The organism is Pseudomonas sp. KnCO4 (assembly GCF_045344305.1).
GTDB classification, from domain to species: Bacteria; Pseudomonadota; Gammaproteobacteria; order Pseudomonadales; family Pseudomonadaceae; genus Aquipseudomonas; species Aquipseudomonas anuradhapurensis.
In genome coordinates this window covers 2,532,378-2,588,837 of sequence record NZ_CP174199.1, presented here as the reverse complement: position 1 = coordinate 2,588,837, position 56,460 = coordinate 2,532,378, and the positions used below count along the sequence as shown (strand labels likewise).

Annotated in this window: 52 protein-coding genes and 1 pseudogene (2 of these 53 running past the window's edge); 28 read left to right on the top strand and 25 right to left on the bottom strand. The window is 62.4% G+C overall.

What is annotated here, in order from left to right; genetic code table 11:
- Both ACJA3S_RS12250 and ACJA3S_RS12245 read left to right on the top strand, forming a co-directional pair.
- Positions 1-332: the 3' end of an AraC family transcriptional regulator gene (locus tag ACJA3S_RS12250; protein WP_406822040.1), read on the top strand. The gene continues 490 nt to the left of window position 1, outside the view; only the last 332 of its 822 coding nucleotides appear in the window; its start codon lies beyond the left edge, outside the window; its stop codon occupies positions 330-332.
- Positions 333-435: 103 nt separating this feature from the next.
- Positions 436-1,050 (top strand): LysE family translocator, encoded by a 615-nt coding sequence (locus ACJA3S_RS12245; RefSeq protein WP_406822039.1) that lies wholly within the window; start codon positions 436-438, stop codon positions 1,048-1,050.
- On the opposite strand, the gene ACJA3S_RS12240 is transcribed toward ACJA3S_RS12245, so the two are convergent.
- Entirely contained in the window at positions 998-1,723 is a 726-nt protein-coding gene (locus ACJA3S_RS12240; RefSeq protein ID WP_406822038.1) for a metallophosphoesterase, read from the bottom strand. The two genes, ACJA3S_RS12245 and ACJA3S_RS12240, sit on opposite strands and share 53 nt — an antisense overlap.
- A gap of 282 nt (positions 1,724-2,005) precedes the next feature.
- Between ACJA3S_RS12240 and ACJA3S_RS12235 the strand changes: the two genes are divergently transcribed.
- Positions 2,006-2,749: a carbon-nitrogen hydrolase family protein gene (locus tag ACJA3S_RS12235; RefSeq protein WP_406822037.1), complete on the top strand. Its 744-nt coding sequence runs from the start codon at positions 2,006-2,008 to the stop codon at positions 2,747-2,749.
- A complete protein-coding gene (locus ACJA3S_RS12230) occupies positions 2,746-2,985 on the top strand; it encodes a hypothetical protein (protein WP_406822036.1) in 240 nt (79 codons plus the stop codon). Before ACJA3S_RS12235 ends, ACJA3S_RS12230 begins: the two co-directional genes overlap by 4 nt.
- Before the next feature lie 4 nt (positions 2,986-2,989).
- On the opposite strand, the gene ACJA3S_RS12225 is transcribed toward ACJA3S_RS12230, so the two are convergent.
- The gene (locus ACJA3S_RS12225) at positions 2,990-3,490 is read right to left on the bottom strand and encodes a methylated-DNA--[protein]-cysteine S-methyltransferase (protein WP_406822035.1); all 501 of its coding nucleotides are present in this window, start codon (positions 3,488-3,490) and stop codon (positions 2,990-2,992) included.
- A 71-nt stretch (positions 3,491-3,561) separates the two neighbouring features.
- On the bottom strand, positions 3,562-4,362 hold the full coding sequence (locus ACJA3S_RS12220; RefSeq protein ID WP_406822246.1) for a lipopolysaccharide biosynthesis protein: 801 nt from the start codon (positions 4,360-4,362) through the stop codon (positions 3,562-3,564).
- A 360-nt stretch (positions 4,363-4,722) separates the two neighbouring features.
- On the opposite strand from ACJA3S_RS12220, the gene ACJA3S_RS12215 reads away from it, so the two are divergent.
- A complete protein-coding gene (locus tag ACJA3S_RS12215; protein WP_406822034.1) occupies positions 4,723-4,929 on the top strand; it encodes a hypothetical protein in 207 nt (68 codons plus the stop codon).
- A 67-nt stretch (positions 4,930-4,996) separates the two neighbouring features.
- On the opposite strand, the gene ACJA3S_RS12210 is transcribed toward ACJA3S_RS12215, so the two are convergent.
- From ACJA3S_RS12210 to ACJA3S_RS12195, 4 genes are all read right to left on the bottom strand, one after another.
- Positions 4,997-5,326: a hypothetical protein gene (locus tag ACJA3S_RS12210; protein WP_406822033.1), complete on the bottom strand. Its 330-nt coding sequence runs from the start codon at positions 5,324-5,326 to the stop codon at positions 4,997-4,999.
- A gap of 145 nt (positions 5,327-5,471) precedes the next feature.
- Positions 5,472-5,945 carry an anti-virulence regulator CigR family protein gene (locus tag ACJA3S_RS12205; RefSeq protein WP_406822032.1) on the bottom strand — a complete coding sequence of 158 codons (474 nt, stop codon included), beginning with the start codon at positions 5,943-5,945 and terminating at the stop codon, positions 5,472-5,474.
- A 141-nt stretch (positions 5,946-6,086) separates the two neighbouring features.
- A complete protein-coding gene (locus tag ACJA3S_RS12200; protein ID WP_406822031.1) occupies positions 6,087-7,898 on the bottom strand; it encodes a DAHL domain-containing protein in 1,812 nt (603 codons plus the stop codon).
- Positions 7,895-8,899 carry a cytochrome-c peroxidase gene (locus tag ACJA3S_RS12195; RefSeq protein ID WP_406822030.1) on the bottom strand — a complete coding sequence of 335 codons (1,005 nt, stop codon included), beginning with the start codon at positions 8,897-8,899 and terminating at the stop codon, positions 7,895-7,897. The genes ACJA3S_RS12200 and ACJA3S_RS12195 overlap by 4 nt, the downstream gene beginning before the upstream one ends.
- 94 nt (positions 8,900-8,993) lie before the next feature.
- Here ACJA3S_RS12195 and ACJA3S_RS12190 point away from each other — a divergent pair, with 94 nt between their 5' ends.
- Positions 8,994-10,361 carry an HD domain-containing phosphohydrolase gene (locus ACJA3S_RS12190; protein WP_406822029.1) on the top strand — a complete coding sequence of 456 codons (1,368 nt, stop codon included), beginning with the start codon at positions 8,994-8,996 and terminating at the stop codon, positions 10,359-10,361.
- 29 nt (positions 10,362-10,390) lie between these two features.
- On the opposite strand, the gene ACJA3S_RS12185 is transcribed toward ACJA3S_RS12190, so the two are convergent.
- The gene (locus ACJA3S_RS12185; protein WP_406822028.1) at positions 10,391-10,837 is read right to left on the bottom strand and encodes a structural protein P5; all 447 of its coding nucleotides are present in this window, start codon (positions 10,835-10,837) and stop codon (positions 10,391-10,393) included.
- Between the two features lie 122 nt (positions 10,838-10,959).
- Positions 10,960-11,253 carry a hypothetical protein gene (locus ACJA3S_RS12180; RefSeq protein WP_406822027.1) on the bottom strand — a complete coding sequence of 98 codons (294 nt, stop codon included), beginning with the start codon at positions 11,251-11,253 and terminating at the stop codon, positions 10,960-10,962.
- A gap of 108 nt (positions 11,254-11,361) precedes the next feature.
- Between ACJA3S_RS12180 and ACJA3S_RS12175 the strand changes: the two genes are divergently transcribed.
- Positions 11,362-12,027 (top strand): SOS response-associated peptidase, encoded by a 666-nt coding sequence (locus tag ACJA3S_RS12175; RefSeq protein ID WP_406822026.1) that lies wholly within the window; start codon positions 11,362-11,364, stop codon positions 12,025-12,027.
- 76 nt (positions 12,028-12,103) lie between these two features.
- Positions 12,104-13,141, top strand: a complete 1,038-nt coding sequence (locus ACJA3S_RS12170) for a diguanylate cyclase (protein ID WP_406822025.1) — start codon at positions 12,104-12,106, stop codon at positions 13,139-13,141.
- Here the strand turns inward: ACJA3S_RS12170 and ACJA3S_RS12165 are convergent.
- The 4 genes from ACJA3S_RS12165 to hflK (ACJA3S_RS12150) form a co-directional block, all read right to left on the bottom strand.
- Positions 13,120-15,114, bottom strand: a complete 1,995-nt coding sequence (locus tag ACJA3S_RS12165) for a heavy metal translocating P-type ATPase (RefSeq protein WP_406822024.1) — start codon at positions 15,112-15,114, stop codon at positions 13,120-13,122. The genes ACJA3S_RS12170 and ACJA3S_RS12165 overlap by 22 nt on opposite strands.
- Positions 15,115-15,184: 70 nt before the next feature.
- Positions 15,185-16,225, bottom strand: a complete 1,041-nt coding sequence (gene hflK / locus ACJA3S_RS12160) for a protease modulator HflK (RefSeq protein WP_406822023.1) — start codon at positions 16,223-16,225, stop codon at positions 15,185-15,187.
- Positions 16,212-17,234: a protease modulator HflC gene (hflC, locus tag ACJA3S_RS12155; RefSeq protein WP_406822022.1), complete on the bottom strand. Its 1,023-nt coding sequence runs from the start codon at positions 17,232-17,234 to the stop codon at positions 16,212-16,214. Before hflC ends, hflK (ACJA3S_RS12160) begins: the two co-directional genes overlap by 14 nt.
- Positions 17,231-19,213, bottom strand: coding sequence for a protease modulator HflK (hflK, locus tag ACJA3S_RS12150; protein WP_406822021.1), 1,983 nt, complete (start codon positions 19,211-19,213; stop codon positions 17,231-17,233). Before hflK (ACJA3S_RS12150) ends, hflC begins: the two co-directional genes overlap by 4 nt.
- A 692-nt stretch (positions 19,214-19,905) precedes the next feature.
- Here hflK (ACJA3S_RS12150) and ACJA3S_RS12145 point away from each other — a divergent pair.
- Positions 19,906-20,880 (top strand): fimbrial protein, encoded by a 975-nt coding sequence (locus ACJA3S_RS12145; protein ID WP_406822020.1) that lies wholly within the window; start codon positions 19,906-19,908, stop codon positions 20,878-20,880.
- A gap of 379 nt (positions 20,881-21,259) precedes the next feature.
- Here ACJA3S_RS12145 and ACJA3S_RS12140 read toward each other — a convergent pair whose 3' ends face one another.
- Positions 21,260-21,616 (bottom strand): hypothetical protein, encoded by a 357-nt coding sequence (locus ACJA3S_RS12140; protein WP_406822019.1) that lies wholly within the window; start codon positions 21,614-21,616, stop codon positions 21,260-21,262.
- Between the two features lie 908 nt (positions 21,617-22,524).
- Here ACJA3S_RS12140 and ACJA3S_RS12135 point away from each other — a divergent pair.
- Positions 22,525-22,881 carry an integrase gene (locus ACJA3S_RS12135; protein WP_406822018.1) on the top strand — a complete coding sequence of 119 codons (357 nt, stop codon included), beginning with the start codon at positions 22,525-22,527 and terminating at the stop codon, positions 22,879-22,881.
- A gap of 10 nt (positions 22,882-22,891) precedes the next feature.
- Here ACJA3S_RS12135 and ACJA3S_RS12130 read toward each other — a convergent pair whose 3' ends face one another.
- Positions 22,892-24,367, bottom strand: a complete 1,476-nt coding sequence (locus ACJA3S_RS12130) for a diguanylate cyclase (protein ID WP_406822017.1) — start codon at positions 24,365-24,367, stop codon at positions 22,892-22,894.
- Positions 24,368-25,364: 997 nt separating this feature from the next.
- Here ACJA3S_RS12130 and ACJA3S_RS12125 point away from each other — a divergent pair.
- From ACJA3S_RS12125 to ACJA3S_RS12110, 4 genes and pseudogenes are all read left to right on the top strand, one after another.
- Positions 25,365-25,583 (top strand): hypothetical protein, encoded by a 219-nt coding sequence (locus ACJA3S_RS12125; protein WP_406822016.1) that lies wholly within the window; start codon positions 25,365-25,367, stop codon positions 25,581-25,583.
- Between the two features lie 263 nt (positions 25,584-25,846).
- Positions 25,847-26,625, top strand: a pseudogene (locus tag ACJA3S_RS12120) (tyrosine-type recombinase/integrase); the annotation flags it as partial.
- A gap of 20 nt (positions 26,626-26,645) precedes the next feature.
- The gene (locus ACJA3S_RS12115; RefSeq protein WP_170029732.1) at positions 26,646-28,232 is read left to right on the top strand and encodes an ABC-F family ATPase; all 1,587 of its coding nucleotides are present in this window, start codon (positions 26,646-26,648) and stop codon (positions 28,230-28,232) included.
- Positions 28,233-28,449: 217 nt separating this feature from the next.
- Positions 28,450-29,628, top strand: a complete 1,179-nt coding sequence (locus ACJA3S_RS12110; protein WP_406822015.1) for an MFS transporter — start codon at positions 28,450-28,452, stop codon at positions 29,626-29,628.
- Here the strand turns inward: ACJA3S_RS12110 and ACJA3S_RS12105 are convergent.
- On the bottom strand, positions 29,590-30,636 hold the full coding sequence (locus ACJA3S_RS12105) for an alpha/beta hydrolase family protein (protein ID WP_406822014.1): 1,047 nt from the start codon (positions 30,634-30,636) through the stop codon (positions 29,590-29,592). The genes ACJA3S_RS12110 and ACJA3S_RS12105 overlap by 39 nt on opposite strands.
- Before the next feature lie 200 nt (positions 30,637-30,836).
- Here ACJA3S_RS12105 and yghU point away from each other — a divergent pair, with 200 nt between their 5' ends.
- The 4 genes from yghU to ACJA3S_RS12085 all read left to right on the top strand — a co-directional run bounded on the left by yghU (position 30,837) and on the right by ACJA3S_RS12085 (position 35,232).
- Positions 30,837-31,676 carry a glutathione-dependent disulfide-bond oxidoreductase gene (gene yghU / locus ACJA3S_RS12100; RefSeq protein ID WP_406822013.1) on the top strand — a complete coding sequence of 280 codons (840 nt, stop codon included), beginning with the start codon at positions 30,837-30,839 and terminating at the stop codon, positions 31,674-31,676.
- Between the two features lie 139 nt (positions 31,677-31,815).
- Entirely contained in the window at positions 31,816-33,519 is a 1,704-nt protein-coding gene (locus ACJA3S_RS12095; protein WP_406822012.1) for an amidase, read from the top strand.
- A gap of 124 nt (positions 33,520-33,643) precedes the next feature.
- Positions 33,644-34,318 (top strand): transcriptional regulator, encoded by a 675-nt coding sequence (locus ACJA3S_RS12090; protein WP_406822011.1) that lies wholly within the window; start codon positions 33,644-33,646, stop codon positions 34,316-34,318.
- Positions 34,315-35,232 (top strand): pyridoxal-phosphate dependent enzyme, encoded by a 918-nt coding sequence (locus ACJA3S_RS12085; RefSeq protein ID WP_406822010.1) that lies wholly within the window; start codon positions 34,315-34,317, stop codon positions 35,230-35,232. The genes ACJA3S_RS12090 and ACJA3S_RS12085 overlap by 4 nt, the downstream gene beginning before the upstream one ends.
- 18 nt (positions 35,233-35,250) lie before the next feature.
- Here the strand turns inward: ACJA3S_RS12085 and ACJA3S_RS12080 are convergent, their stop codons facing one another.
- A complete protein-coding gene (locus ACJA3S_RS12080) occupies positions 35,251-35,421 on the bottom strand; it encodes a KGG domain-containing protein (protein WP_170029725.1) in 171 nt (56 codons plus the stop codon).
- 274 nt (positions 35,422-35,695) lie between these two features.
- On the opposite strand from ACJA3S_RS12080, the gene nspC reads away from it, so the two are divergent.
- Together nspC and ACJA3S_RS12070 are read left to right on the top strand one after the other, a co-directional pair.
- Positions 35,696-36,793, top strand: a complete 1,098-nt coding sequence (nspC, locus tag ACJA3S_RS12075) for a carboxynorspermidine decarboxylase (RefSeq protein ID WP_186684973.1) — start codon at positions 35,696-35,698, stop codon at positions 36,791-36,793.
- Between the two features lie 31 nt (positions 36,794-36,824).
- On the top strand, positions 36,825-38,069 hold the full coding sequence (locus ACJA3S_RS12070; protein WP_186684972.1) for a saccharopine dehydrogenase family protein: 1,245 nt from the start codon (positions 36,825-36,827) through the stop codon (positions 38,067-38,069).
- Between the two features lie 196 nt (positions 38,070-38,265).
- On the opposite strand, the gene ACJA3S_RS12065 is transcribed toward ACJA3S_RS12070, so the two are convergent.
- Positions 38,266-39,312 (bottom strand): class I SAM-dependent methyltransferase, encoded by a 1,047-nt coding sequence (locus tag ACJA3S_RS12065; RefSeq protein ID WP_406822009.1) that lies wholly within the window; start codon positions 39,310-39,312, stop codon positions 38,266-38,268.
- A 119-nt stretch (positions 39,313-39,431) separates the two neighbouring features.
- Positions 39,432-40,295, bottom strand: coding sequence for a type 1 glutamine amidotransferase domain-containing protein (locus tag ACJA3S_RS12060; protein WP_406822008.1), 864 nt, complete (start codon positions 40,293-40,295; stop codon positions 39,432-39,434).
- Between the two features lie 117 nt (positions 40,296-40,412).
- Here ACJA3S_RS12060 and ACJA3S_RS12055 point away from each other — a divergent pair, with 117 nt between their 5' ends.
- From ACJA3S_RS12055 to ACJA3S_RS12030, 6 genes are read left to right on the top strand one after another with little or no spacing between them, the layout of a single operon-like run.
- A complete protein-coding gene (locus tag ACJA3S_RS12055) occupies positions 40,413-41,348 on the top strand; it encodes a LysR family transcriptional regulator (protein ID WP_406822245.1) in 936 nt (311 codons plus the stop codon).
- A 48-nt stretch (positions 41,349-41,396) separates the two neighbouring features.
- Positions 41,397-42,734, top strand: coding sequence for a UDP-glucose dehydrogenase family protein (locus ACJA3S_RS12050; protein WP_406822007.1), 1,338 nt, complete (start codon positions 41,397-41,399; stop codon positions 42,732-42,734).
- Complete coding sequence (locus ACJA3S_RS12045; protein ID WP_406822006.1) at positions 42,722-43,696, top strand: NAD-dependent epimerase/dehydratase family protein; 975 nt, start codon at positions 42,722-42,724, stop codon at positions 43,694-43,696. The genes ACJA3S_RS12050 and ACJA3S_RS12045 overlap by 13 nt, the downstream gene beginning before the upstream one ends.
- On the top strand, positions 43,693-44,472 hold the full coding sequence (locus ACJA3S_RS12040) for a glycosyltransferase family 2 protein (RefSeq protein WP_406822244.1): 780 nt from the start codon (positions 43,693-43,695) through the stop codon (positions 44,470-44,472). Before ACJA3S_RS12045 ends, ACJA3S_RS12040 begins: the two co-directional genes overlap by 4 nt.
- On the top strand, positions 44,469-44,741 hold the full coding sequence (locus ACJA3S_RS12035; RefSeq protein ID WP_170029716.1) for a lipid-A-disaccharide synthase N-terminal domain-containing protein: 273 nt from the start codon (positions 44,469-44,471) through the stop codon (positions 44,739-44,741). Before ACJA3S_RS12040 ends, ACJA3S_RS12035 begins: the two co-directional genes overlap by 4 nt.
- A 3-nt stretch (positions 44,742-44,744) precedes the next feature.
- A complete protein-coding gene (locus tag ACJA3S_RS12030) occupies positions 44,745-46,301 on the top strand; it encodes an ArnT family glycosyltransferase (RefSeq protein WP_406822005.1) in 1,557 nt (518 codons plus the stop codon).
- On the opposite strand, the gene mqo is transcribed toward ACJA3S_RS12030, so the two are convergent.
- Positions 46,298-47,875, bottom strand: a complete 1,578-nt coding sequence (gene mqo, locus ACJA3S_RS12025) for a malate dehydrogenase (quinone) (protein WP_406822004.1) — start codon at positions 47,873-47,875, stop codon at positions 46,298-46,300. The genes ACJA3S_RS12030 and mqo overlap by 4 nt on opposite strands.
- Before the next feature lie 177 nt (positions 47,876-48,052).
- On the opposite strand from mqo, the gene ACJA3S_RS12020 reads away from it, so the two are divergent.
- Together ACJA3S_RS12020 and ACJA3S_RS12015 are read left to right on the top strand one after the other, a co-directional pair.
- Positions 48,053-49,273, top strand: coding sequence for a putative DNA modification/repair radical SAM protein (locus ACJA3S_RS12020; protein WP_406822003.1), 1,221 nt, complete (start codon positions 48,053-48,055; stop codon positions 49,271-49,273).
- Complete coding sequence (locus tag ACJA3S_RS12015) at positions 49,264-50,112, top strand: TIGR03915 family putative DNA repair protein (RefSeq protein ID WP_406822002.1); 849 nt, start codon at positions 49,264-49,266, stop codon at positions 50,110-50,112. Before ACJA3S_RS12020 ends, ACJA3S_RS12015 begins: the two co-directional genes overlap by 10 nt.
- A gap of 70 nt (positions 50,113-50,182) precedes the next feature.
- Here the strand turns inward: ACJA3S_RS12015 and ACJA3S_RS12010 are convergent, their stop codons facing one another.
- The 5 genes in view from ACJA3S_RS12010 to ACJA3S_RS11990 are tightly spaced (at most 14 nt apart) and all read right to left on the bottom strand, a layout consistent with a single transcriptional unit that may run on beyond the window.
- Positions 50,183-50,440 carry a PAAR domain-containing protein gene (locus ACJA3S_RS12010; RefSeq protein ID WP_406822001.1) on the bottom strand — a complete coding sequence of 86 codons (258 nt, stop codon included), beginning with the start codon at positions 50,438-50,440 and terminating at the stop codon, positions 50,183-50,185.
- On the bottom strand, positions 50,437-51,252 hold the full coding sequence (locus ACJA3S_RS12005) for a DUF6708 domain-containing protein (RefSeq protein ID WP_406822000.1): 816 nt from the start codon (positions 51,250-51,252) through the stop codon (positions 50,437-50,439). The genes ACJA3S_RS12010 and ACJA3S_RS12005 overlap by 4 nt, the downstream gene beginning before the upstream one ends.
- On the bottom strand, positions 51,249-54,476 hold the full coding sequence (locus tag ACJA3S_RS12000; protein WP_406821999.1) for a T6SS effector BTH_I2691 family protein: 3,228 nt from the start codon (positions 54,474-54,476) through the stop codon (positions 51,249-51,251). The genes ACJA3S_RS12005 and ACJA3S_RS12000 overlap by 4 nt, the downstream gene beginning before the upstream one ends.
- Positions 54,473-55,381, bottom strand: a complete 909-nt coding sequence (locus ACJA3S_RS11995) for a hypothetical protein (RefSeq protein WP_406821998.1) — start codon at positions 55,379-55,381, stop codon at positions 54,473-54,475. Before ACJA3S_RS11995 ends, ACJA3S_RS12000 begins: the two co-directional genes overlap by 4 nt.
- Before the next feature lie 14 nt (positions 55,382-55,395).
- A protein-coding gene (locus ACJA3S_RS11990; protein ID WP_406821997.1) for a type VI secretion system Vgr family protein crosses the window boundary here: on the bottom strand, positions 55,396-56,460 show its 3' portion. It continues 1,014 nt past the right edge of the window; only the last 1,065 of its 2,079 coding nucleotides appear in the window; the start codon falls outside the window, past its right edge; the stop codon is at positions 55,396-55,398.

The window sequence follows — 56,460 nt, the reverse complement described above, 5'->3', positions numbered from 1 at the left end:
TGGCACCGGCACCCGCCCTGGGGGCGAGCGCGTTGAGCGGGTTGATCGCAGCTATAGAGGGCCTTGACCCGGCACAGTTGAGCCTCGATGCACTGGCCCGGGAGGCCGGGGTCGGCCGATACCAGTTGATCCGCGCCTTCCGCGCGGCCACCGGCTTTACCCCGCATGCCTACCTGATCAACGCACGGGTCAACCGTGGCCGGGCGCTGCTGGGCGAAGGACAGCCGCTGGCAGAGGTCGCCTACCGGCTGGGCTTTGCCGACCAGAGCCATTTCCAGCGGGTGTTCAAGGCCCACGTGGGGGTGACCCCAGGGCAATATCGAGGCGGCTGAATAGCAATACCGACGGCTGCTGCCGAGCGGGTTTGCAATATTGTTCAATACGGGCTGGCTGCCGCAGGACAGAGTTCGGCTTTTCCGCCAGAGCAGCCCACCCATGCAAGCGTTCCTGATCGTCGCCCTCGCCCACTTTCTCGCCCTGCTTTCCCCCGGCCCGGACTTCTTCCTGGTCGCGCGCACCTCGATCAACAGTGGCTGGCGGGTTGCCAGCGGCGCCTGCCTGGGTATCGCCCTGGCCAATGGCATGTTCATCGCCGTGGCCTTCACCGGCCTGTCGGTGCTCCAGCAAGGCAGCCTGCTGTTCAGCACCCTGCAACTGGCCGGTGCCGGCTACCTGTTGTACCTCGGCGTGCTGTTCCTGCGCCACGCTGGGCAAACCAGCCTGGGCAGCGTGGCCGCTAACCAGGCCGTGGCAGGCTGGTGGCGCAGCCTGGGCATGGGTGTTCTGTCGGGCGTGCTCAACCCCAAGAATGGGTTGTTCTATGCCAGCCTGGCCAGCATGGTCAGCAGCGCCAGTGCCGGCTGGAAAGCAGCCTGCGCCGTGTGGATGTTCAGCATCGTGCTGCTGTGGGACCTGCTGGTGGCCGTGGCCATCGGCAACCCCTTGGTGTTGCGCCGTTTCGCCCGCAGCCTGCCTTGGCTGGAACGGGCCTCAGGGGTCATGCTGGTGGTGTTGGCCATGGCGCTGTTGCTGCACCTGGCGCAGCCTTGAGCAACTGCAGCGTGGCCAGGTCCATGAGGCTGAAATGGCCGCTGGCCCAACCCCCGGTATCCAGGTGCCAGACATTCCCCAGCTGTTTCGCCTGCAATACTGGTGTGTGGCCGACCAGCAAGGCCCGCAAGCCCTTCACCGGCCGGGTATCGCCTTCCTTCAAGCGCCGCCGCGACCACTGGCACACCTCCAGCACCTCGGGGTCGTCATCCAGCTCCAGCCAGGTACGCAACAGCTCCCAGTCGGCAAACGGACTGTCGGCATGCAGCAGGCCAACCGGGCCGTTGGCGGTTTCCACCTCCAGGGCGATCGGCAGTTGCTCGAAACGTTCGACGAAGCGCAACTGCTCCCCCGGCGGCAGGTCGAGAAACCAGCCGCCGCCGGCCGCGCGATACATGTCCAGGTCGAGCCGCCCACCGCGCAGGCGGGTGATCGCCAAGGCTTCGTGGTTACCCTGCACCGCATGCAGCCAGGGCTGCGCCAGCCAGTCCAGCACCGCCTCGCTGTGCGGCCCGCGGTCGACCAGGTCACCGACGCTGAACAGGCGGTCTACCGTCGGGTCGAACCCGACCGCCTCAAGGCATGCCTGCAGGCGTTGGAAGTGACCGTGGATATCGCCCACCGCCAGGTCCCGCCCACGGGTATTGGCGGCCACCCGCCGAAACCGTTCCATTACACTCGTCCTCTGTTGCTGCGGCAGGCCCGAGCCACTGCTGGGGCCAACACCTGCGTACCGCCCTGAAGGGCCATGCGCATGGCCCGGTTAAGCCACAGCATGGCACAAGCCACCCCGGCCGCGCAGTCGCATTGCGTTTCGATCAGCCGAGGGCCCGGCTCGGCGACGGGCGTCGCACACGTTGCCACGCCCCCGCTTAGCTGAAAAACCCTTCACTGGATCGCACCTCACCGAGCAGCGTATCCTCAGCGTTTCGGCCTCGACCAGGGAGGGTGTTTGATGAAGCTGTGCGCCGTACAACTGGCATCGTTCAAGGGCGATGTGCCAGCCAACCTCGAACGCCACTTGGCCTGTATCGACCAGGCAGCCGCCCTTGGCGCGGAGCTGGTAGTGTTCCCTGAACTGTCGCTGAGCGGCTATGAGCCAACCCTTGCGCATCAGACTGCGTTGGCCGTCAATGCCGCGCAACTCGACCCGCTGCAGGCCGCCTGTGACCGGCTTGGCATCACCGTAGCCGTGGGCCTGCCACTGCCGGCAGCCGAGGGTATCCGCATCGGCATGCCGATCTTCAGCCCCGGTGTAGCGCGCCAGGCTTATGCCAAGCGGCGGCTGCACGACGATGAGCTACCCTGGTTCACCCCGGGCGACCAGGCCTTGCTGCTGCAACTGGGAGCGCACCGGATAGCACCAGCAATCTGTTACGAATCGATGTTCATGGCGCATGCGGCCAGCGCGCGGGAGCAAGGTGCCGACCTTTACCTGGTCAGCGTGGCGAAAACCGCCAAGGGCATTCGCGAGGGCTACGCACACTATCCCAAGCTGGCTCGCCAACTGGCTATGCCGGTGTTGCTGGCCAACTGCGTAGGGCCGGCCGACACATTCATCGGCGCTGGTGGTTCGGCGGCGTGGGACAGCCAAGGGCGCCTGCTGGCCAACCTGGATGATCGCAGCGAAGGGCTGATCGTGCTGGACACCAGCAACGCCAGTGCCGTGGCTGTACCCCTGAGCCGACACTCGCCATGAGCTATGTCTTTCTGGCTGTGTTGAGCTATGCCTGCACCTATTACCTGACTGGCCTGCTGATCCAGGGGCAGTTGGCCGATATTGCCGAGGGCTTGCGCCAGCGGCCCGATGCGCCGCCACCTGGCGAATACCTGCGCGCCGTCAGGTGCCATGCACGCCGGGCCCAGCGGCGCTACACCGTGATGGCCGGTTCGCTGCTGGCGGTGTTGGCCTGCCTGCTCGCCAGCTGGTTCTGAGCCGCTACAGGTCCAGCGCCAGGCTTTGCCGCCCCTCCAGCGCCAACAGGTACTGCTTGGCCGCCAGGCCGCCGGCAAACCCGGTCAGGCTGCCCGTGGCGCCGATCACGCGGTGGCATGGGGCGATGATCGAGATCGGGTTGCGGCCATTGGCTGCACCGACCGCTCGTACTGCGGCAGGGTTGCCGATGTGCCGGGCAATCTCGCTGTAGCTGCGCGTTTCACCAAAGGGTATCGCCAGCAGCGCGGCCCATACCTGGCGCTGGAATTCGGTGCCGGCAAAATCCAGCGCCAGGTCGAAACGCTGACGCTTGCCGGCAAAGTATTCACCGAGCTGGCGGGCGGTTTCCAGCAATACCGGGCACTGGTCGTCGCGGTGCAAGGCGCCGAGACGCACGCGGTTTTCCCGCTCCGCCTCCCACAGTACGGCTGCCAGGCACTCGCCACGAGCCACCAGGGTCAAGGTACCGACGGGGGATTGCATGAAAGTGAAGGCGCTGGACATGACGGGTTCCTGCCAGGGTGCGATCAGCTCACTGTACGCACCCACAGCCTTGCCTGCATCCGCTTTCTTGCTCAGGCAATCGCGCAGCCGGCAATGCGCCGTGCCTGGCGAAGGTCGACCTTGGGGATCAGCTCGGCTGGAATGCGCGACGTTGCCGACAGGTTGTAGACCTGGAAGTGTTCGTTGACCACCTCCCTGGCCATCAACGTCAGCGACGGCAGGATGCGGCTGTCCCAGTGCTGGTCCAGCCCGCACGGCGAACGCTGGCCCTGGCCGCTCTCATAGAAGCGGCCAGCGGTCTGGTCGAGGTCCACCCCGACCAGCAGCACCTTGTCGAAGCCCAGGTGATAGGCCAGTTGCAAGGCGACGTAGGCCACCGTGCGGGCATCGTAGAAGCCCTGGGCCAGGTCCTTGCTGAAGGCAATCGAGCGGGCACGCTTGCTCCACAGGGCGCGGCTGCACACGTAACTGTCACCATGGCCGCGCAAACCGCCCAGCAGCCCCGGTGCGTCAGCCTTGTGCAAGGCATAGCAGGCGGTGCTGGCTGGCACCTCGGCATCGGCATATTGCTCCGGCCACAGTGCCAGGCGTTCGCTGTCGCGCAGGGCAGTGGCGAACAAGGCCGGCTGCTGCTGGCGAAAACTCTTGTCCGTGCACAGGTAGAAGAACGGCCTGATACCGTGCTCAGCAGTCATGGCCACCGAGCCGTTCATGGCGATGACCGGCAGGTGGGCGAACTCGGCCAGCGGGAAGTGCCTGGCTGAAGCACCCGAGGCCAGAATCACGACAGGGCCCTGCTGGGTATCGCGACACGCTTCGAAGCTGCAGAACGCCCCGGGTTCAACGCCGGGCTGCGATGAAAATGTACTGATCAATGGCATCTCTGGAATGGACAGTGCAACCACACAACGCAAGCTGCGGCCCCTTTTACCCGACCACTTAACGTCGGTCAACCGCATGGCCATCGCCTGTTCGGGCCTTCGGCCCGCTGCCTGAGCCTGTCGCCAGCACGCCAGCGACAGGGTCGAGGCCTGCCGTCACTCAGCTGAAGCCCTGGCGGATGCGCTTCTTGTCGATCTTGCCGACGCTGGTTTTGGGGATCTCCAGCACACAGCGCAACTGCACTCACTGTAACGTCCGCACTGCGCGCCCTGCCATTTATTCATGAGCTGCCTTGATGGTTACCCAGGGCCAGACTAATACTTACATCTCTGCCTGGGGAGGCACACAACATGCAACCAAGATTCGTCATCGTTCCGGCTGTGCCGATCGAAAAGGAGTCGTTCAGCCTGGGTGGCCGCGGTTACTTCGCGACCGTTTGCGCAGGCTTCGACATCTACGACAACCAGGCCAAGGAACGGCTCAAGCCCAGCTATCCCAGCAGGAGCGACGCGCAGCTGCAGTGCGAGCAAATGAACAAGCGTTTTGATGTCGGGTGATCGCGGTCGTCAGGCGCAATGCCCGGCTAACCGGCGTGGTCGGCTACAACGGCAGAGGCTATCGAACTCAGTCCAGGCATTCCTTGGCGGCTTGGCGCAATCCATCGCCTGACAGGAAGCTGCCTTTGTAGAAGGTCGCGCGGCTGCCTTGACGATAGTCGACCACGTCCAGCACATCGTCGGTGGCCACGGCGCTGGGGGCTGTCAGCCGATAACCGTGGGCGATGGACTTTTGTGTCGCCTGAGGCGCCAGCGCCTGCCATTTCGGCAGCACGCAGGCGGCATATTGTTGGGGCGTTTTGTGGGTCAGCTTGCTGGCAGTGGGTTTGCCAGGGGTCGCGCAGCCGACAAGGCCAGTGACCAGCACAGAGACGAGAAAAATACGAAAGGTAGACATTTGCAATTGGCCGTGTTGAACACGCGGTATTCTAACGGGGGTCAAGCGCGGATACTAATCAACCAAAGTTGATGGCGATACCTGGCCACGACACCGGGGGGCCGCTCCCGCAGGCCGATGGCACGTGCGGGGCGGCTGGCCCGGTTCAATCCAGGGCGCCGTGCAACACCTCGTAGATAATCCCTGTCGCGACGGCCACCAGGATCAGGTCCACACCTGCCTGCATCCACTCATAACCGTCGTAATGCGGCAGTTGCCCCAGCAACCGGCCATCGAGCTTCTTGGCGATACCCGGCGGCAGTGGTTTGCCACGGGCCAGGTTCTTCTGGATACCCGGGGGCAGTGCCGGCCCGGCGTTCCAGTAACTGCGGTGGCCGGCGAGGATGTCGAGCACGTAGCCATGGTCGATCGAAGGGTGGTCATATCCGCCACCGCCGCCGCCATGGCCTTGACCTTGCTGGCCTTGGCCCTGACCTTGCCCGTGTTGGCCCTGGACATGCTGGTTCTTGCCATGGCCCTGCCCCTTACCGTTACCTGGGTCGGCATAGGAAAGGGAAGGCCCCACTGCCAAGGCGATCGAGGTAACCACTGCAACTACCGACCAGCGACGCTTTGCCATATCTGTTTCCTTACGCTAGGGAGTCGTTCCAGTACTGTAGACCAATCACCGGTGCCGACACAGCTTGGCTCGAGCGCGAAGGCCAGGGCCTTGTACGCCGGTCGAACCCGCTGTATCGCCCTCGCCCGCACGTTTGCCGGGTCAGGCCGAACGGGCCTGACGGATAGGCAGCTCAACCCGGAATGTCGTACCGACCCCCACCTCGCTGGCGACGTGGATCTCGCCACCGTGGCGCTTGATGATGCCGTACGAAAGGGACAAGCCCAGGCCGGTGCCCTGGCCGACGGGCTTCGTCGTGTAGAACGGGTCGAAGATCTTCTGCAGGCTCTCGGCAGGAATGCCACAGCCATTGTCCGCGACTTCGATCCACACCCACTCGTCATTGGCGCCGGTTCGCAAGGTAATCCTGCCGCGTTCGGCGCCCATCGCCTGGGTGGCATTGACCAGCAGGTTCATCACCACCTGATTGATCTGCGACGGCAGGCATTCGACCTGCGGCAATGGCTGGTAGTCCTTGACCAGGTCCGCCTTGTGCTTGAGTTCGCTGGCAACGATATTCAGGGTCGACTCGATGCCTTGCTGCAGGTCTGCCAGCTGCCAATCCTGGCTGGCGTCCACCCGGGAAAAGTCCTTGAGGTCCTTGACGATCCGCGCGACGCGGCTGATGCCATCCTTGGATTCACGGATCAGCGCCGGAATGTCCTCCAGCAGGTAGTCCAGCTCGATTTCCGTACGCAATTTCGCCAGCTCCACGCCGAGGCCCTTCGGAATCAGGGTGTCTTCCGCATCGGCATAAGCCTTGAGCATGTTCTGCAAACGGCCGAAATAATCATCCAGCGCGCCGAGGTTGGACGAGACGAAACCGATCGGGTTGTTCACCTCATGGGCCACGCCGGCCGCCAGCTGGCCGAGCGAGGCGAGCTTTTCCGACTGGACCAGCTGGTTCTCGAGCAGCCGGCGTTCATCCATTTCACGCTGCAGTGCGGCGCTGGCCTGGCCGAGGGCCTGGGTGCGTCGCTCAACCCGCTGCTCCAGTTCGTCGTTGGCGCTGACCAGTGCTCGGTTCACGCGGTTTATTTCGGCATAGCTGCGCATCAGCCACACCCCCATGTACAGCAACAGCAAAACCAGCAGGGTGGAAAACACCAGCAGGTAGAAGTGGTAGCGCTGGGCCGCGAGCAAAGCGGCCTGCTCGTCGCGGTCCAGCATCTGGGCAATGACGTCCAGACGCTCGGCGATCGGCACCGCCTCGATTGCTTCCAGCAGCTGGTCGACCTTGGGTTGCTCGCGCAGGATCAACTCTATGTGTTTGCTGATGGTATCGATAGGCACTTGAAAATCGACAGGCAAGCGCTCCTTGTTGACCGCAAGGTCGTTCAAGCCAACGAGAATATCGGCAGCTTTGTCATCGGTTGTGGTCTGGGCAAATTCCAGGCTGCTGAGCATCAGGTCGTAGGTGTCGCTGGTGATCCTGCGCAGGCGCAGCGTATCGGCATCGACCAATTGGCCAAGATGCACCTGGATGACATCGGCCGCAGCCGGGAGAAAGGCCAGCGAGTTGCGCAGAATGGCATTGTGCGTCTTGAACCGCGACACCAGCAGGACCTTGTCGTCAAAGGCCTGCTGGTAATCGCGAATGGCCGTCTGCCAGGCAGGCATGGCGGTTTTCTGATGGCGCCCTTCCAGCGTGTGGAACTGCTGCCAGAGCCGCTTCATGTCCATCAACGGCAGCACCAGCGGGTCATAATTGTAGTTGGTGGTGGTGCGCGCCTTCAGCACGGCACTCTCCCACTGGGCGTCGTACTGCTTGATCTGGCGAATCAGATCACGCGCCTGGGCATAGGTACCGCTCTCATCCGACCTGGACATCAAGTACAGAAAGACCAGCACGGATGCCAGCGACATTGCGCCAGTAGCCAACAACAGCAGGCTGCGCCGGGCATTCAGTTTCATAGCGGTTTGCCCTGCCATTGGCCGGTGAGGGTCTGGAGAAACTTGATGATCAGCGCTTTATCACCGTCCCTTGGCGTGCGCCCCAGCTGATAGTGGAACATGGCGTCGACAGCAGCCTCCAGGGTGGGTGCCGAACCGTCATGGAAGTAAGGGGCGGTGACCGCTACGTTCCGCAGGCTGGGGACTTTGAACAGGTACAGGTCCTCCGGGTCACCGGTGACGTTGTAGCGCCCTTTGTCCGCCTGCGTCACACTGCCACGGTTGGCGAAGTAGTCATCGAAGACGCCCAGCTTCTGTAGCATATTGCCGCCGATATTCACGCCCTGGTGGCAAGCGATGCATCCGTATTCCTGGAAGCGCTGGTAGCCATACTTTTCCTCCAGGCTTAGGCTGCTGGTATCTCCCTGCAGGTATCGGTCAAAGCGTGAGTCGGGTGTCAACAGGGTGCGCTGGTAGGCGACCAGCGCGTCTTCGATGCCGTGGGCGGTCACTGGCTGGCGATAGGCTTCGGCAAACCCGCTGCGATAGCCCGGGTCGTTGGCAATGCGTTGGACCACCGCTCCCCAGTCATTGTCTTTTGCGGTCGCACTGCCGCTAACCAGGTGTACCAGCCCATCAAACGATTGCGCACGCCCATCCCAGAACTGCAGGAAGTTCAGGCTTGCATTGAAAACGCTGGGGGTGTTGACCGCCAGCGGATTGCCATCGGCGCCTGGCGAGCGCGCCTGGCCGTCGGCACCCCCTCGATCCAGACGATGGCAATCGGCACAGGATTGGCTGTTGTCAGGCGACATTCGCCGGTCGTTGAACAATTTGCGCCCCAGCTCCACCCGCGCAGGGTCAAGCTTCGGTACCGCCGGCAGTGGCGTGAGTGGCCCGCCGATGCTCTGGGCCAACGCCAATGCCGGCAACGGCACAAGCAGCGTGGCAACGATGCGAAGCTGCAGACTGATCGGCACAGCACAACCCTCCCTGGCGAGATGCACATTGCCTCCGAGCATAGTGAGCCCAACCGACAAAAGCTAACGGCACGGGCAAATGTCATCTAGGCTGTAGCCAGGGAGCAGTCTGGCTGAAACCGGCAAGGAGCGATTCATGGAGCAACCCGTTACCGATGGCACCACCGCCCAGCCAGTCGTACTCCTGGTGGACGACGAACCCTCGATTCTCAGCAGCCTTCGTCGTTTGCTACGCAGCCAGCCCTACGAAGTCCTGCTCGCCGAAAGCGGCGCCGATGCCCTGCAACTGCTCCAACAGCGCCCGATCAACCTGGTGATGAGCGACGCACGCATGCCGAACATGGACGGTGCCACGCTTTTGGCCCACGTGCATGAGCGGTTTCCCGAGACGTTGCGCATTCTGCTGACCGGTTACGCTGACACGGACACCATCGCCAAGGCCATCAACGACGGGCATATCTATCGTTACATCAGCAAACCCTGGAATGATGAAGAGCTGTTGGTCACCTTGCGCCAGGCACTGGCCCACCAGCATTCGGAAAGCGAGCGAAAACGCCTGGAACAACTCAGTCAAGTTCAGCTGCAGCAACTCAAGGCACTCAATGAGAGCCTGGAACAGCGGGTAGCGGCGCGCACCGCCGAGTTGCAACAGACTGCCGACATGCTTGATCTTGCCTACGAAGAGCTCAAGCGCAGTTACGTGACCAGCACCGAGTTCTTTTCGCAACTGGTCAACATGCGCCTGCCCAAGGCCAAGCAGACCAACCGGCAGGTCATCGACCTGATCCAGGTGTACTGCACCAGCCATAAGCTGGACGACGCGGCCTGCCGCAACCTGACCATGGCGGCTGCGCTGTACAACATCGGCAAGATGAGCTGGACCGACAGCATGCTCACCTGCCCCGCCGACCTCATTGCGCCCCAGGACCGCGAACTGTACCGCTCATACCCGAAACAGAGCGAAGCGCTGGTCATGACCCTGGACCCGATGAAAGAGGCCGCGCAACTCATCCTGCATCACCAGGAACGCTGGGACGGCAGCGGTTTTCCGGGCCATCTCAAGGGCGACGCCATTCCATTGGGGGCCCGCTGGCTGAAAATGGCCGTGGACTTCATCGAGTTGCAGCGCGGGCTGGTCCTGGAGCGCCAGCTCAATAGCGACGAGGCACTGCTGTACATTCGCAAATATGCCGGCAAGTTGTACGACCCAGACCTGGTGGAAGACTTCGTCAGCGTCTGCGCCGAGTACATGCGCGACATCACCTTGACCGACCCGGCCATCAAGGTGTTGGGCACGCACGAGTTGGCCGAAGGCATGATACTGGCGCGTAACCTTCATGCCGACAACGGCATGCTGCTGTTGAACGCCGGCAAGGTGCTGAGCGGCCTGCTGGTAAAGAAACTGATTGCCTTCGAAGAAATGGAAGGCGGCAAATACAGCGTATTCGTCAGGATTCCCGAGGAGGCCGGCAGCGCTCAGCCAGCGCCTGCAGTGGCAGGCTGACCCAGCACAACACAAAGACGATTGGCCCGTCACAAGAGCGCCCTGCGCACCCCCTCGTCGATCACCTGCGCCTTGTAAGGGTTGTCACCGTTCTCATGAATGATGATGCCAAGCACCATCGCCCGCAGCGTGGCGGGGTGCCTGAGGTCGATCGGCTCGGTGCTGCGCACGCCCAGGCTGCGGGCCACCGCTTCGGCATAGGCGCGAGTGTCGTTCTCGCTAGTCGGCGCCCAGCGGCTGATGGCCTCGAGCACGGTATCGATGCCTTTTGCGCCCACGCCGGGCATACCGTCCTTGCCGCGATAGTTGATGAGCAGCTTGGCCAGGGCGCGGATGCCGTTTTCCGGCTGGTCGAAACGCGCGAAGCGCGGCCGGGCCACGCCCTCTTCCATGCCCAGCTGCCCTTGCCAGGGGTTGCGCGGGTTGAAGTCGATGTTGCCGGGGTTGTTGTTGCGTATGCCACGTGGCGTACTCATCAGGTGATCTCCTGTACCGCTTGATCCGTACTGCCGTCACTGTTGTTGATGACGGCGCAACCCATGAGTTTTCTCCAGGCAGGAAAATCCCCGCCAAATGGCAGCTTGCCGCAAGCTGCTCGTCATTCCGCCCGGCACCACCAGGACTGGGCGAACAGCACGCCGTCGATCTCCTCGACGCCGTTGATGTTCATCCCGAGCTGGGCCATGCCGTTGACCTTGGCATCGTGCAGCCGTGGAATGATGTCGGGCCCGGGCGTCGGGTTGAACACCCAGGCCTGGGTGGAAACCCGCCCCAGCGGTTCGCTGTGGTGATCGCCAATGTGAACGTCGGCGCGTAATGCCGGCACCTTTCTCAACTGCTCGGACGGTATGGCGATGCCGCGCGCCCGGCGACGTACGATGAGGAAATACATGCTGCACCAGATACTGTATATCAATACAGTATTTGAGCACCCACAGACACCACCGCACCAGTACCATTCGGCGGGCTATGCTTACTCGCCAAGGCAGGAGGGCGACGTATGTGTGGCAGGCTCAGCCAGTACCGCGGCATCCATGACTTCGTTACCACCCTGAGCTTGCCGCAGGCCTGGCAGAACAATGTCGGCGAGCAGCCCCTGGGTCGCTACAACATCGCGCCGACAACGCCGGTGGCCGTGCTGCGGGTGGATCACGCTGGCCTGCGGGCGGACCTGGTGAAATGGGGATGGCGGCCGCACTGGGCGACTGACCGCGCAGCGCCGATCAATGCCCGTGTGGAAAAAGTGGCGCACGGCGCTTTCTTCCGGGCAATCTGGCCGTACCGGGCGATCACGCCAGTCGACGGCTGGTATGAATGGGTCGATGAAGGCGGGCCGCGGAAACAGCCTTATTACATCCGCCGTCGGGATGGGCGCCCTGCCCTGTGTGCATCCATTGGCCAATTTGCCGGCACCGCCTGCGACGGCTTCGTGATCATCACCGCCGATGCCCAAGGCGGCCTGGTGGATGTGCACGACCGCAGGCCTGTCGTGCTTTCGCCAGAACTGGCTCGGGGATGGATCGCCGCCGCCATGCCGAGCGAGCAGGCGGAGCAACTGGTGCTCAACCTGGGTGAGCCCGCTGAACACTTCGAATGGTACCGGGTGAGCGCGGCTGTGGGAAATGTGCGCAACCAGGGCACTGAACTGATCGTTCCGCTGTCATGACCTATGCTGTGCTTGTTTTAGCGTCGTACCTAGATGTCAGTTCCAGAAGCAGCGAACCGAGGAATGGAGACCTGATATGCCAGCTTGCCCCTTGCCCGTAGACGAAGCGCTGCGCCAGCGCACACTCGACGACATGAACCTGGTCGACACGCCTGCCGAGCATTACCTCGATACCCTGGTGCGGCTCACCCAGGACCTGGCCCACGTCGACACGGTGCTTATCAGCCTCATCGATCAGGACCGCCAGTGGTTCAAGGCGCGTATAGGGCTCGAGGCCAGCGAGACGACGCGCAGTATCTCCTTCTGCGGCTACGCCATTCTCGGCGAAGATACCTTGATGGTCCCGGATGCCAGGCACGATACGCGCTTCGTCGACAACCCGCTGGTACTCAACGCGCCCTATATCCGCTTCTATGCCGGCCATCCCTTGCGCGCCGGAAACGGCAAAGCCATCGGTACGCTGTGCATGTTCGACCCTCGCCCGCGCGAGCTCAGCAAGGCCCAGCAAGCGAATTTCAAGGACCTGGCCACACTCGCGGAAGGCTACCTGCAACTGCGTGCCCTGGCCCAGGTCAACCGCGATCTACGCCTGGAAATGGATCGCGAGCAACGCAAAGCCCTGCTCGATCCGCTGACTCAACTGTGGAACCGCGGCGCGCTGGCGGCTTTTGAAGGGCATCAGCGGCGATTGGCCGCGCAGAATGGCTCACAGCTGGGTGCAATCTATGCAGACCTGGATCATTTCAAATCCATCAATGACCGGTACGGCCATTCCGGCGGCGACAAAGTGCTCTGCGAATGTGCCCGGCGTCTGCGCGCGGCACTTCGCCCCGATGACCTGCTGGTACGTCATGGCGGTGAAGAATTCGTCGCCATATTACAGGTCAAGGACGGCGAAGAGCTGCGGCGCATCGCCGAACGAATCCGGGAACTGGTCGGTAGCACACCGATGCAGTTGGCCAACGGCCAATTGAACGTCAGCCTGAGCATAGGCTGCACCCTGTTCGCCAACGCTGAAACGATGGAGGACGCGCTGAACCGCGCCGACACAGGGCTCTACATGGCCAAACAGCAAGGGCGTGACCAGGTCGTCTACCGGGCGCCGCCGGCATGAGCGGAACGTGGTTCCGGGGCTGGCAACAGGCGGCTGTGTTCCCTGTTCCGCTCGTCATAACGTAGGAGGCGCCCGGAATTGGTCAGCACCAGCAATGTGCTGAGGTTGTGCAACAGCGCCGCGATCATTGCCCCTGCTGCCCCGAGGATGCCAAACGCTGCCGCGACGACAATGGCCAAGGTCCAGCCCAGGCCGATCAGCACATTCACATGCAGGGTGCGACGGCAGCGGCGGCTGAGACGGATGCAGGTGCCCAGGCGCCGCAGGTCACCGTTGATCAGCACGATATCCGCTGCGGCCAGCGCGATATCAGCGCCGCCGGCACCGATCGCCACACCCACCACACCGGCTTTCAGCGCCAGTGAATCATTGATGCCATCGCCAACCACCAGCGGCCGCAGGCCAATCTGCAGCTCATGGTTGACCTGCTGCATTTTGCCTTCCGGCAGTGCTTCGGCGACCACCCGCGTGATACCAACCTGGGCGGCGATCGCTTCGGCCACAGGCTTGCGATCACCGGTCAACAGCAACTGGCGCTCAAGGCCCAGCTCGCGCAGCTGCTGCATCGCTTCGGCGGCTTCGGCGCGTACATTGTCGGCCAGGAGCAGCCAAGCCAGAAACCGGCCATTCAGGGCCAGGCCGGCAATCGGGCCATCGTGCTCAGGCAGCGTGGGCACTTCAATGCCCAACTGGCTGAACAGCTCCGGGCGGCCCAAGGCTGCTTCGCCTTCCACCGCGCGGGCCACTACACCAAAGCCCTGGCGCTCCTGAACATCCACCAGCGGCAGATACCGGTCGTGCGCCAGCAACGACGCCAGGGCGCGGCTGACCGGGTGGCTGCTGGCCGCACCGAGACTGGCGGCCAGCTCGATGACCGCGGCCTGCGACAACGGGCTCGAGAGGCCGACCACGCTGTGCAGGCGCAGGTCGCCGTAGGTCAGGGTGCCGGTCTTGTCGATTACCAGCGAAGACAGGTCGGCCAGTTCCTCGAGAAACGCCGACCCGCGAATCAGGATGCCGTGCCGAGCGGCGACGGCAATGCCTGCCACTGCTGTGGCCGGCGCGGACAGCACCAATGCACACGGGCAAGCCGCCACCAGCACGGCCAGCATGGCCTGCGCATCACGGGTGATGAACCAGGTTGCGGCGGCGATCAGCAGCACCAGGACCATGTAGCGCCCAGCATAACGCTCGAGCAGGCGCGTGATCGGCGGCTTGGCCTGTTCGGCGCGCTGCATCAGCGCGATCACCTTGCCCAAGGTAGAGTCCTCGCCGACGCGGGTCACCTCCACGCGCAGCAGGCCATCGAGGTTGATCGAGCCCCCATGGATATCCATGCCAGGGCTGACTTCCTGCGGGACCGACTCACCGGTGATGGCCGCAGTATCGAGGCTGGCCTGCCCTGCGACGACCCGGCCATCGGCGGGCACACGATCGCCGGCACGCACCTCGACCTGGTCGCCAGGCGCAAGGCTGGCGTTATCGACCTCGCGCACCTGGCCATCGGCACCGATCAGGCGTGCATGGCTGCGTGTCAACTGGCCAAGCGCGGCAATGGCTTCCTGCGCACCCAGCACGCTGCGCTCTTCGAGGATATGGCCGAAGATCATGATGATGGGCAGCAGTGCCGCAGTGGCCAGGTCACCGGTCGCCCACGCACCCAGCATGGCCAGGCCGACAAGCTGGTCGGTGATACCGTGCAGGCTGGGATGCAACAGGCTGTGCCAGGACGCGCGCAAGACCGGGATGGCGACCAGTAGCGAGGCAACGCCCAGGAGCATCTGACTGACCCCTTCCTGGGTTGGCGCCAGCCAGCGCCAGACCAGCCCCAACCCCAGAAGCCCCAGTGCCAGCATTGCCAGGATCAGCTGGCGGCCGGCCGTGCGCCGTTCGGCCTGCGACAGCAAGCCCGAGGTGAGGTGGGTATGGGCGTGATGGTGGTGCCCGTGGCCATGGCAGTGGTGGGTACTCATCGCGAGCAGCTCCAGAAATGAACGTGAACCGGGGCGGGCCGGCAAGGATCGAGTGGGCAAGGCACTGCGCTCATGGCTTTGGCCCCTGCAGGATCATGTGCCCGGCATCATCCTTGTTGACGGTGGTAACCGCGCCTGCACGGGCAAGAATTGCCGGTACGCGCTCCTGGTAGAGGCGTTGCAACAGTTGCGGATCCTGCTGTTGCGTCAAACCGACGATCGTGGCCGTCTCGGCCTGGGCTCGCGCCAGGCGCTCACTGGCCTCGGCCTGGGCCACTTGTACGGTGCGGTCTGCTGCCTGGGTGGCCTGTTGCAGTTGCCGTGCGGCGTCGTTGCGGGCTTTTGCCACCGCCTGCTCGGCCTGCTGGCTGGCGGTGAGCACTGCGTTGAACGCACTGACCGCGGACCAAGGCAAGGAGGACTGGATGTCGACCCGCGCCACTTCGACCCCCAGGCTGGCCCCGGCCGAGCGCAGGCGCGCCAGGCTGGCATTGATGCCCTGCTGGAGGTCGCCGCGTAGTTGTTCGCGGTGCTCGGCCACCTGGGCATCCGTCCCCACCAGTTCAGGGCGCGCCACCAGGATCGCATCCATGTCGCGCGAGGCGCAGATCAGCACCGCGTTACGCTCTACCAGGCGGTCCAGGGCGGCCTCGACATGCGGCCGCTGGCGCGCGAAAGCATACGGGTCAGTCACGGTGTAGAACACCCGCACGTCCAGCTGCACGGCGCCGGCATCGCCGGTCAGGAGAAAGCCGGAGCCTGCCGTGGCGTCGCTGGCCAGGGTGCCGTCCTTGTCGGACTTCTGCGCCAGCTCGGAGCGCAGCAGCACCTCGACCCGACGCTCGGTAACCCGCCCCGCCGAGGGCAACATCACCACCTGCTCGAACGGTTGTGGCCATGCCAGCAGCAAGCCGGCATTCTGGATGCGCGCTTCGGCGCCGAGGCGCAACACCACTGCGCGGCTTTCCGGGCCCACCTGGCGCACATTGCCGAACAGCCAGCCCACTGCCGCCAGCAGGGTCACCGCGTAGAGCACCAGGAAGCCGATGCGCGCGGACTGCAACCACGGGCCGTCGGGTAACCGCGACGACAGCTGTTCAGCGATGGCCATGGTCAGCTCCAGCCGGCAACGCCGGCCCCTCCACCAGCGCACGGAACGGCGCCGCGTCGGTGCGCAACACCAGGCGCGTCGCAGGGTTGATGACCGAGCCCAGGGTATCCAGCGAGCGCAGCAAGGTGTACAGCTCTGGCGCACCTGCGTATGCCTTGCCATAGATGTCCGCCGCCTGTACTTGCGACTGGGCCTGGATCTGCGCGGCCTTCACGTTCGCGTCGGCTTGCAGGATCCTGGCGTCACGCTCGGCGGCCGACTGGATTTCCGCAGCCTTGCGCTTGCCTTCAGCAGTGCGCTCGGTGGCGATGGTTTCGCGCTCGGCACGCATACGGTCGACGGTGGCATCGAGGGTAACCTTGGGCAGGGTCAGGCGCTCGATCCCCACCTGCACCACACGTACCCCATAAGTGCTGAGCAGTTGCTGCTCGATCCGGTCCTGCAGGCGCTGCTCGAAGGCATCGATACGCACCCGGCTGGCGTCGACATTGACCAGGTCTGCCAGTTCGAAGCCGCTGGCCGTGGTTTCCAGTGCCGAACCCAGCAGGGTGCGAAGCTGCCGCGCCGCCTCGTCCGGCTGGTTCTGCACCGCGCGCATGAACAGCTGGATGCGCTGTGGGTCGGGTGCTACCTGCCAGGCGATGTAGGCCTGGACAATGATGCGCAGGCCATCGCGGGTACCGACATCCTGCAGCCCGCTCGAGGTGGTGCGCAGGCGCAGGTCGACCGGTACCGCTGCCTCGAACGGCACCGGCCAGCGCCAGGCCAGGCCAGGCTCCATCAGCACGCGTGAGGGGTTGCCGAAACGCGTGATGACGGTTGCCTCGCCTACCCGCACCTGGACAAAACACGCTGTCGCCGCCATCACCAGGACAAGCAGCAATGCCACGCCAAGGCGTAGCCAGGCCGGCCGGGCAACTTCAGGGCCATGATCATGGTCGTGCTCATGACCGTGGCTATGACTGTGATCATGGCTGTGGTCATGACCGTGGGCAGAATGGGAATTCACTGGTTACGCTCCTGGGTGCGTCCGGATGCAGGTACTGCCGGTGTAGGGTCGACAGGCACAGCGAAGCTGCGCAGGTCCAAGGTCGGTGCCTGGGTTGCCGCCAGGCGGTGGTCGATAATCAGGCTGCTTGCCCCGGCCATCCCCTGGGACAAACGCTCCAGGTACTGCTCCAGCAGAAAAGCCTGGCCAGCGTGCTGCCACGCGGTACGTTCGGCGGCGAATCGCAGCGCGGCGGTGTTGGCCGCGGTTTCGGTTTCGTGCGCCTCGGCAGTGGCCTTGTCGGTCAGCGATGTTGCCGTGAAGCGCGCCTGGTTGAGCGTCTGCATGGCCTGCCCTCGATCGCGGGCGATCAGCGCCTGGGTGGTGATCTGCGCAGCCTGCACGGCATGGTAGGCATGAGCCGCGCCCGCTGGCGGGTGAATCGCCTCCACTGAGGTGGCCAGCAGTTCCACGCCGCTGTCCATCCGGTCCAGGTCGGCCTGCACCGCACGGCCTATGTCCCGGCCGAGCGCCGCACGTTCGGCGCCGAGCAAGCCATCCAGCGACCGTCCAGCGAAATCGTGGACCAGCACGCGGTTGGCAACGCTGCGCAACAGTTGTGCAACGTCGGTGCTGTGGTAGGTTGCCGCGAGGGCCGCCGCGTCACTCATGCCGATACGGTAGATGAAACGCACGTCCATGTTCACGATCTGCAAGCCCTGGCGCCCGCCCTCGGCGCCGGCAATCACCTGTGAGTTCTCGCTCAGGTGGGTGGCATCCCACAGCCGGTTGGCCGCTGCCGGCGCTGGCCCTTCGGCGGCGGCCAAGGTGTCCGCCGCATTGGCCGCGCCGGAGGTGGCCAGCTCATGGATGATGCTGTTGTCTACCTCCAGTACCTTGCCGAAAGGCCAAGGCAGGCCGACATGCAGGCCCGGCTGGTACACCTCCAGCGGCTTGCCAAAACGTTCATGTACGCCGCGATTGTTCATCGGCACTTCGACGATGCCGGTCAACAACCAACCGACCACCGCCACCAGCGCCGCTACCGGCACGAACGCTTTGCGCATGAAGGCAAAGGCCCATACCTGGCGCAAGTCGATACCCAGGCGCTGATGCAATTCGTTCTGCAGCACGGTGAGCGGGCGCGGTGGCCATTGCAGCATGTCGCCGACCAGGCTGCGCGCTACCAGCGCAGGCTCTTCGCCTGGGCGCCAGGGGCGAAACAGCGCCAGCCCTGCCCGCGACAACAGCTCGAGCGCTGCCAGCCCAGGCAGCACACTGATCAAAACCGCCAGGCGCGCCGGCCACAGGCGTTCGCCGTCGATAAAGGCCAGGCAGCCAATGGTCACTACCTGCACGGCGATGACCAGCCGTATCATCGCCGCGAGTGCCCTGGCCTCGGGCCAGGTCGCTGCGCTTTCGCTCATCAGGTGGCGCTCGGCCACAACCAGGCAGAACGCGAACACGGCCAGGATGCCGATCGCCACCCAGGTCACCTGGCCGGCAACCAGCGGTACAGGCAAATCGAGGCGCCAGGCATTGTTGACCAGCAGCAGCGCCAGCCCTGCCAGGCCAACAAGCCAAGGCGTCTCTGCGCCAAGCTTGTGCAATTGCTGCCGGCACGCTTCGCCAACCTGCGCACACCAGCGATCGAAACGGCTGAGCGATTGCGACTCGGCCGTTTCCACCGCAGCGCTGCGCCAGAACGCCAGCTGCGATGGCGTCTCGCCCAGCAGGGTTGCGCGCCAGCTGGCCACCCGCCAGACAGATTGCGCAGCCGCAGCCAACAGCAACAGCGCAGCGGCATTGACGGCGAGCAGGACCAACCAATGGGAGTCCGGGCTGAATACCCCGACCAGGCCCTGTAGCATCATCAGCAGCGTGGCGATTGCCAGTGCCAGATAGGTCAACTGCACCAGTTTGCGCGCGTGCGCCGGCGCGCGCTGGAAACGGGGGAACCCATCGAGGGCAGTGGCCTCGGTGTCTAGATCGACGCTCATGAACACTCCTGAAAATACCGGCCACCGCGAGTCAGCTCCGGGGAGACCGGTAACAATTTGCAACAGCTCCGTAACGTTATAACAAAGGATGTAAAAAATCTGTTTAACGTTGAGGGCTACTGCTGCTGAACGAGCAGGATATTCGGTGGACTGGAGCAGACATGCCAAGCGAGCACGCCGGGCAACGGGTGCTCAAGCTCGGCGCACTGGCCGAGACCTTTGAGTGTCACCGGGTGAGCAGGCAATGTGCGAAGCGAGGGATATACGTTGGTTGAGGGTCAATCAGCGCAACCGGAAGGCTGACCTCGGGTGGGCTTCCAGCGGCAAGTCATCTTTGGCAGTTCGACTCTGCTGACTATCAGAATTGTCTGATTAAGCGTATGGCGGGTCTCGGCGTAACTTGGCGCATCCATTTACCGAGCATGCACCATGCGAGACTCAAGGCAAACTTATGACCAAGCAAGCAAGCAAGCAAGCAAGCAAGCAAGCAAGCAAGCAAGCAAGCATTGTAATGGCTGGAATATAGTTATATCAAGTATATTCTTCACTATTTCTGCGTGCACTTCATTATCCCATGGCACCTTAAACGAAACATTTAGCGAGGCAGAGAGCACCCGTTTAAACGAGGCTTACCATCGTTTAACGACCGAGCACCCCGAATTTAACTGGAAATTCGTTGAGGGGCTTAACAAATGATTAGACCTTTCACATCGTTGGCAGCGTATATTTTTATCGCTGCACCTTCGCTTTCGTTTGCAGCTTGTGAATTCTACGATGGCCACTCACAAAAACAGATAAATATAAGTATACCTTCAACGCTGTCCATCCCCAGAGACGCAGCAGTCAATACCGTGATTTACGAATCCCCGGCCAAAACCTTTAATGGCGCCGCATCGTACAAATGCTCAACTACATTCACGGTTGGAGTCAAAAACAACGTGGGAACGGACTCAACGTCAACTTATTTTCCAATAGGGAGCACCGGGCTTTCGTGGCAGTGGATTTATCAGGGCACTGCCTTTAATGGGGTTGGCGGCGGGAAAACTCAACAACCTGGCGGATACGGATTCAATACCACTACACACGCCCTACGCATAGTTAAAACTGGAGATATTTCACCAGGCGCAGCCATACCGACTGGGACCCTAGGGTATGTACAAATAGAATCGGCGAGTTTAAGACCTTTAGCCATGACAATAAACAACGGCGCATCCATCATACTTCAGTCGTGCGAAACCCCAACCATTGCCGTTGAAATGGGCGAGCACAACCTTAGCGTATTTTCAAGAAGCGGAAATGCCACACCACCAAAAGCGTTCAATATCAAACTAAACAACTGCCCGAGCGGAATCAAGCAAGTGAGCTATAGCTTGTCTGCCACGTCAGGCTCCCCTGCAGTGGACGGCACCCACGGCATTATCAAATTAAACACAAGCTCAACAGCAAAAGGCATAGCACTGCAATTGCTTGACGGCAATCAGACCCCCATACAACTCGACAAAACCTATGTCTTCAATGAATACTCAACAGCCGGTGGAAATTTCTCCATCCCCCTGAGTGCCAAGTATGTTCGCACCCTGCCGAATGGAGAGGCTGGCCAATACGATGAGGGAATGAGCGCGGGCTCCGCCAACAGCGAAGTGACCTTCGTTATGAGCTATTTGTGACTACTGGCTGGGCGTGACGGCTTCCCGATAGCGGTGACGTCTGTGCGCTTTACGTTTAGCCACTTCCCTGCCCCTTGGCAGTGAGCAGGTGAATGTGTCCTATCCCGGCCAGATCGTATCGTTGTCGCCGGCATCGCTCATGTGCTTTGTGGAGATTGCCGCTGTGCTGGCTGTCGTTCCCGACAAGCAATGCGCCCCGCCACCCCGGCGGTCGGGATAGCTATCACATGCCGATCGCCATGACGCATTACGAGGAGTACTGCGAGCTTGAACGCGCTTCCAGATTTCACTGGCTGGCCTTGGCGACAGGGCCAGACGGAAACCAATGTGGGTCGTAACGAATTGGCCCAGCAACTCGTTGCTGGGCCAAAAGAGTGAGTTAAAGCAATGCAGTGGACAGCATACCCAACGCCCCCAGAACGAAGCCGATAAGTGCTCCCCGCCCTGGCGTCTCATGGAACAGAAACCACACAACTACGGGCTCGAGAAGCAACAAAGAGGTGACTGATACTACGGTGACAATCCAGATATCACCGACTGCAACGTATCCAAGCCAGTACGCCGCCAGTAGACAAATCCCTGCAAAACACATCAGTGCCAAGGGGAAACCGATAGCTCCCCACGAAGCACTTCCTGTCTGAGCAAGTTTAGCGACTACCACCTCACTGTAGATTGCACAGAACTCACCGACCACCATCAATCCTAGAGCAGAAACTCCGAGTAGTTCTTTGGACATATCAAAAACTCCTTCGTATTCAGGGCAATATTTTTCCGTTCCCAGCTGGCAATGCCGCTGACCAGGAGCTCGCTGCAGAAATACGAAGCAGCCTTGAATAGGCCTGAATTACCGAAATACTGTTCCATGCTCATGTCCTTCGAAGGAGGTGAGTCTCAGCGTCGCACCAAGACACCGTGCTGATAATACGGCCCCTGAACCGTTCTGGACAGCCAGCAATGCGCCAGCCTGACGCTAACTGCCCGATGCCCTGCTTCCCATCGCGGGCTGTAACGGCGTGTGATCTGTGAGACGTGGCCGCTGAAACCGAAGCGCCTAGAGGGATGCGCTGAAACGCGGAAACGGGGCGCTCAATACCCCGATGCATTTCGAAGCAGTCAAAAAAATTGAATCAACTAATTGCCTGCTCGGTCAGGATTTATGAACGCAGTAAATCTGACGAGGTAACAGAAATGACTATCGAAGCAGAGACACTCGCTCAACTTACCGAAGCGCTCCAAGAGTGCGGTATGTACCTGGTTTCAGAGGTCGCATTTACCAGAGCGCCGTACCGACATAACCACCGCTGGATTTGTATCGTACAGTGACAAATCATATTGCCGGCGGCTCAGACTAGGCCTCTACCGCCGGCTCCTCTGCTTCCTCATCCCAGATTCGGCATGCCCCCGTTTCTTTGCCATCCAACATATCGACCGCATTGGTTGGCGCCAGGCCACCTTGCACGGTGGGTTTGGCTACACGCGCCTGGCTCACGCAGGCCGACTTCTTCGATCACCGGCTTGCGCCCTGGCGAGGAAATGGGCCTGCAATGGCAGGAGGTCAATCTCGGGGAGCGCACAGCAACAATCCAGCGCATCATCGTTGATCGCCAGCCTGCAGACAGGATGAAGACAAAGTAGCACCGGGTGGTGTTGCTGAACAATCGAGCGCTCAACGCCTTAAGACAGGCCCAGCGCCTGGCCGACTTGAGGCGGATGGATGGCTTCAAAGTTGGCCTACCCTTCAAGCCCATTTGTACCCAGCCGAGCAAAGGTAGGCTGTCGATCAACGAACCAAGTGTTACAATCCGCCCCTTCAAATCAGCGCTCAAGGCGCTGGACCGTGAACGCCGGCAGTACGGCACCCGCCACACCTACGCAACCATGAGCCTGATGGCTGGGATGGACCCTGCGTTCATTGCGAACCAGCTCGGCCATAGCGTCGAGATGTTGCTCTCTACCCACGCGAAATGGATCAGCTCCTCCGACGCCGCATCTGCACTATAGCGCCTTCTCGTTAACCTACTATTTGCAAGTTTATGTTTTCACAAACCACACGATTACGGCCGAGAGACTTGGCTCGGTAAAGAAATTGATCTGCCTTTTCAAAGGTGGCTGCCACTGACTCACCCGTTCTCCAGAGAGCGACGCCTAGCGATATTGTTAGATGGCCAACAGTTTCGAACTGCGCCGATGCTACAACTGCTCGTAGTCTTTCCGCAACCTCCGATGCAACCGAGGCCGTGCTATTTGGCAGTAACAATACGAATTCTTCACCCCCTATTCGACAGGCCAAATCACCTGGCCGCGAAGCTTGCTTCATTAACTGGGCCACCTCACGTAGAGTTTCATCGCCAACTCCGTGGCCATAAGTATCGTTGACTGCCTTGAAGTGATCTATGTCTACGGAGATCACTGCGAATGACTTAAGGCTTTCTTGCCATAAACCTATCGCTTCATCCATTCCCCTACGATTAGTTAGGCCGGTCAAGGGATCGCTTTGAGCTTCAAGATTAAGCCTGCCGATCTTTTCCTGAAGGAGATTGGCGGCCAAGAGCAAAGCACGACGAATCTGCCAGCTTTCAATATAATCGGTTGGTATCGCTGCGATGCGTTCGTAACATTCTGGAGCGTCCAGACGCTTAGCGTTCTCAGCCAAGCGTGAAAGGGGAACAGAAATCTTCCGCCCTATCCACCAGACCATTAGAAGGCCAAAGAGACCCAGTGGCGCAACACCTTTTGCTACTCTCTTCGCTGTGCTCTCCAAGCTCGCCTGTATACTTGCGAGCGGCTGCTGAGACACTACCCCCCAGTTGCTACTAGGGATTCTGGCATATCCCGCCAGCACTTCATTGCCATTTTCATTGAGCGCCTGGATCGATCCGTTGCTGTGCGCTAGCGCGGCATCGACAAGACGGCTACCAATCAAGACTTCTCCAATCCTCTTCGGATCGGGGTGGTACAGTATTCGGCGCTGGCTATCAACGAGAAAAATATATGCCCCATCTTCGCGTACGTTCAGATCCATTAGCGCTTGGATAGTATTCTTTTGCTCGAGTCTAATGCTTCCGCCCACCAAACCGAGATATTGCATATCAGGACCGAAAACGGGATGTGAAACGAACACTACCAGATGGCCAGCCAATGACTGGAAGGCATCGCTAATCATGGGTTCCCGCTTCGACAAAGGCAATCGATCTTGAAGCAGCTGCCCGTTCAGCCGCATGCTGCCGGGAGCGGAGACGATGACTTTTCCTTCGGCATCGGCAATGAGCACCGAGTTGAAGCTATGGTCTTGGCTGAGAAGACGATGCGCCTCTTTTGTTAACGCGCGTTGGTGCGTGAAATTCTCTCCAATCGAGGTAGCTGCGTAACGCAATCGGTCGAGGTCTGAGGCTAATACCCCTTGCAGACTATCAGCGACCCGAGCGGCGTAGGCCTCATTGGATTGAAGAGCGTTTTCAATCAGTTCAGCTCTCTGCGTCGAGAGCATTACCCAGAATGTGTTAGCTAGCGTTGAGAAAGCTGCGATGAGGGCGAACCCCAGCAGGAAGACGCGTAGATTGAGCTTGGGGCGTGGCCGAGTAGGCATTGGAGGTGTCCGGATGCTGAAGGCATGCGGTTTGGTGAAGCGGCGTCGCCATTGGGCTAAACACGCTTTCCTTGCGCCTGATGGCGTATCCGGTGGGGCCCCTACGTCAAACCACAGAAGGTTTCGAGCCGATGATCTCACATTTTTTCGTTGGCCACTATTATGACATCATCTGCTGTATGCGCATCTGCTTTAGACGTCGGGCGCATCGAGCGACTCAAGCCGCCACTTCAGCCTCAATCAACGCCACAGCCTATACCTGCTGCACCCGCGTACGCGGTGCAGACCGGGACGTTGTCGACCTTGACGATCAATGCGGTATTCACAGCCGAAGCCGGGCCGGCCTGGGCAGCAATTTGATGGGAATGGCAGGTTGTCCGTCTTGATGACGATCGCCTGGGCGCGCATCGACTTGGCTGAATGCACGCAGGACAGGATCGCCCTATGATTCGGTGAGTCCACGCCTGATAATGCCTCGGATATCAATATTCAAGGCAGGGCCAATAATGGACTACCGCGCAACTCGCTACGCCCTATTTGCCATTCCCTTCTTCGTAATGTGCCAGCCAGTACAAGCATCGACGTGGCAAATTTGCCGTATGGAGCTACATATCACTGATGTGTTGAAGCTTCCCTATCCAAAGCTACAGGCCCAGGTCGTTAAGGTAAGCCAGGCTTCGACCACGGCAGAATGCCCGGAAAAGGGGGCGACTATCACATTCGTACCGGAAACTGCTGATTACCAAGGCACGCTCCCACGCGGACAGTGGCCCCAAAAAGGCCAGTTGATGCACATCAACTACCGATATCTGGATGGGACGTGCAAAGGCGATGGCCATCCCCATGAGTGCCGTATTGAACACTACCCCTTAGCGGGTACCTGGTAAGCGGCCGACGAATGCATGTTCGCTACACGCAGGTCGAAGAACTTGCGGCGAGCATGGGCCAAGAGGTGGCTGACGATGCCTGCGTACTTTCGACGCGCGACCTCATCGAGGGGATGGTCATGTCACCAGGCGATATCCCCGCATCGACTCCAGACATGTTCGAGTTCTTGATGGCGGCAGTTGTGAACTTTCGCGGCCGCTTCGAGTACATGGCACGGAAGGCTGGTTAGTGAATGCACCTAGGGTGCGATATGGATCTTGGTGGCATCGAGAGGGCACCTTCGGGTGCTTTTCTTTTTGCCGGCGCCACTCAGCTTTGCGCTGAAACGACGCGATGATTGCCCTCATCAACAAGGAGGGCACGCATGAAGCGTTTGGCATTGGTGGCCCTGGACGGGATCGTCCTGGTTGGTGAAAGTCAGAAGGTACTGGCAGTAACCGAAAGTCCCAGGTCGTGGTGGCCACGACTCATGACGATATAAGTGTCCTCACCTACCCTTCACCGTCAGTGAAACGCAATGCGATGGTGAAGCTGTCAATCATCCTGCGCTCAGCGGTACTGGACGGGCTGATGACGAGGAACCCAGCTGAGGCCATACAGCTGCCAGCACGATTGAGGAAAGAGGTCGATCCCTTCACCTTGGAACAGGCGAATCTGATCATTGCCGAGCTGTACAAGCACCCTCATTGGCCGGGTCAGATCTATGCAGCGTTCTCCGAATTCATGTATTTCACAGGCCTACGCTTGTCCGAAGGCCTGGCATTGACATGGGATGCGGTCGATACGACCAAGAAGACAGCCCACGTGCGGCGAACGATCACGCTCGGGGTAGATGAGGAAAGGACGAAGACAGGAAAGGATAGGTTTGTGTTGCTCAACGACAGGGCCTTGCACGCCTTGGAGTTTGCCAAGCAGTACGCAGAGCGACGCAGGCCGGGCAAAGGGCATTTCACCGAATCGCCGTTCGTCTTCCCGCCTGGAAAGAATGGGGAGTACGTCAAGCAGACGTCGGACCTGCACCATCAGTGGCGCCTGTCCTCAAAGGTTTGGGGATCAAATACCGCACCCCGTATAACTGCCGCCACACCTATGCGACAATATGCTTAATGTCTGGTCTCAACCCCGCATTTATCGCCCAACAGCTCGGGCATAGCGTGCAGATGCTCTTATCGACTTATGCGCGCTGGATTCACTCGTCCAACGACTGGCAGGAGCTGGAAAAGCTCCAGATTGGTCCGGAACTGGTCCGCAGCTGCGAAGAAGCCACGTAAGTTATTGATAGGTAAGCTCCTTGATCTCCACCGCTAACATCACCATGCAGTTCGGCTCCAAGCCGCTGTTCGAAAACGTTTCCGTCAAATTCAACAACGGCAACCGCTACGGCCTGATCGGCGCCAACGGTTGCGGCAAGTCGACCTTCATGAAGATCCTCGGCGGTGACCTGGAGCCGTCCGCCGGCCAGGTCATGCTCGAGCCGAACACGCGCCTGGGCAAGCTGCGCCAGGACCAGTTCGCCTACGAGGAATTCACCGTGATCGACACGGTGATCATGGGCCATGCCCAGCTGTGGAAGGTCAAGGCCGAACGCGACCGCATCTATTCGCTGCCGGAAATGACCGAGGAAGACGGCATGGCCGTCGCCGAGCTGGAAACCGAGTTCGCCGAAATGGACGGCTACACCGCCGAATCACGCGCTGGTGAACTGCTGCTGGGCCTGGGTATTCCGCTGGAGCAGCACTTCGGCCCGATGAGCGAAGTGGCCCCTGGCTGGAAGCTGCGAGTACTGCTGGCCCAGGCACTGTTCTCGGACCCGGACGTGCTGCTGCTCGACGAACCGACCAACCACCTGGACATCAACACCATCCGCTGGCTGGAAAACATCCTCACCGCGCGTAACAGCACCATGGTGATCATTTCCCACGACCGGCACTTCCTCAACAGTGTCTGCACCCACATGGCCGACCTGGACTACGGCGAGCTGCGCCTGTTCCCGGGCAACTACGACGAGTACATGACCGCCGCTACCCAGGCGCGCGAGCAACTGCTGGCCGACAACGCCAAGAAAAAGGCGCAGATCGCCGAGCTGCAGACCTTCGTCAGCCGCTTCTCGGCCAACGCCTCCAAGGCCAAGCAGGCCACCTCGCGGGCCAAGCAGATCGACAAGATCCAGCTGGCCGAGGTCAAGCCATCCAGCCGGGTGAGCCCGTTCATCCGCTTCGAGCAGACCAAGAAGCTGCACCGCCAGGCGGTGACCGTCGAGAAAATGTCCAAGGCGTTCGACGACAAGGTGCTGTTCAAGGACCTGGGCTTCACCATCGAAGCCGGCGAGCGCGTGGCGATCATCGGCCCCAACGGTATCGGCAAGACCACCCTGCTGCGCACCCTGGTCGGTGAAATGACCCCGGACAAGGGCGAAGTGAAGTGGACCGATAGCGCCGAAGTGGGCTACTACGCCCAGGACCACGCTCACGACTTCGAAGAAGACATGACCCTGTTCGACTGGATGGGCCAGTGGACTTCCGGCGAGCAGGTGATCCGCGGCACCCTCGGGCGCATGCTGTTCTCCAACGACGAGATCCTCAAGTCGGTGAAGGTGATCTCCGGTGGTGAGCAAGGCCGCATGCTGTTCGGCAAGCTGATCCTGCAGAAGCCGAACGTGCTGGTCATGGACGAGCCGACCAACCACCTGGACATGGAATCGATCGAGGCGCTGAACCTGGCGCTGGAAAACTACCCGGGCACCCTGCTGTTCGTCAGCCACGACCGGGAGTTCGTATCGTCGCTGGCCACCCGCATCATCGAGCTTTCGGCCGATGGCGTAGTGGACTTCAGCGGCACCTACGACGATTACCTGCGTAGCCAGGGTGTGCTGGTCTGATTGAAGGCTCAGGCCCGGCCATTTACGTGGCCGGGCCGGCCTCTTCCCGCTCCCACAAGGCGCCTGCAGGCCCTGTGTGAGCGGTTTACCCGCGAACCATCCGCCACCGATGCCACAAGCGGGCACTCCAGACGAATAATTCGTTAGCCTGCTTTCTTTTCCTTTGCGCAACGGCCATGATGGGACCACGCCCAACCGCCCGCCCGCGAACGAGCCCATGACCGCGCAACAACCTGCCGCCGGCATCACCCTGCAGATCCTGTCGATCGTCTTCTACACCTTCATTGCCTTTCTGTGCATCGGCCTGCCGATCGCCGTGCTGCCCAGCCATGTGCATGATCAGCTGGGCTACGGCGCCATCGTCGCCGGTGCGACCATCGGCCTGCAGTACCTGGCCACCCTGCTCAGCCGCCCGTTTGCCGGGCGCGTGGCGGACAGCCTGGGCGGTAAACGCGCCATTCGCTTCGGCCTGCTGGGGATTGCAGGCTGCGGGATACTGACCTGGCTGTCGGCCCTGACCCTGGCCCTACCGCCGCTGAGCCTGGCACTGTTGCTCGGCGGGCGCGTGCTGTTGGGTATCGCCCAAGGGCTGATCGGCGTGGCCACGTTGAGTTGGGGCATCAGCCAGGTCGGCCCCGAGCACACCGCGCGAGTTATTTCCTGGAACGGTATTGCCTCCTATGGCGCCATCGCGCTTGGCGCGCCCTTGGGCGTGCTGGCGGTGGATGGGCTGGGCTTCAGCGTACTGGGGCCAGTGCTGCTGGCGCTGGCACTGTCGGCGCTGCTGGTACTGCGCAAGCGCGCGGACGTGGTCGTGGCACGCGGCGAGCGCCTACCGTTCTGGTCGGCCTTTGCACGGGTCGCGCCGTGCGGCCTGGGCCTGACCCTGGCCTCGATCGGCTACGGCACCCTGACTACCTTCGTCACCCTGTACTACCTGGAGCGTGGCTGGCTCGGCGCAGCCTGGTGCCTGACTGCCTTTGGCACCTGTTTCATCATTTCGCGGCTGCTGTTCGTCAACGCTGTCAACCGGTTTGGCGGCTACAACGTCGCCATGGCCTGCATGGCCACCGAAGTGCTCGGCCTGGGCCTGCTGTGGTTGGCAGCCTCGCCGCCATGGGCGCTGGTTGGTGCCGGGCTGACCGGGTTCGGCCTGTCGTTGGTGTACCCTGCGCTGGGGGTGGAGGCGATCAGGCAGGTGCCTGCCAGCAGCCGCGGCGCCGGGCTGGGTGCGTACGCGGTGTTCTTCGATATGGCCCTGGCCATCGCCGGGCCGCTGATGGGAGCAGTTGCCGTGCACCTGGGCTATGCCTTGGTCTTCGCAGTGGCGGCCCTGCTGGCCCTGGCCGGCGTCGGCCTAACGCTGTGGCTGGCGCGGCATGCTGGCCGCGGCTGAGCGCTCGGCCGGCTGTGGCGCGCCCAGCGCCTGGCTGAAGAACGCCGCTGTCTCGCGTTGCAGCGAATGGTGGATATCGCGGCGGTCCACGCCTTCGGCGTCCTTGCACAGCGTCGGCATGCGCGCGTATTGCTCGCTGTCGCAATGGGCCATGAACACAAAATGCCCGGCACCGGCCAGCAGGCGGTAGTCCGGGGTCAGCGGCAGCTTGCGGGCCAAGGCTTCGGCATTACGATCCACCGCCACCAGCTGGTCGCTGTCACCGCTGTAGATCAACACCGGCAAGCGCACCCCGGCCAGGGTATGGCGGTCGAACAACAAGCTCAGCGGTGCCATCAGCATCACCGCGCCCACCCGTTGGTCGGCCATGGGCGCCAGCTCGCTGCGGTCGGCAATCAATACCCCGTGCGTCCTGCAGGCGTCGGCATCGTTCGGCCGTTCCAGGCAATACTGGCGCAGGCGATCGAGGTCAGGGCGCGCACCGGAAACAATCAAGGCGGTTTCGCCGCCGGCCGAATAGCCGATCAAGCCGACCTTGCCATCGTTCAGGTAAGGCCCCAACAAGGCATCATCGCGGGCCGCGGTGATCGCCGCACTGACTTGCAGCGGCCGGCCATACAGGTTGCTCAGGGTACCCAGGCGGCTGTGATCGCGGGCGTTGTCTCCCGGGTGCACCACAGCTACCACCACGAACCCTCGACGCGCCAGCGAGGTGGCCAGGTAGTGCAAGGCCAGCGGGCTGCCGGTATTGCCATGCGACAGCACCAGCAAGGGGAACTGGCCCAACGCTACCGGCGCTTCTTCAGCCACCTCGATCGGGTAGCCGTCCATGCGGCTGCTGCGGGTTTTGCCAACAGCCGGATAGAACGCCAGCGCCTGCATGGGCTGGCCATCGACCGGGTCGGCCAGGCTCATGTGGTGCAGGCCGGCAACCCAAGGCGCAGCCTCGGCATGGGTAAGCAGGCCGGCGAACAGGGCCAGGGCCAGCACGCAACGTGAAAGGGTCATCGGCCAGCGGTTCCTTGCGGGGCGAAGCGATGATCCAGCATAGAACCGGGCTGGCCAGTGGCGGATGAAACCTGGATGAAACCGCCGTCATGCAGAACCCGCTCGCGCATTGTGCATTTGCGCTTTTTATCGAACCCATGGCATAGATGCTGGTCGACGTCTTCATGTGCCCATTTCGCGCCATTCAAGGAGATTCATGCATGAGCAAGCCCGCCTATGTGCCGCCCAAGGTCTGGCGCAACGATGCGGCGTCCGGCGGCCAGTTCGCCAGCATCAACCGCCCGGTTGCCGGCCCGACGCATGACAAGGACCTGCCCGTGGGCAAGCACCCGCTGCAGCTGTACTCGCTGGCCACACCCAACGGCGTAAAGGTCACCATCGCCCTGGAAGAGCTGCTCGCCCTGGGCCACCAGGGGGCCGAATATGACGCCTGGCTGATCCGCATCGGCGAGGGCGAGCAATTTTCCAGCGGCTTCGTCCAGGTCAACCCCAACTCGAAGATCCCCGCATTGCTCGACCGCAGCGTCGAGCCGCCGGTGCGGGTGTTCGAGTCGGGCTCGATCCTGCTGTACCTGGCAGAAAAATTCGGTGCCCTGCTGCCCGAGGCGCCGGCGGCCCGCACCGAAAGCCTGAACTGGCTGTTCTGGCAGATGGGCGCGGCACCTTACCTGGGCGGTGGCTTTGGCCACTTCTATGTCTATGCGCCGGAAAAGTTCGAGTACGCGATCAACCGCTTCACCATGGAAGCCAAGCGCCAGCTGGATGTGCTCAATCGGCGCCTGGGGGAAAGCCGCTACCTGGGCGGCGAGCAATACAGCATCGCCGATATTGCCGTGTGGCCATGGTATGGCCAGTTGGTGCGCGGCAACCTGTATGGCGCGGCGCAGTTCCTGGCGGTGGACGAATACCCGCATGTACAGCGCTGGGCCGAGGAAATTGCCCTGCGCCCGGCAGTACAGCGCGGAACCCGGGTGAACCGCATCTGGGGCGATGAAAGCAGCCAGGTAGCAGAACGACACGCGGCGTCCGACCTGGACTGACAGGCACTCGGGGCCGCTACGCGGCCCCGTCAATGCCCGCCTGCACAAAACCATTTGCCCGCGCGCAAACCTGCGCCCGCCAGGCCCTTCTTGTACACTCCTCGCATTAGCCCCCACCTGCACATTTTTTGGTGAAAGCATGATCGAGGTAACCGAGGTTTCCATTGCCGAGCTGCGCGACGCACTCGAGTCGGGCCGCACGACGGCGGTCGAGCTGGTCAAGGCCTACCTGGCGCGTATCGACGCCTATGACGGTGCCGGCACCGCCACCGCCCTGAACGCCGTGGTAGTGCGCAACCCGCAGGCGCTGGCCGAGGCCGAGGCCTCCGACGCCCGCCGCAGCAAAGGCCAGCTGCTGAGCCCGCTGGATGGTATCCCCTACACCGCCAAGGACAGCTACCTGGTCAAAGGCCTGACCGCTGCTTCCGGCAGCCCGGCGTTCAAGGACCTGGTGGCGCAGCGTGATGCCTTCACCATCGAGCGCCTGCGCGCCGCCGGCGCCATCTGCCTGGGCAAGACCAACATGCCGCCAATGGCCAACGGTGGCATGCAGCGCGGGGTGTACGGCCGCGCCGAAAGCCCTTACAACGCCAATTACCTGACCGCTCCGTTCGCCTCGGGTTCGTCCAATGGTGCCGGCACTGCCACGGCAGCCAGCTTCAGCGCCTTCGGCCTGGCCGAGGAGACCTGGTCCAGCGGCCGTGGCCCGGCGTCCAATAACGGCTTGTGCGCCTACACCCCGTCGCGCGGGGTGATCTCGGTGCGCGGTAACTGGCCGCTGACGCCGACCATGGACGTGGTGGTGCCGTACGCCCGCACCATGGCCGACCTGCTGGAAATCCTCGACGTGGTGGTCGCCGACGACGCCGACACGCGCGGCGACCTGTGGCGCCTGCAACCCTGGGTGCCGATCCCGGCAGCGTCCCAGGTGCGCCCCGCCAGCTACCTCGACCTGGCCGTGGATGCCAGCGCGCTCAAGGGCAAGCGCTTTGGCGTGCCGCGCATGTACATCAATGCCGACCCCGAGGCTGGCACATCCGAAAAACCTGGCATTGGCGGCCCGACCGGCCAGCGCATCAACACCCGCGCCAGCGTGATCGACCTGTGGCAACAGGCACGCCAGGCGCTCGAAGCGGCCGGCGCCGAAGTACTGGAAGTGGACTTCCCGTTGGTGTCCAACTGCGAGGGCGACCGCCCGGGCGCGCCGACCGTGTACAACCGCGGTATCGTCAGCAAGGCGTTCCTGCATGACGAACTGTGGGAACTGTCCGGCTGGGCATTCGACGACTTCCTGCGCGCCAATGACGACCCCAAGCTCAACCGCCTGGCCGATGTCGATGGCGCGCTGATCTTCCCCCACGACCCGGGCACCCTGCCCAACCGTGAGGACGACCTGGCCGCCGGCATGGACGAATACGTCAACATGGCCAAGCGCGGCCTGAAGACCTGGGACCAGATCGAGACCCTGCCCGACGGCCTGCGCGGCCTGGAGCAGACCCGCAAGATCGACCTGGAAGACTGGATGGACAACCTCGGCCTGGACGCAGTGCTGTTCCCCACCGTGGCCGATGTGGGCCCGGCCGATGCCGACGTCAATCCGGTGTCGGCCGACATCGCCTGGAGCAACGGTATCTGGGTGGCCAATGGCAACCTGGCAATCCGTCACCTGGGCGTGCCCACCGTGACCGTGCCGATGGGCGTGATGGCCGATATCGGCATGCCGGTGGGGCTGACCTTCGCTGGTCGGGCTTACAGCGACAACGCCCTGCTCAGCTTCGGTGCAGCCTTCGAGGCGACCGGGTCGCGCCGGATGATCCCGCCGCGCACGCCGCCGTTGGGTTAAGCAACAGCAGGCCGCCTGGCGGCCCACTTGCGGGTTCACCCCGCGAGTGGAGCTTGAAAAATGCAAATCGCAAAATTCAACGTTACGTGTAAAAATACACAAAACGTTGACTTTGCGGTTTACCATGTGCCTGACACCCGAAGCAGAACGCCAGCTCACCCTCACCGTGCTCAAGGCTGCCATCCAGGCCATGGGCAGCGTTGCCCCAGGCAACCTGGAAATCCTCCTGCACGACCTCGATCACCCGGAACACTCCGTGGTGGCGATCATCAACGGCCACCTTTCCGGGCGCAGCGTCGGCAGCCCGATCCTCGCCGCCCCGGAGCAGGACCAGGGCTTCAAGGCGCTGATGCAAGCCTCGGCCGACCAGCAAGGCTGCGCGCCGGTGGTCGTCCCCGATTACCCCACCAGCCTTAAAGGCCGCACCTTGCGCAGCGCCACGGCGATCTTCCGTGACAGCACCGGCCACCCCTTCGCCAGCCTTTGTGTCAACAGCGATGTGACCGGCCTGGACGCCGCCATGAGCTTCCTCCAGCAGTTGCAGCCATCAGCAACGGCTCCCACCGTCAACGAGCCCGCCGACATGGAGCTGCTGATGAGCGAAATCATCCAGGCCTCGCTGCAGCGCAGCGGCCAGGGGCGGATGAACAAGCAGGCCAAGGTCGAAGCCGTGCGGGTAATGCAGGAACGCGGCCTGTTCATCGTCAAAGGCGGGGTGGAAAAGGCCGCCAATGCCTTGGGGGTGACCCGCTACACCATTTACAACTACCTCGAGCAACTGCGCGGAGCCAGCCAATGACCTTGCATATCCCTACCCCCCTGATCGAATCCCGCCCGCTGTCGCTGGCAGCCGGGAGCAACATCTGGCTCAAGCTCGACGCCCTGCAGCCCTGCGGTTCGTTCAAGTTGCGCGGTGTCGGCCATGCCTGCGAGGTGCAGCATGCCCGTGGCGCGCGGCATTTCGTGTCCTCCTCGGGTGGCAATGCAGGCCTGGCGGTCGCTTATGCCGGGCGCAAGCTGGGCGTGCCGGTAACCGTGGTGGTGCCGGAGACCACCACCGAACGGGCCAAGGAGCTGCTACGCCTGGAAAGCGCCAAGGTGGTGGTACACGGTAGCTCCTGGCAGGAGGCCAACACCCTGGCGCAAACGCTGGTCGGCCAGGGTGATGCTTTCATCCACCCGTTCGACGACCCACTGCTGTGGGCTGGCCATGCCAGCCTGGTGGACGAGGTTGCCGAGGCCGGCCTGAAGCCGGATGCCGTGGTGCTGTCGGTGGGCGGTGGTGGCCTGCTTTGCGGGGTGGTCGAGGGGCTGCAACGTAACGGCTGGGGCGATGTGCCGGTGCTGGCAGTGGAAACCACAGGCGCGGCGTCGCTGCATGCGGCCTTGCAGGCAGGGCACCCGGTCGAGCTGGAGCGTATCGATTCGGTAGCCACGTCCCTGGGGGCCAAGCGCGTCGCCGACCAGGCACTGACCTGCGCCAGCCAGCACCCGGTGCATAGTCATGTGGTCAGTGACCGTGCCGCACTCGAAGCCTGCGAGCGGTTCCTGCTCGATCATCGTGTACTGGTAGAGCCGGCCTGCGGTGCCGCGCTGGCATTGGCCTATGACGCGGTCGCGCTGGCCGGCTACGGTAACGTGCTGGTGGTGGTGTGTGGCGGGGCCACCGCTACCCTGGCGCAGATCCACGCCTGGCTGGCCGCGGCCGAATGAAGCGCGGGCGTGGCGAAGTCAACCTTCGCCGCGCCGACGCGAACCGCCGTGGCTGTGTTGCCCACCCACACGCGCCTTTTCCGCACGGTCCTGTTTCAGGTCCTTGCCAGACCCACCCTTGCGCCCTGCGTCATGGACCCGTTGTGGGTCATCGGCAAAGCCGTGGCCGTTGTCGTGATGCTTGGTCATGCTATGTCTCCCTGAGGCAAAGAATGCCCAATATTGGAGATCAGCGCAGGACCGATGATTGCCTTGCCCTGACCAATGGCTCAGGGCAACCAGCAAGGTCATGGATAATGACCAGGACGGTCACATGAGCCTGTTCTACTGAGCCCGCCACAACCGTAAAAGCCACTGCAACGTCAGCAACCCTGACGAAATGCATATCCCACCCTTTCGGTCTGCGGCAAGTGAAGGCACAATGCGTGTCCTTTTTTTGGCCGGCCTGGCCGGGGGCCTTTAAATGATCAAGACGCCGTACTACCTCATCGATAAAACCAAGCTGCTGGGCAACATGGAGAAGATCGCCTACGTGCGCGAACACTCCGGTGCCAAGGCCCTGCTCGCCCTCAAGTGCTTTGCCACCTGGTCGGTCTTCGACCTGATGCAACAGTACATGGACGGCACCACCTCCTCCTCGCTGTACGAGCTCAAGCTCGGCCGCCAGAAGTTCGCCGGCGAGACCCACGCCTACAGCGTGGCCTGGGCCGACGACGAGGTCGAGGAAATGCTCGAGAACTGCGACAAGATCATCTTCAACTCGATCGGCCAGCTGCAGCGCTTCGCCGAACAGTCCGAAGGCAAGGTCCGCGGCCTGCGTGTCAACCCGCAGGTCAGCAGTTCCGACTACCTGCTGGCCGACCCGGCCCGCCCGTTCAGCCGCCTGGGCGAATGGGACCCGGCCAAGGTCGAACAGGTGATTTCGCAGATTTCCGGCTTCATGTTCCACAACAACTGCGAAAACGGCGACTTCGGCCTGTTCGACAAGATGCTCAGCCACATCGAAGAACGCTTCGGCCACCTGCTGCACCAGGTCGAATGGGTCAGCCTCGGTGGCGGCATCCACTTCACCGGTGAAGACTATGCCCTGGACGCCTTCTGCGCGCGCCTGAAAGCCTTCTCGGAAAAATACGGCGTGCAGGTGTACCTGGAGCCGGGCGAAGCCGCCATCACCAACAGCGCCTCGCTGGAAGTGACCGTGCTCGACACGCTGTACAACGGCAAGCACCTGGCCGTGGTCGACAGCTCGATCGAAGCGCACATGCTCGACCTGCTGATCTATCGCCTCAATGCCAAGATGGCCCCGAACGACGGTGCGCATACCTACATGGTCTGCGGCAAGTCGTGCCTGGCCGGCGACATCTTCGGCGAATATCAGTTCGACCGCCCGCTGGCCATCGGCGATCGCCTGTCGTTCGTCGACGCGGCGGGTTACACCATGGTCAAGAAAAACTGGTTCAACGGTCTGAAAATGCCATCCATCGTGGTCAAGCAACTCGACGGCAGCGTCGAAGTGGTGCGCGAGTTCGGTTTCGAAGACTACGTTTCCAGCCTGTCGTAAGACCGGCTTTCAGTAAGGAGCAAGGGATAAATTGAAGAAGAACGTTCTTATCATTGGTGCAGGAGGTGTCGCCAAGGTGGTGGCCCACAAGTGCGCGCAGCATAACGACGAACTGGGTCGTATCGCTATCGCGTCACGGAACATCTCCAAATGCCAGGCCATCATCGACAGCGTCAAGGCCAAGGGTAGCCTCAAGGTACCCGCCGACATCCAGGCCTTCTCGCTCAATGCCCTCGATGTCGAGGCGACCAAGGCACTGATCCGCGAGACCGAATCGCAGATCGTGATCAACGTTGGTTCCGCCTTCCTCAACATGTCGGTGCTGCGTGCCTGCATCGATACCGGTGTCGCCTACCTGGACACCGCCATCCACGAAGAGCCGGGGAAGATCTGCGAGACCCCGCCATGGTACGGCAACTACGAGTGGAAACACCTCGAGGAGTGCCAGGCCAAGAACATCACCGCCATTCTCGGCGTCGGTTTCGACCCGGGTGTGGTAAACAGCTACGCCAAGCTGGCGCAGCAACAGTATTTCGACAGCATTGATTCGATCGACATTCTCGACGTCAATGCCGGTTCGCATGGCAAGTACTTTGCCACCAACTTCGACCCGGAAATCAACTTCCGTGAGTTCACCGGGCAAGTCTGGAGCTGGCAGAACAGCCAGTGGACCAGCAACAGCATGTTCGAAGTCAAGCGTACCGACGACCTGCCTGTGGTCGGTTCGCAGAACCTGTACCTGACCGGTCATGATGAAGTTCATTCGCTTTCGAAGAACCTCAACGTGCCGAACGTGCGTTTCTGGATGAGCTTCGGCGAACACTATATCAACGTGTTCACCGTGCTGAAGAACCTGGGCCTGCTCTCCGAGCAACCGGTGAAGACCGCCGAAGGCCTGGAAGTGGTACCGCTGAAGGTGGTCAAGGCGGTACTGCCGGACCCTGCCTCGCTGGCCCCGGGCTACACCGGCAAGACCTGCATTGGCGACCTGGTCAAGGGCACCAAGAACGGCCAGCCGCGCGAAGTGTTCATCTACAACGTGGCCGACCACGAAGAAGCCTACGCCGAGACCGACAGCCAGGGCATTTCCTACACCGCCGGTGTACCGCCGGTGGCTGCCGCCCTGCTGGTTGCCCGTGGCGAGTGGGATGCCAAGCGCATGGTCAACGTCGAGGAGCTGCCAGCCGAGCCGTTCCTCAAGGCGCTGGACGTAATGGGCCTGCCGACCCGCATCAAGGATGAAAAAGGCGATCGTCCGTGGGACGCTGAAGCCTAAGCGACACAAAAAGGGGGGCGCCATTCAGGCGCCCCTTCTTTTTGCCTGTCCGGGCCTCATCGTCGGCAAGCCAGGCTCTCGGCGCCTGTAGAAGCGGCTTCAGCCCCGATCACTGGTGCCATCCACCGCGCCGCCTGCTTCGCGGATAAATCCGCTCCTACGATTGACGATGCTGACTTGCCAGCGAGTAGCCTCCCTATTTCCGGGCCTCGAGGATCAGGTTGAAGGGTGTCTGCGTCGCCCGCCGGAACCGGCTGAACCCCGCCTCCTCGAACACCGCACGCAAGCGCGCCTCCCCGGCCTGGGCGCCCAGCCCCAGGCCCACCTCCTGGGATAACGAGTTCGGTGTGCAGATGAAGGTCGAGGCGGCATAGAACAAGCGCCCGACCGGCGTCAGGTTGCCCTCCAGCGAATCTTCGGCATAGGGTTCCACCAGCATCACCGTGCCGTCCGCCTTCAACGCGCGATAGGCGTGTTTCGCCGCGCCCACCGGGTCCCCCATGTCGTGCAGGCAATCGAAGAAGCACACCAGGTCATAGTCATGCCCCGGATAGTCCTTGGCGCTGGCCTGCTGGAATGTCACCCGCCCCACCAACCCCGCTTCGCGTGCGCGTTGGTTGGCCGTGGTGATGGAAGGCCCGTGGTAGTCGTAGCCAATGAAAGTGGAGGCCGGAAATGCCTCGGCCATGACCAGCGTCGAAGCACCATGCCCGCAACCAACATCAGCGACCTTGGCACCCGCCTGCAACTTGGCGACCACGCCCTCGAGCGCCGGTAGCCACTCGGACACCAGGAACGTGCGGTAACCCGGCCGGAAAAACCGCTCGGTACCGCTGAACATGCAGGGGTGATGGTCGCCCCAGGCCAGCCCGCCGTCACCGCGCATAGCCGCAACCAGTTTGTCCTTGTCATGGAACAGTGCCGCCACTACCGCTGCGCCACCGGCCATGTAGGCCGGGGAATCTTCCAGCGCCAGGGCCATGGCCTGTTCTTCGGGCAATACGAAGCGGCCCTGGTCATGCACCATGTAGCCCGACGCGGCCTGGGCGTTGAGCCATTCGCGCACCAGCCGCGGGTGGCAGCCGGTCTTTGCCGCCAGTGCCTCAGGGGTGGTCGGCTGGCTATCGGCCATGGCCCGGTACAACCCCAGTTCGTCGCCGAGTATCACATTGGCCAGGGTCGCCGCCGCGCCCATGTCGCCCACCAGCTTGCCCATGAAATCGTGAAGCCTTGCCTCGTCCATGACCTGCCCTCCTCTGCAAGAAGGCCATCGCCAGCGAGGGACGTCCGCTCCGGGGAGGCGGTGGTCGGTTGGATGATGTTGGCCTGGCGAGCGTTAGCCGCTGCAGGCCACTTGTAAGTTTAGATGCCCTGTCCGGGGCGCTGTGGCTGTTCGGCCAACTTTTCCAGCAGCGCCTTGGCCAGGATCTTGTCCGAGAACGGGTTCTGCCCGGTAATCAGTTCGCGGTCCACCACCACGTTGGGTTGCCAGGCCTTGGCGTAGCCCATGTCGCCGCCTGCAATCGCCATGGCACTCGCCGGGTAGAACAACAGGCGCTGGCCCTTGAGCGAACCCTCGAATACCTGTTCTTCCGGGTCGGAGAAGATCGTCATCCGGTAGCCCTGGTACAACCAGTCAGTGGCTGCCGGCTTGTCGCCACGTGCCAGCGCGGCCTGATAGCCTGCCGGGTCCTGCTGGGCCGAGAGCAAGGCGATGGGGCCGTGGCAGATGGCCGCGGTAGGTTTGCCAGCTTGGTGGAAATGCCGCAGCAGGGCGCCCACGTCCGGGTTGTTGGCCAGGTCGATCAACGGCGCATGGCCGCCGGGGATGAACAGCCCGGCATAACGGCGCAGATCGCCCGCCAGCACCTCCTTCACCGACAGGGTATCGTCGATGCCCGGCAGGCTTTGCACGACCCTTTCGATCCGCTTCATCTCGGCCGCGTCGCCGGCAAAATAGCTCGGGTCGATCGAGCGTGGATCGACGCTCGGGGCATTGCCCCTGGGCGTTACCAGTACCAGCTTGTAGCCAGCCTTGAGCAGCTGGTCGGCTGGTACGCCGAACTCGTTGAGGTAGTAACCGGTGGCGTAGCGCTTGCCGTCCTGCAACGGCAGCTGGTGCTCGCTGGACAACAGCACCAGCACCTCGCCCTTGGGCGCGGCCTGGGTGCCAGCAGCAAGCAGGGTGGCAGCCACGGCAAGGGCAAGCCTGGACATCTGGATCATGCAGCAATCTCCTCGATCAACTCATGGGCCATCCGTACAGGGCGGCCCGATGCGCTCATGCTAGTGGCCAGGCTATGATTCGATAATTCGAAAGCTTGCATGCCTGTAATCCAGAAAATGAATATCGCCAGCAAAGACTTCAACCTGCTGTACCTGTTCCATGTGCTGTATCAGGAACGCAATGCCACCCTCGCCGCCCAGCGCATGGCGCTGAGCCAGCCTGCGCTCAGCCACAAACTGAACAAGCTGCGTCATCAGTTCGGCGACCCCTTGTTCGTACGCGCGCCCCGCGGCCTGACGCCCACGCCGCGCGCCCACGAACTGGCCCCCCAGGTGGAACGCCTGGTGGTGAGCCTGGAAGCTTTCTATGAACGTTGCGAAGGCCGGGACTTCCTCGCCCGCCCTGCCCGGCTGCACCTGTACAGCACAGATTATGTCGAACAGACCCTGTTACCCAGGCTGCTGCCGCTGCTGCGCAGCCAGGCCCCGAACCTGACCCTGGTGACCCACAACACCCGTGGCCAGCTACCCCGCGAAGCGCTGGAGAAAGGCACCTGTGACCTCGCCGTTGCCGGCTTCTATACCGACCTGCCGGACACCTTCCACCAGCAGCGCCTGCTCAACGAGCAACTGGTCGTGTTGGCGTCACGCAGCCACCCAGGCCTGGCCAAGGGCCTGGACCTCGACACCTTCCTCGCCAGCGACCATCTGCTCACCACCCTCACTGGCGACCTCGACGGCCTGGTCGACCGCGCGCTACGCAGCCAAGGCAAGCAGCGACGGGTGGTAGCCGGCTTGTCCAGTTTCATCGCCCCGGCGCGCTTGCTGCGCGGCACCGACTTGCTGCTGACCTGCCTGCGCTCGCTGGCCGTCGAAGCCAGCGCGCGCGATGACGACCTGGTGATGTACCCGCTGCCGCTGGCGCTGCCGGGCATCGAGGTGATGCAGATCTGGCACGAGCGCACCCATGCCGATCCCCTGCGGCGGTGGTTCCGCCAGCAGCTCCGGGCGGTGGCCCAGCAAGCGGCGATCAGCACGGGTAACAATTCCTAAACAACAATGTGACATTTTTTTTCAGCTTTCTCGCCAAGGAGCTGTCAAATGAAGGTCACGGTTTTCGGTACCGGTTATGTTGGCCTCACCCAGGCAGTGTGCCTGGCCCAGGTGGGGCATTCGGTGTTGTGCATGGATGTCGACGCCGCGCGGGTCGCCACCCTCAATGAAGGCCACTGCCCGATTTTCGAGCCCGGCCTGGCGCCAATGCTGGCGAACAACCTGGCTTGTGGTCGGCTGCGCTTCACCACCGACGCCAGTGAAGCGGCGAACTATGCCCGGTTGCAGTTCGTCGCGGTCGGTACCCCGCCACAGGTCGATGGCAGCGCCGACCTCAGGCACGTGTTCGCCGTGGTTGACAGCATCCTCGAACACGCCGACGCCGCCAAGGTGATCGTCAACAAATCCACTGTCCCGGTCGGCACGGTGCAGCGCATCAAGGCGCGCATCGCCCAGGCCGTGGCCGACACTCGCCGCTTCCAGGTCATCAGCAACCCCGAGTTCCTCAAGGAGGGCTCGGCCGTGGACGATTGCATGCGCCCGGAGCGCATCATCATCGGTGGCGCGGAACCTGCCGAGGTGGAGCTGCTGCGCGAGCTGTACCTGCCGTTCAGCCGCAACCGTGAAAAGCTCATGGTGATGGACGCGCGCAGCGCCGAGCTGACCAAGTACGCGGCCAACTGCATGCTGGCGACCAAGATCTCGTTCATCAACGAAATCGCCAACCTGGCCGAGCACCTGGGCGCCGACATCGAGATGGTGCGCCGCGGCATCGGTTCCGACCCGCGCATCGGCTACGACTTCATCTATGCCGGCTGCGGTTTCGGCGGCTCGTGCTTCCCCAAGGATTTGCAGGCCCTGCGCCGCAGCGCCGAGGCCGAAGGCTTCGAGCCGCAGCTGCTGCGAGCGGTTGAGGCGGTCAACGAGCGGCAAAAGGGCCGGCTGTTCAGCAAGATCCAGCGCCATTACCCAGGTGGCCTGCGAGGCAAGGTGTTCGCCCTGTGGGGGTTGTCGTTCAAGCCCAACACCAACGACATTCGCGAAGCCTCCAGCCGGGTGCTGCTGGAAGCATTGTGGGCTGCCGGTGCACGGGTACAGGCACATGACCCACAGGCCATGGACGAGATCCAGCGGCACTATGGCACGCGCCGCGACCTGCGCCTGGTGCCCTGCAAGGACGATGCGCTGCGCGGCGCCGATGCCTTGGTGATCGTCACCGAATGGCAGGATTACCGCGTACTCGATCTGGACAAGGTGCTCCAGCAATTGGCCGACCGCGTGGTATTCGACGGGCGCAACCTGTTCGAGCCGGAGCACATGGCCGCCGCTGGCCTGACTTACTACGGCATCGGTCGTGGCCAGGGGCAACCCGCATGCCTGTACTGATTACCGGCGTGGCCGGGTTCATCGGCTACCACGTTGCGCGGCGCCTGTGCGAGGCGGGCATCGAGGTGGTCGGCATCGATAACCTCAATGCCTACTACAGCGTCAAGTTGAAGCTGGCACGCTTGCAACAGCTGTTCGACTTCGCCAACTTCCGCTTCCATACCCTCGACATTACCCACCCGGCAGAACTGCAACAGTTGTTCGCCGCGCAGCCGTTCAGTGAAGTGATCCATCTGGCGGCGCAGGCCGGGGTGCGCTATTCGCTGGACAACCCTGGTGCCTATGGCCAGGCCAACCTGGTGGGTTTCCTCAATATGCTCGAGGCCTGCCGCCAGCAGCCACCACGTCACTTCATCTATGCCTCCAGCAGTTCGGTGTACGGTGACAACGCCAAGCTGCCGTTCAGCGTCGACGACCCGGTCGAGCAACCACTGTCGCTGTACGCCGCCAGCAAACGCGCCAACGAGCTGATGGCGCACAGCTATGCCCACCTGTACCAGCTGCCGACGTCCGGGCTGCGTTTGTTCACCGTCTATGGGCCCTGGGGCCGCCCCGACATGGCCCTGTTCACATTCACCCGGGCCATCCTCCAAGGCCGGCCGATCGCGGTTTACAACAACGGCCTGATGGCGCGTGACTTTACCTATATCGACGACATCGTCGAAAGCATCGTGCGCTTGCGCCTGAAGCCGCCACAGCCGGCCGAGGGGCTACCGCCGTGCCAGTTGTTCAACATCGGCCGCGGCCAGCCGGTACGGCTGCTGCAGTTCGTCGATTGCCTGGAGGATGCCTTGGGCACCAAGGCCCAGCGTGACTACCTGCCGCTGCAACCTGGCGACGTGCTGCAAACCTGGGCCGATGTCGATGCCCTGGCGCGCTGGATCGGCTACACCCCAGGCACCTCACTGGCGCACGGGGTCAATGCCTTCGTCGCTTGGTACCGGGATTACTACCAGGTCTGAACCGCACCACCACAACAGGATCACAAGCGCCCCATGACAGCCCACTTGAGTTATCGGTACTGATTCCCGCCAGGAACGAGGCCGACAACCTGCCGGCACTGCTGCAGGAAATCCGCGCGGCACTGGCAACCCTGGACTACGAAGTAGTGGTGGTCGATGACGGCAGCAGCGACCACACCCTGAGCGCCCTGCAACAGGTGAAGAACCAGGGCTATCCGCAATTGCGCATCCTCCGCCACGCGCACTCGCTGGGCCAGAGCACGTCCCTGTGGCACGCCGCCGAAGCGGCGCGCGGCCAGTGGCTGGCCACCCTTGACGGCGATGGGCAGAACGACCCGGCGGATATCCCCGGCATGCTGGCCCTGGTCCGCGCCAACCCGCACCTGGCAGGCAACCTCAAGCTGGTGGCCGGGCACCGGGTCAACCGCCGCGACAGCGCCAGCAAGCGCTGGGCCTCGCGCCTTGCCAACGGCCTGCGCAGCCGCCTGCTCGGCGACGCCACGCCTGACACGGGCTGCGGGCTGAAACTGGTCGAGCGCGCGGCCTTCCTGCGCCTGCCCTACTTCGACCATATGCACCGTTTCATTCCGGCGCTGATCCTGCGCCACAACGGCCGCATGCTGGTGCACCCGGTCAACCACCGGCCACGTCAGGCCGGGGTGTCCAAGTATGGCAACCTGGACCGCGCCCTGGTTGGCATTCTCGACCTGTTCGGGGTCTGGTGGCTGATCCGCCGTACCCGCCTGGACACGCACCCGCAGGAGCTCGAAGGATGACCCGCGAAAGCTTGTGGCTGATCGTCGGTTTCGCCGGCCAGGCCGTGTTCACCGGGCGCTTCGTGCTGCAGTGGCTGTACAGCGAGTTCAAGCGCCGCAGCCTCATCCCGGTGGGCTTCTGGTACCTGAGCATGCTCGGCAGCGCGTTGCTGCTGGCCTACGCCATCTATCGCCAGGACCCGGTGTTCATCATTGGCCAGAGCTTCGGTTTGCTGGTCTACCTGCGCAACCTGCAGCTGATCGCCCGCCACCCGCAACAGAAGGAATAGCCCGTGCCAAGGTTCGATACGCTCATGGCCGAACGCCTGGCCCTGATGGCCCTGGCGCTGCTGCTGGTGGGTGCGGGTATCGGCTGGCGTCAGCCGATGAATGTGGATGAGGAGCGCTTTCTCGGCGTTGCCCTGGAAATGCTCCACAGCGGTCACTGGTTCATTCCGCACCGGGCGGCTGAAATCTATGGTGACAAGCCACCGCTGTTCATGTGGACCGTAGCCCTCTTCGCCAAGCTGACCGGCTCGCCCGGCATCGCCCTGTACCTGCCCGGGCTGTTATCGGCAGCGACCATCACCTGGGTGCTGCACGACCTGGGGCGGCGCCTGTGGAACCGGCGTGTGGGGGTGATCGCTGCTCTGCTGTTCCTGGCGACCTACCAAAGCTACAGCATCCTGCGCACCGGGCAGATCGACAGCTTCCTGTGCCTGTGGGTGGCGCTGGGCCTCTATGGCCTGCTGCGCCACCTGCTGCTGGGGCCGGCCTGGGGCTGGTTCTACCTGGCTTGCGCAGCCATGGGCCTGGGTATCATCAGCAAGGGCGTGGGCTTTGTCCCGGCGCTGGTACTGTTGCCGTATGCCTGGGCGGTGCGCCAGCGCTGGCACGGCGTGGTGGTGATGCCTGGCCAGGCCCGGCGCTGGAGCCTGGGTTTGTCATGCCTGCTGGCCGGTTGCGCGGTGTGGCTGTTGCCGCTGCTGGTGTCGATTGCCCAGGGAGGCGGCGCGGCAGAACTGGCCTACCTGAAGGAAATCCTGCTGCGCCAGACCGCCAGCCGCTATGCCAATGCCTGGGACCACCGTGAGCCGTTCTGGTACTTCTTCGTCAAGGTCATCCCCAAGTACTGGCTGCCGCTGGTGCTGGCCTTGCCCTGGCTGGTACCGGCCTGGTATCGGCAACTGCACAAGCGCGACGGGCGCTTTCTGTTGCTGCTCGGCTGGGTAGCGCTGGTGCTGTTGTTCTTCAGCCTCAGCAGCGGCAAGCGCAAGCTGTATATCTTCCCGGCACTGCCGGGCCTGGTGCTGGCCATCGCGCCGCTGCTGCCCTGGCTGCTCAAGCGCTGGCTACGGCGCCGGCCGGCCTGGCGCAAGGGGTTCACCGCCATAGCGCTGGCCTGGTTCGCGCTCTGGTTCGCGCGCGGCTGGGCCGAGCCGGTGCAGGAAGGCCGCAACCCCCATGACACCTTGATGAGCGAAGCTGCGCGCGTTACCCGCGGAGCCGAACTGGTGCTGGTCGACTGGCGCGAGGGGCATTGGCTGTTCGCCCGCCAACCTATCGTGCATTTTGGCTTCAGCGGGCAATCCAGGGCAGATGCGGCCGCCTACTGGCTACGCCATCACCCCACAACCTACGCCCTGGTGCCGGCCACGGCGCTGGGCCGCTGCTTCAGCGCCGACAAGGCGCGCAGGCTTGGCGAAACCTCGCGCGCCGAGTGGTATGTGGTTGGCGCCGATGCCGACACTGGCCAATGCCAATCGGCAGCACCCAGCCATGTCTATCACTTCAGCTGGGCGAGCCCTGCCGATAACCAGCCAGTGTTGCACCGCCCGCCGCTACCCTAGGGCGCAGCGGCGCCCGCGGGAGGATCGAGCTGCAGCACTTCGTTGGTGTAGGCCCACGCCTTCTGCACCTGGTCCGGGTGATCATTCAGGCGAATACCGTAGGACGGGATGATCTGCCTGATCTTCGCCTGCCATTCTGGCGAAGCCATTTTGTCCTTGAACACCTTGTTCAGCACATCCAGCATGATCGGCGGCGCGGTCGAAGCACCCGGTGAGGCCCCCAGCAACCCGGCGATGCTGCCATCCTTGGACGCTACCACTTCGGTGCCGAGCTTGAGCACGCCGCCCAGCGCCTCGTCCTTCTTGATGATCTGCACCCGCTGGCCTGCCTGCCATAGCCGCCAGTCCGCCTGTTTCGCTTCGGGGAAGTAGGTCCGCAGCGCCTCGAAACGATCATCGTCGGATTGCAGCACCTGGCCGATCAGGTACTGCACCAGGTCGAACTCGCGTACCCCGACCCGCACCATCGGCCAGGCGTTGTGGAGGTTGGTACTGGCGAGCAGGTCGAGCAGCGAGCCTTGCTTGAGAAACTTGGTCGAGAAGGTGGCAAACGGCCCGAACAGGATCATGCGCTTGCCATCGAGCACGCGGGTGTCCAGGTGTGGCACCGACATCGGCGGCGCGCCGGTTGCGGCGATGCCGTAGGCCTTGGCCATGTGGCGCTGGGCAATGGCCGGGTTGTCGGTGACCAGGAACGAACCACCGACCGGGAAGCCAGCATAGTCCCTGGCCTCCTCGATACCGGACTTCTGCAACAGCGGCAGCGCCGCACCGCCAGCACCGATGAACAGGAACCTGGCATCGGTGGCCGCTGTGTTGCCATCCTTGAGGTTGGTGTACTCGACGTGCCAGGACCCATCGTCGTTGCGGCTGATGGCCTGGACCTCGGTCGACAGCTTGAGGTCGAAGTTCGGCCGGCTCTGCAGGTAGCCTACATATTGCCGGGTGATTTCGCCAAAGTTGACGTCGGTGCCGATCGGCGTCCAGGTCGCGGCCAGTTTCTGCTTGGGGTCGCGCCCTTCCATCATCAGTGGCACCCACTTGCGGATCTGCTCAGGGTCTTCGGAGTACTGCATGGGCTTGAACAGCGGGCTGGCCTGCAGCGCCTCGTAGCGTTTCCTGAGGAAGCGAATGTTATCGTCGCCCCAGACAAAACTCATGTGCGGGGTGGTGTTGATGAAGGCGCGCGGATTCTTCAGCACCCCCTGCTTGACCTGCCAGGCCAGGAACTGGCGGGTGACCTGGAACGCCTCGTTGATCTCCACGGCCTTGCTGATATCAATCTTGCCGTCCTTTTCCGGGGTGTAGTTCAGCTCGGCCAGCGCCGAATGGCCGGTGCCGGCGTTGTTCCAGCCGTTCGAGCTTTCTTCGGCGACCTTGTCCAGGCGCTCGACCATCTCCAGCGACCACCCCGGCTCGAGCTCGTTGAGCCATACCGCCAATGTCGAGCTCATGATGCCGCCGCCTACCAGCAGTACATCAACCTTGTTTGTCTCTGCCGCCTGGGCCTGGAGCATGGCCAAGGCCAGTGCCACCCCTGCAAGCGCCATTCGTGGCCTGATGGTGATAGTCATATCCTCTCCCGCAGGGCAGAACGCGCCCTGAGCTGTCCGTAAAGTCCCGCGGTAAGCGTAGCTGAGGGATTTGCTCGGGTATGTTGGGTCAAGCACGGGTACGGCATTCGTCACATAGGCTTGCAATCGGCGCCTTGTCAAAATACTGTATGAATATTCAGTACAGGGTGTGGTCCCATGCAACTCATTGCCAAACTCGGCATCCTCGCCGACGCTGCCAAATACGACGCCTCCTGCGCCAGCAGCGGCGCGCCCAAACGCAATTCGCGGAGTGGTGATGGCCTGGGGGCCACCAACGGCATGGGCATCTGCCACAGCTACACCCCCGACGGCCGCTGCGTGTCGCTGCTCAAGGTGCTGATGACCAATTTCTGCCTGTACGACTGCCAGTACTGCGTGAACCGCCGCTCCAGCAACGTGCCCCGCGCCCGTTTCACCCCCGAGGAAGTGGTGCGCCTGACCCTGGATTTCTACCGGCGCAACTGCATCAGCGGCCTGTTCCTCAGTTCCGGCATCATCCGCTCGGCCGACTACACCATGGAGCAGTTGATCCGCGTGGCCCGGCTATTGCGTGAGGAACACCACTTCCGTGGCTACATCCACCTCAAGACCATTCCCGATGCCGACCCGCTGTTGATCGAAGAGGCAGGTCGCCTGGCCGACCGCCTCAGTGTCAACATCGAACTGCCCACCGACGCCAGCCTCAAGCGCCTGGCGCCGGAAAAGCAGGCGCACACCATTCGCCAGGCCATGGGCGTCATCCACCAGGGCCAGCAAGCCGTGGCCAACGAACCCAAGGCCCCACGCTTCACCCCCGCCGGGCAGAGCACCCAGGTGATCGTCGGTGCCGACAATACCGACGACAGCACCCTGCTGCGCAACGCCGAGTCGCTGTACCAGGGCTACGGCCTCAAGCGCGTGTACTACTCCGCCTTCAGCCCGATCCCCGACAGCCCGGGCAGCGTGCCGTTGACGGCACCGCCGCTGCTGCGCGAACACCGCCTGTACCAGGCCGACTTCCTGTTGCGTGGTTATGGCTACCAGGCCGGGGAATTGCTCGGCCAGGGCGATAACCTGGCATTGGACATCGACCCCAAGCTGGCCTGGGCACTGGCCAACCGTGAGGTCTTCCCGCTGGATGTGAATCGCGCAGAGCCGGCATTGCTGGCACGCATCCCAGGTATCGGCCTGCGTAGCGTACAGCGCCTGGTCGCGCTGCGGCGCGAGCGACGCATCCGCTATGACGACCTGATCCAGCTGCGTTGTGTACTGGACAAGGCGCGGCCATTCATTGTCACCAGCGACTACCGCCCGGCCCAGGCCGAGCTGCGCAGCGGCCTGTTGCGGGCCCGTCTGCGCGAGCCACAGGCACCGCTGCAGATGGGGTTGTGGGGATGATCGCGCTGGACTGCGATGACCTGTTCGCAACCTGGCGGGAGCAGGCGCGCGTGCTGTTGGGGCATGGTATCGACCCCGCGGAGGTCACTTGGTCGCAGGGGCCGATGGCTGACTTGCTGGCCGTACCCACCCCGCTCCCGGAAGGCCCCGGTCCTTTCCGGGCCAAGGTACCGGCGCCGCTGCTGACGCTGCTGGAACAGGCCGCCCGCTACCGTGGCGAGCAACGCTGGAACCTGCTGTACGAGGTGCTCTGGCGTGTGGCCCACGGCGACCGCACCGCAATGCTGGCGGGGGATCGGCTGGGCAGCGAACTGCATCGGCGGATCAAGCAGGTCAGCCGCGAGGCGCACCACCTGCACGCCTTTGTCCGCTTCGTGCCATTGCCGGACGCCGTGGCGGCCCACCTGCAGCTGGACCTTGTGGCTTACCACGAGCCGGCCCATGACATCCTCGAAAGCGCCAGCCCGCACTTCGCCGACCGCCTGGGGCGCCTGCGTTGGTTGATCGCCACCCCGGGCGATGGCATACGCTTCGACGGCCAGGCGTTCGAATACCACCGGCAATGCCCCGACAGCTGGCGCGGCTGGGCGCGCAATGCCGATGACCCGGGTGCCGAGCTATGGCGCACCTATTACCGCCATACCTTCAACCCCGCCCGCCTCAACCCCGATGCCTTGCGTCTGCACATGCCGGGAAGGTTCTGGCGACACTTGCCGGAGGGCATGCTGATACCCCAGCTCGAAGGCCTGGCGCGCCAGGGCAAGCAACGCGACGGCCAGGCGCTGGAAGTGGCAGCGCAGGCTGGTAAACAAATCAGCAAGCCAACACGACCGGTGTAGGAGCAGGCTCGCCTGCGAAGCAAGCGGCACGCTGCTTGGGCTGCCACAGGCTGCCGACACGCCGTTCGCGTCAATCCAGCATCCAACCCGTATCGCCCTCTTCCAGCACACCTCCATGATCGGTTCGATCACCCTTGCGCGCGACGGCTGCACCTTCAATCAGAAAGTGCGCAGCACCACTGATTATTAAGGCGCCACACGTGGTGCGGTCCCCCACTCTGGCAACCGGCCTGCCATTGAAGGTGTACGCGGAACTGCCGCTTTCTACCTGGTTGCTGCCATGCAGCGGGCAGACATGCCGATGGCCCACGAGTATCACGGGTTTCATCGGGCCTCACCTTCAGACGGGGCAGTGCGGGATTCACGGTCAATGTCTTCCGGCCAAAGAACCTTTGGCGCCAGGCAATGCATGTGGCTCAGGCCATCGTCATCGTTCCAGTCGCGGGGTGGATGGTCGAATTTCGGCAGGGCTTCAGGGCCTTGCTGCATGAACAGCCGGGCGATGGCCCAGTAGGCTTCGCCACGGCGGAGGTCGTGGGTGAAGAACACGCGGTCGATGACTTCGTTGGTGTCTGGGTTGCGGACCGACAGCATGACGTTTTCGATCAGGCCACCGTGGCCGGGGGCGTAGACTCGGTAGACTTCGGCGGTTACGTCGTCCCAGTTGTAGGCGACCGGTTTTACGCCCCAGTGTTTGCGGCTGAACAGATAGATGTAGTGGAATCTGAATTGATAGAGATAGATTTTGCGTCGTAAGCGATTGAAACGGATAGGTTCGTCCCGCGGGAGCAGCAGGTCCATCTTTACATATGTCGCAGTAGCCCACATGCCAACCAGAAGCGCTAGCGATGCGAGGATGTCAACGACCCAATTATCCGTCCAGTAGACATCTACAAACCTCCAATGCATGTAGATAAATGCAACTACAGAAAAAGCAAGGATCGGCCCTCCTATCAGTACTGCGATGCCACGCAAACTGACAGTGGCTCGGGGAAGTTCTAGGCATACGTCGTCACAATAGTTTGGCGACGGATTTATATCTTCAAAGCTTAAGCGTGGAACTGCATCCGAACCAACGTCAGGCAAATCATAACTCCAACACAAAGCTCGCTCCGAGAGAATCCTGGGCTTATTTTTCATTCATTAACTTCCTTGATGCAAGTCTCAACATATGCATCTGGCATCCTTCTATCTGGCCAGTAACTTACCAGCAATGTCGCGGCTCTAATTGTATGCGATCCAATAGAGGTCGTCAGTTCTACGGTCCCAGTGGTTTCCAGCCAAGTCGTTGCAAGGTCGCCTGAGCCTGACGTCCGTAGATTTCTATTCAACGAAAATTCACTTTTATAGTCAGGCTGACGTGGCTTGGAAAAGTCAGAAAATTTCGACGATGGCGTGAGCGCTTCAGTCGTGATAGCTTGGTGTTCTTCTACCAACAGTGTCTCACCACCAATGAAATCGGGGAAGGTCCCGTCACCTTGACGATGCACTATTACAACCCAGCGAAAAGCCGAGTGCTCGTCATTATATTGAGGCAATACAATTTGGAATTTAAGTTTGTGTTCTAACTCGACATTGACTAGGCCGCCTATCTTAGAACCCGCTGGATCGTTCGAGCGTTTGGATTCAAAATGGATCCCCGCTCGCATGCCGAGCGTAGCCGCATTAAGCTCTGCAAACGCAATGTCTGCATACTCAGGAGAAGCCCAATGTACAGCAGGCTTTTCGTCAGCCTTCCCAAAGCAGCAACGTCGCGCCCACCGTTCAAACGCAGTAGATTCGCTTTCGTCAGCTGACTTGGCCAGGGCATAAGCAATGAGTGCCAGTGTTATAGCCAGACCTAAAGGGCCTAACAGTGCGGGCTTAAATACTGCATAGACAAACAGGCCGGTTGAGGAAATGTACGTAAGGCCTGCAAATAAATAATATGCCTCTGATAGTTTGTCCCCAGTTGCTCGTGCACGTTTAGCCGCGGAAAATGCTTGTGCCGTGTCAAAGACACCAGCTATCGCACTTATGATGGCACCGAATTTTATCAGCGGTACTCCAGGACCAGACGCGCTTTTAGCCCACGGTTTGCCAATATGCTGGGTACTTGCCCTCAAAATGAGCCCCACCAGCTCAATTTGCCCACCCAGCACGCCCAACTGAGATCCTTGCAACGCCAACTTGGCCTCATGCGCCTTGGGCCCAATTTCCGCTTCCGCCTTTTCCTGATTCCGACCCAGGCTGTCCTGCTGCAGATACAACCCGCCTATGGCCAGCAGGACTTCCCAGCTCCCAGCCACCCCGCGCAACCCGGAAAACCCGGTCCTTACCAATCGCGCCGCCTGCTGCGAGGTGATCTTCATCCCTTGCAACAACCTGCGCGCATCGCTTTCCAACGTCCCCGCCGCCACCGAGATATCCACCAGGGCAAGCTGCGCCAAGCTGCTCGCCTGGTTCACGCCTATGCTGGCTTCCTTGAACAACCGCCCATGCACCTCCTCGGCCGTGCCCTCGACCCACACTGTCACGCTGATCATCGTGTGGGTGAAGCGCGGGTCGAGCACGGCCAGGCTCATCAGCCCGTGCTGGATGATCGGCCGCACCTTGCGCATCGACTTCATCGAGCCAAACTCGAAATCGTCGATGTTGCGCTGCATCCGGTCCCGCGCCGCGGCGATGGAGGCATTGGCCTTGTGCTGCATTTCCCGTAGGTGCTGGCTCTGCAGGGCGTAGTACTCGCCCAGCTTCATCTTCACTTCCAGCTCGATCAGCTGCACGCCGTTGTAGAGATACTGCGTGGCGCTGTTCAGGTGCCGCACGGCTTTCTGGATGCCAGGCGACAGGCAGGGCGCCAGCCACTGACTGGCTGCGTTGAGCGCGCTTTGCGTTTCGGCGATGGCCTGCTTGAGGGTATTGCGCAGGCGCAAGCCGGCATCGTCGCTGGCAATGATCTTGCTCAACATCGCGTAGAGCTTGTCACTGTCATTCCAGCTGATGCCTTGATCAGCGGCGAAGCTCGGCAGCAGCCCGGCCAGCAATGCCCGGTCGCGCATCAGCAAGGCGCGGTAGGGTGGGCTGTCAGGGTCCTGCAGCCATTTCAGCCAGAGGGCCTCGCTGGTTCCGGCGGCGGGAATACGTGGCTCGGTGGCCGGCAGCATGGCTTCGGTAACGCCTCCACCCAGGCACAGCGCCAGGGTCTTGGCATACGCCACGCCGGACTCACGGTCGTTACCGTCGTAGTCGTATGCCTCGATCACCTGGAACATCGGCGTATCGAACAAGGCAACGTACGCCTGCGCGTCCTGGTCGATGTAGCGCTGAAACTCGCCTTCCTGCTGGTCGTAAGCCGCCTGGAACGCGGCGCGCTGCGGTTCGTGGTAGCGTTGTTCAAGCCGCTCGTCACTCTCCTGCTGTGCACGCTCGACCAACTGTTGTCGCGCGACTGCCGGGTCGGTGAACACCGGTGGGGCATCACCGGTCAGCGGTTCCAGCGACGGTACTTTCTGCGCGGCCCGTTCCCTGTTGGTGGCACGAATGATCTGCAGGATCTGCGAGGTCTGCAGCTGATAGGCTCGCATCGGCTCTTCACGCCAGGCCTGGCGCTTCACGACCCAGTTCAGGCGTTGGTGGTTGTATTCCTGGATCAGCCCGACGGTGTCGTCGAGCACCACGGCCAGCACGCCGTTTTCCAGTTGGTGGCGGTTCATCGCATTGATCAGGTAGCCACGCAGGGCGAACCGGCGCAGCCAGCGGCTATGGAAACCGTGCGCACTGTCGAACGGTGAACACGCCTGCTGGGCGTACTCGAATACCTGCTTGTCGACCTGCAAGTTGTCCGGCGTCATGGCGATGCCCAGCAGTTCGGGATGCTTACGCGCCTGGGTCAGGTCCAGCCCTTCGAAGCGCTGCGCCGGAGCCTGGCCCCGCTTGTAGGCGTTCAGCACACTGACCGGCCAGGCATCACTGGAAAAGGCCAGCCAGGCGCTGCTGTATCGCTCGGTGTCGAGGTTGAGAAAGGCCGAGGGAATGTCGTGGTCTTCATGCACGCACTTTTCCGGCAGTGGCCTTGGCGGGCCATCCGGTGGCTCGTACGGGTTGAAGCGGCGCAGGTGGCCCTGGGCGCTGACGGCGTAGGCCTGCCAGACCTGCTGGTCGAGCAGCACGTACAGGTAGCCCATGCGCAAGGTGCGCAAGCCGATCCTGGTCGAGATATGCAGGTTATCCGCCACGGTGACGACACACTCGGGGCGGGTGTCTGGCACCAGCGCGCGGCGCAGCGGCAGGATCGGCAGGCCCTGGCGCTCGCAGGACATGCACTGGTCGTGCGGCAGGCCGGCTTCGGCCGCGGCGATGGCGATGCGTTGACTGATGCTCATGGGCGACTCTCGGATTTCAACAGGGATTCGGTCAGGCGGCGCCATTGCTCGTCGGAGTAACGCGCCAGTGCAGGCGCAAGGGGCCGTTGTTGCCGAACGACCGAGGTAATCAGTTCGTGAACCGCAGCAACGTTGTGCAACTCGGGATGAATACACAGCTGGTGCAGGGCAAAAACCACGATGTCTTCCGTTTCGCTCAACCCCAGGGCCCGCGCATCATCGATGTGGTTCGATGCACGCACGCCGGCAAACGGCGGGATCGGACATGGGTAGGCCTCGCCCGCCCCCGCTCGCAACGCTCTCCAGATGCCCAAAATGCGCTCCACCAACGCCGCATCGTCCTGGATCCGCTGGGCAGGCGCTGGCAGGGGATGACGCTGCTTGCCCTGCCCTTTCAGGTTTACCAGCCGTCCTCCACTGCTGAGGAACAACCATTTGCCGATCGGCCACCACGGACCGTGCTCAACCTGCTGATAGGTCGCTGCGAGCAGCTCCAGGCGCACCGGTTCGTAAACTGGATAGAAACCGAATGCCCCTTTGCCATCGGGAACCCGGCACAAGGCCAGGAGGTGCGAAGCAATCGTGGCTGACGGCGCCTCACTGAAGAGCCAACCGCACAGGTAGCGCCGGCGCTGATACAAACCTTTCTGCGCTGCCCGCGCTGTCTGTTCCAGCAATGAGCGACTGGGCGCGGTTCCAGGCATCGCCAGACAAACCAGGACGGGATGCAAATGGGGCTCATGGGCTAGATCAGCCCTTGGCACCTGGGTCAGTGCACCTTCGCCCAAAGCGCTGCGCAGCTGTGCAAGCAGGGCGTGGTCACCATTGTCAGGAATCGCGAGCGGGTCGATCAGCACATGGCAATGCAAATGGGGCTCGTACTGTTTTTCAATGAGGCTGGCCAAGCCTTCGCCGCCCATCAGAGCTGGCCCTCACACTTGTCGCTGGCGTTCGGCGTCAGGACCAGTGACTGGGCGTCGCCTGTGCCTTTGGCGAGCGCCGTGGTTTGCCCCTGCAGGTCAAGAGCCAGCCCATTGATGGTGATGCCTCGCTCATCCAGCAGGATGCTGCCACCCGCGGTTCTGAATTCGATGCGTTCGCTGGCCCGCACCTGGTAGATCGTCGTGTGGTGCTCCATACCCTGCCCGACGGTGACTTTTTGCGTACCTTTGACGACAAGCTCGCGATCATTGCCGACAGATACCTGCTGATTGCCACCCGTTGATTCGCTCCGGTTGTTGCCGACCTTCTCGACCAGGTCCTGCCTGATGTCCATGCGGCAGGTCTGCCCGACCAAGCGGGTATGGTCGCGCCCGATTTCTTCGCGCAAGTCATTGCCGATGCTGGATTGCTCGTCATACCCCACCTGCTCGACACGGTTGCGCCCGACACGCGTGGTCTCATCGTTGCCAACCACATTGTTCTGGTCCCGCTGGGCGTGGATGAACACCTCCTCCTTGCCCAGCTCGTCCTCGAAACGCAGCTCGTTGAAGCCGTTGCCCTTGTGGGTCTGGCTCTTGATGGTCATCCGCGTCTTGTGCTGCGGCAAGTCATAGGGCGGCAACTGGTCGCCGCTGTAGGTCCGCCCGATGATCAGCGGCTGGTCGGGGTCGGCGTTGACGTACTGGATGATCACGTCCTGACCGATGCGCGGGATCGCCATCGAGCCCCAGCTGCCGCCCGCCCAGCCCTGCGAAACGCGCACCCAGCAGGAACTGAATTCGTTGTCCCGGCTCTCGCGATCCCAGGGGAAGCTGACCTTGACCCGCCCCCATTCATCGCAATAGATCTCCTCACCAGGCGGGCCGACGACGGTGGCCATATGCGGGCCGTCGATACGCGGTTTGGCCAATGGTGCCGGGCGCCATTCACTTCTTCCCGGCACCAGCACCGCCGCCTGCTGGTAACGCGTGCCTTGCTCGCTGCCGGCAGCCTCCTCCTGCAGGCTGGTGAACTGAATGCCCTCGTGGTGCACGCGGATAGT

Bases quoted from the DNA above. Each gene is read 5' to 3' on its own strand.
- ACJA3S_RS12010 (WP_406822001.1), bottom strand. From the start codon at position 50,440: ATGAAACCCGTGATACTCGTGGGCCATCGGCATGTCTGCCCGCTGCAT.
- ACJA3S_RS12175 (WP_406822026.1), top strand. From the start codon at position 11,362: ATGTGTGGCAGGCTCAGCCAGTACCGCGGCATCCATGACTTCGTTACC.
- ACJA3S_RS12225 (WP_406822035.1), bottom strand. From the start codon at position 3,490: ATGTCCAGCGCCTTCACTTTCATGCAATCCCCCGTCGGTACCTTGACC.
- ACJA3S_RS12235 (WP_406822037.1), top strand. From the start codon at position 2,006: ATGAAGCTGTGCGCCGTACAACTGGCATCGTTCAAGGGCGATGTGCCA.
- ACJA3S_RS12085 (WP_406822010.1), top strand. From the start codon at position 34,315: ATGACCTTGCATATCCCTACCCCCCTGATCGAATCCCGCCCGCTGTCG.
- ACJA3S_RS12185 (WP_406822028.1), bottom strand. From the start codon at position 10,837: ATGAGTACGCCACGTGGCATACGCAACAACAACCCCGGCAACATCGAC.
- ACJA3S_RS12080 (WP_170029725.1), bottom strand. From the start codon at position 35,421: ATGACCAAGCATCACGACAACGGCCACGGCTTTGCCGATGACCCACAA.
- nspC (WP_186684973.1), top strand. From the start codon at position 35,696: ATGATCAAGACGCCGTACTACCTCATCGATAAAACCAAGCTGCTGGGC.
- ACJA3S_RS12095 (WP_406822012.1), top strand. From the start codon at position 31,816: ATGATCGAGGTAACCGAGGTTTCCATTGCCGAGCTGCGCGACGCACTC.
- ACJA3S_RS12065 (WP_406822009.1), bottom strand. From the start codon at position 39,312: ATGGACGAGGCAAGGCTTCACGATTTCATGGGCAAGCTGGTGGGCGAC.
- ACJA3S_RS12145 (WP_406822020.1), top strand. From the start codon at position 19,906: ATGATTAGACCTTTCACATCGTTGGCAGCGTATATTTTTATCGCTGCA.
- ACJA3S_RS12245 (WP_406822039.1), top strand. From the start codon at position 436: ATGCAAGCGTTCCTGATCGTCGCCCTCGCCCACTTTCTCGCCCTGCTT.
- ACJA3S_RS12050 (WP_406822007.1), top strand. From the start codon at position 41,397: ATGAAGGTCACGGTTTTCGGTACCGGTTATGTTGGCCTCACCCAGGCA.
- ACJA3S_RS12105 (WP_406822014.1), bottom strand. From the start codon at position 30,636: ATGACCCTTTCACGTTGCGTGCTGGCCCTGGCCCTGTTCGCCGGCCTG.
- hflK (WP_406822021.1), bottom strand. From the start codon at position 19,213: ATGAGCGTCGATCTAGACACCGAGGCCACTGCCCTCGATGGGTTCCCC.
- ACJA3S_RS12180 (WP_406822027.1), bottom strand. From the start codon at position 11,253: ATGTATTTCCTCATCGTACGTCGCCGGGCGCGCGGCATCGCCATACCG.
- ACJA3S_RS12110 (WP_406822015.1), top strand. From the start codon at position 28,450: ATGACCGCGCAACAACCTGCCGCCGGCATCACCCTGCAGATCCTGTCG.
- ACJA3S_RS12240 (WP_406822038.1), bottom strand. From the start codon at position 1,723: ATGGAACGGTTTCGGCGGGTGGCCGCCAATACCCGTGGGCGGGACCTG.
- ACJA3S_RS12055 (WP_406822245.1), top strand. From the start codon at position 40,413: ATGAATATCGCCAGCAAAGACTTCAACCTGCTGTACCTGTTCCATGTG.
- ACJA3S_RS12190 (WP_406822029.1), top strand. From the start codon at position 8,994: ATGGAGCAACCCGTTACCGATGGCACCACCGCCCAGCCAGTCGTACTC.
- ACJA3S_RS12200 (WP_406822031.1), bottom strand. From the start codon at position 7,898: ATGAAACTGAATGCCCGGCGCAGCCTGCTGTTGTTGGCTACTGGCGCA.
- ACJA3S_RS12210 (WP_406822033.1), bottom strand. From the start codon at position 5,326: ATGTCTACCTTTCGTATTTTTCTCGTCTCTGTGCTGGTCACTGGCCTT.
- ACJA3S_RS12230 (WP_406822036.1), top strand. From the start codon at position 2,746: ATGAGCTATGTCTTTCTGGCTGTGTTGAGCTATGCCTGCACCTATTAC.
- ACJA3S_RS12140 (WP_406822019.1), bottom strand. From the start codon at position 21,616: ATGTCCAAAGAACTACTCGGAGTTTCTGCTCTAGGATTGATGGTGGTC.
- ACJA3S_RS12060 (WP_406822008.1), bottom strand. From the start codon at position 40,295: ATGATCCAGATGTCCAGGCTTGCCCTTGCCGTGGCTGCCACCCTGCTT.
- ACJA3S_RS12090 (WP_406822011.1), top strand. From the start codon at position 33,644: ATGTGCCTGACACCCGAAGCAGAACGCCAGCTCACCCTCACCGTGCTC.
- hflK (WP_406822023.1), bottom strand. From the start codon at position 16,225: ATGGCCATCGCTGAACAGCTGTCGTCGCGGTTACCCGACGGCCCGTGG.
- mqo (WP_406822004.1), bottom strand. From the start codon at position 47,875: ATGACTATCACCATCAGGCCACGAATGGCGCTTGCAGGGGTGGCACTG.
- ACJA3S_RS12045 (WP_406822006.1), top strand. From the start codon at position 42,722: ATGCCTGTACTGATTACCGGCGTGGCCGGGTTCATCGGCTACCACGTT.
- ACJA3S_RS12170 (WP_406822025.1), top strand. From the start codon at position 12,104: ATGCCAGCTTGCCCCTTGCCCGTAGACGAAGCGCTGCGCCAGCGCACA.
- ACJA3S_RS12020 (WP_406822003.1), top strand. From the start codon at position 48,053: ATGCAACTCATTGCCAAACTCGGCATCCTCGCCGACGCTGCCAAATAC.
- ACJA3S_RS12130 (WP_406822017.1), bottom strand. From the start codon at position 24,367: ATGCTCTCGACGCAGAGAGCTGAACTGATTGAAAACGCTCTTCAATCC.
- ACJA3S_RS12195 (WP_406822030.1), bottom strand. From the start codon at position 8,899: ATGCTCGGAGGCAATGTGCATCTCGCCAGGGAGGGTTGTGCTGTGCCG.
- ACJA3S_RS12165 (WP_406822024.1), bottom strand. From the start codon at position 15,114: ATGAGTACCCACCACTGCCATGGCCACGGGCACCACCATCACGCCCAT.
- ACJA3S_RS12035 (WP_170029716.1), top strand. From the start codon at position 44,469: ATGACCCGCGAAAGCTTGTGGCTGATCGTCGGTTTCGCCGGCCAGGCC.
- ACJA3S_RS12125 (WP_406822016.1), top strand. From the start codon at position 25,365: ATGCATGTTCGCTACACGCAGGTCGAAGAACTTGCGGCGAGCATGGGC.
- yghU (WP_406822013.1), top strand. From the start codon at position 30,837: ATGAGCAAGCCCGCCTATGTGCCGCCCAAGGTCTGGCGCAACGATGCG.
- ACJA3S_RS12000 (WP_406821999.1), bottom strand. From the start codon at position 54,476: ATGAGCATCAGTCAACGCATCGCCATCGCCGCGGCCGAAGCCGGCCTG.
- ACJA3S_RS12215 (WP_406822034.1), top strand. From the start codon at position 4,723: ATGCAACCAAGATTCGTCATCGTTCCGGCTGTGCCGATCGAAAAGGAG.
- ACJA3S_RS12205 (WP_406822032.1), bottom strand. From the start codon at position 5,945: ATGGCAAAGCGTCGCTGGTCGGTAGTTGCAGTGGTTACCTCGATCGCC.
- ACJA3S_RS12005 (WP_406822000.1), bottom strand. From the start codon at position 51,252: ATGAAAAATAAGCCCAGGATTCTCTCGGAGCGAGCTTTGTGTTGGAGT.